This is a genomic window from Pseudomonas sp. BR20 (assembly GCF_050780135.1).
In the GTDB taxonomy this organism is placed as follows: Bacteria; Pseudomonadota; Gammaproteobacteria; order Pseudomonadales; family Pseudomonadaceae; genus Aquipseudomonas.
In genome coordinates this window covers 227085-281875 of sequence record NZ_CP172012.1, presented here as the reverse complement: position 1 = coordinate 281875, position 54791 = coordinate 227085, and the positions used below count along the sequence as shown (strand labels likewise).

Annotated in this window: 57 protein-coding genes (2 of these 57 cut by a window edge); 23 read left to right on the top strand and 34 right to left on the bottom strand. The window is 60.9% G+C overall.

Annotated features, from left to right (window positions below):
• Positions 1–2514, bottom strand: the 5' portion of a protein-coding gene (gene polA / locus ACHPFG_RS01285; RefSeq protein ID WP_431701390.1) for a DNA polymerase I. 270 nt of this gene lie to the left of the window's left edge; only the first 2514 of its 2784 coding nucleotides appear in the window; the start codon lies at positions 2512–2514; its stop codon lies off the left edge, out of view.
• 74 nt (positions 2515–2588) lie between these two features.
• Here polA and ACHPFG_RS01280 point away from each other — a divergent pair, with 74 nt between their 5' ends.
• Together ACHPFG_RS01280 and ACHPFG_RS01275 are read left to right on the top strand one after the other, a co-directional pair.
• Complete coding sequence (locus ACHPFG_RS01280; protein WP_131699575.1) at positions 2589–2879, top strand: DUF2782 domain-containing protein; 291 nt, start codon at positions 2589–2591, stop codon at positions 2877–2879.
• Positions 2880–2935: 56 nt separating this feature from the next.
• Positions 2936–3889 carry a homoserine kinase gene (locus ACHPFG_RS01275; protein WP_431701389.1) on the top strand — a complete coding sequence of 318 codons (954 nt, stop codon included), beginning with the start codon at positions 2936–2938 and terminating at the stop codon, positions 3887–3889.
• A gap of 125 nt (positions 3890–4014) precedes the next feature.
• Here the strand turns inward: ACHPFG_RS01275 and ACHPFG_RS01270 are convergent, their stop codons facing one another.
• The gene (locus ACHPFG_RS01270) at positions 4015–4944 is read right to left on the bottom strand and encodes a zinc ABC transporter substrate-binding protein (protein ID WP_431701388.1); all 930 of its coding nucleotides are present in this window, start codon (positions 4942–4944) and stop codon (positions 4015–4017) included.
• 58 nt (positions 4945–5002) lie between these two features.
• Between ACHPFG_RS01270 and zur the strand changes: the two genes are divergently transcribed.
• From zur to ACHPFG_RS01250, 4 genes are read left to right on the top strand one after another with little or no spacing between them, the layout of a single operon-like run.
• Complete coding sequence (zur, locus tag ACHPFG_RS01265; RefSeq protein WP_026136513.1) at positions 5003–5485, top strand: zinc uptake transcriptional repressor Zur; 483 nt, start codon at positions 5003–5005, stop codon at positions 5483–5485.
• Complete coding sequence (znuC, locus tag ACHPFG_RS01260) at positions 5485–6270, top strand: zinc ABC transporter ATP-binding protein ZnuC (RefSeq protein WP_065926855.1); 786 nt, start codon at positions 5485–5487, stop codon at positions 6268–6270. The genes zur and znuC overlap by 1 nt, the downstream gene beginning before the upstream one ends.
• Complete coding sequence (gene znuB / locus ACHPFG_RS01255; RefSeq protein WP_167656819.1) at positions 6263–7051, top strand: zinc ABC transporter permease subunit ZnuB; 789 nt, start codon at positions 6263–6265, stop codon at positions 7049–7051. Before znuC ends, znuB begins: the two co-directional genes overlap by 8 nt.
• Positions 7052–7088: 37 nt before the next feature.
• Entirely contained in the window at positions 7089–7808 is a 720-nt protein-coding gene (locus tag ACHPFG_RS01250; protein ID WP_131699579.1) for a PA5502 family lipoprotein, read from the top strand.
• A gap of 97 nt (positions 7809–7905) precedes the next feature.
• Here ACHPFG_RS01250 and katE read toward each other — a convergent pair whose 3' ends face one another.
• Positions 7906–10047: a catalase HPII gene (katE, locus tag ACHPFG_RS01245; protein ID WP_131699580.1), complete on the bottom strand. Its 2142-nt coding sequence runs from the start codon at positions 10045–10047 to the stop codon at positions 7906–7908.
• 265 nt (positions 10048–10312) lie between these two features.
• On the opposite strand from katE, the gene ACHPFG_RS01240 reads away from it, so the two are divergent.
• The 3 genes from ACHPFG_RS01240 to ACHPFG_RS01230 are packed head-to-tail and all read left to right on the top strand — an operon-like array spanning position 10313 to position 12819.
• Positions 10313–11320, top strand: a complete 1008-nt coding sequence (locus tag ACHPFG_RS01240) for a methionine ABC transporter ATP-binding protein (RefSeq protein WP_184745300.1) — start codon at positions 10313–10315, stop codon at positions 11318–11320.
• On the top strand, positions 11320–11994 hold the full coding sequence (locus ACHPFG_RS01235; RefSeq protein ID WP_090401268.1) for a methionine ABC transporter permease: 675 nt from the start codon (positions 11320–11322) through the stop codon (positions 11992–11994). The genes ACHPFG_RS01240 and ACHPFG_RS01235 overlap by 1 nt, the downstream gene beginning before the upstream one ends.
• A 51-nt stretch (positions 11995–12045) precedes the next feature.
• Positions 12046–12819: a MetQ/NlpA family ABC transporter substrate-binding protein gene (locus ACHPFG_RS01230; RefSeq protein ID WP_431701387.1), complete on the top strand. Its 774-nt coding sequence runs from the start codon at positions 12046–12048 to the stop codon at positions 12817–12819.
• 144 nt (positions 12820–12963) lie between these two features.
• Here ACHPFG_RS01230 and ACHPFG_RS01225 read toward each other — a convergent pair whose 3' ends face one another.
• From ACHPFG_RS01225 to ACHPFG_RS01205, 5 genes are read right to left on the bottom strand one after another with little or no spacing between them, the layout of a single operon-like run.
• Positions 12964–13599, bottom strand: coding sequence for an SCO family protein (locus ACHPFG_RS01225; RefSeq protein WP_259244300.1), 636 nt, complete (start codon positions 13597–13599; stop codon positions 12964–12966).
• Positions 13596–14495 carry a heme o synthase gene (gene cyoE, locus ACHPFG_RS01220; protein WP_431701386.1) on the bottom strand — a complete coding sequence of 300 codons (900 nt, stop codon included), beginning with the start codon at positions 14493–14495 and terminating at the stop codon, positions 13596–13598. Before cyoE ends, ACHPFG_RS01225 begins: the two co-directional genes overlap by 4 nt.
• The gene (locus tag ACHPFG_RS01215; RefSeq protein WP_431701385.1) at positions 14483–15562 is read right to left on the bottom strand and encodes a COX15/CtaA family protein; all 1080 of its coding nucleotides are present in this window, start codon (positions 15560–15562) and stop codon (positions 14483–14485) included. The genes cyoE and ACHPFG_RS01215 overlap by 13 nt, the downstream gene beginning before the upstream one ends.
• A 10-nt stretch (positions 15563–15572) precedes the next feature.
• Positions 15573–16157, bottom strand: a complete 585-nt coding sequence (locus ACHPFG_RS01210) for a hypothetical protein (RefSeq protein WP_431701384.1) — start codon at positions 16155–16157, stop codon at positions 15573–15575.
• The gene (locus ACHPFG_RS01205; RefSeq protein WP_431701383.1) at positions 16123–16887 is read right to left on the bottom strand and encodes an SURF1 family protein; all 765 of its coding nucleotides are present in this window, start codon (positions 16885–16887) and stop codon (positions 16123–16125) included. Before ACHPFG_RS01205 ends, ACHPFG_RS01210 begins: the two co-directional genes overlap by 35 nt.
• A 45-nt stretch (positions 16888–16932) precedes the next feature.
• Between ACHPFG_RS01205 and ACHPFG_RS01200 the strand changes: the two genes are divergently transcribed.
• Entirely contained in the window at positions 16933–17136 is a 204-nt protein-coding gene (locus ACHPFG_RS01200) for a twin transmembrane helix small protein (protein ID WP_016978774.1), read from the top strand.
• Positions 17137–17142: 6 nt separating this feature from the next.
• On the opposite strand, the gene ACHPFG_RS01195 is transcribed toward ACHPFG_RS01200, so the two are convergent.
• From ACHPFG_RS01195 to coxB, 4 genes are read right to left on the bottom strand one after another with little or no spacing between them, the layout of a single operon-like run.
• The gene (locus tag ACHPFG_RS01195; RefSeq protein ID WP_431701382.1) at positions 17143–18030 is read right to left on the bottom strand and encodes a cytochrome c oxidase subunit 3; all 888 of its coding nucleotides are present in this window, start codon (positions 18028–18030) and stop codon (positions 17143–17145) included.
• A 35-nt stretch (positions 18031–18065) separates the two neighbouring features.
• On the bottom strand, positions 18066–18617 hold the full coding sequence (locus ACHPFG_RS01190; protein ID WP_339452617.1) for a cytochrome c oxidase assembly protein: 552 nt from the start codon (positions 18615–18617) through the stop codon (positions 18066–18068).
• 21 nt (positions 18618–18638) lie between these two features.
• Positions 18639–20228, bottom strand: a complete 1590-nt coding sequence (gene ctaD / locus ACHPFG_RS01185; protein WP_431701381.1) for a cytochrome c oxidase subunit I — start codon at positions 20226–20228, stop codon at positions 18639–18641.
• Between the two features lie 58 nt (positions 20229–20286).
• Positions 20287–21414, bottom strand: a complete 1128-nt coding sequence (coxB, locus tag ACHPFG_RS01180) for a cytochrome c oxidase subunit II (protein ID WP_339542100.1) — start codon at positions 21412–21414, stop codon at positions 20287–20289.
• Between the two features lie 367 nt (positions 21415–21781).
• On the opposite strand from coxB, the gene ACHPFG_RS01175 reads away from it, so the two are divergent.
• The gene (locus ACHPFG_RS01175) at positions 21782–22429 is read left to right on the top strand and encodes a hypothetical protein (RefSeq protein ID WP_431701380.1); all 648 of its coding nucleotides are present in this window, start codon (positions 21782–21784) and stop codon (positions 22427–22429) included.
• 67 nt (positions 22430–22496) lie between these two features.
• Here ACHPFG_RS01175 and ACHPFG_RS01170 read toward each other — a convergent pair whose 3' ends face one another.
• The 6 genes from ACHPFG_RS01170 to ACHPFG_RS01145 all read right to left on the bottom strand — a co-directional run bounded on the left by ACHPFG_RS01170 (position 22497) and on the right by ACHPFG_RS01145 (position 30067).
• On the bottom strand, positions 22497–24044 hold the full coding sequence (locus ACHPFG_RS01170; RefSeq protein ID WP_431701379.1) for a SulP family inorganic anion transporter: 1548 nt from the start codon (positions 24042–24044) through the stop codon (positions 22497–22499).
• A gap of 85 nt (positions 24045–24129) precedes the next feature.
• Positions 24130–24861: a carbonic anhydrase gene (locus ACHPFG_RS01165; protein ID WP_027608119.1), complete on the bottom strand. Its 732-nt coding sequence runs from the start codon at positions 24859–24861 to the stop codon at positions 24130–24132.
• Positions 24862–25087: 226 nt separating this feature from the next.
• Positions 25088–26146, bottom strand: a complete 1059-nt coding sequence (locus tag ACHPFG_RS01160; protein ID WP_431701378.1) for a PA0069 family radical SAM protein — start codon at positions 26144–26146, stop codon at positions 25088–25090.
• 70 nt (positions 26147–26216) lie between these two features.
• The gene (locus ACHPFG_RS01155; RefSeq protein ID WP_431701377.1) at positions 26217–27515 is read right to left on the bottom strand and encodes a c-type cytochrome; all 1299 of its coding nucleotides are present in this window, start codon (positions 27513–27515) and stop codon (positions 26217–26219) included.
• Positions 27516–27527: 12 nt separating this feature from the next.
• Positions 27528–29312: a GMC family oxidoreductase gene (locus tag ACHPFG_RS01150; RefSeq protein ID WP_431701376.1), complete on the bottom strand. Its 1785-nt coding sequence runs from the start codon at positions 29310–29312 to the stop codon at positions 27528–27530.
• A gap of 2 nt (positions 29313–29314) precedes the next feature.
• Entirely contained in the window at positions 29315–30067 is a 753-nt protein-coding gene (locus ACHPFG_RS01145) for a gluconate 2-dehydrogenase subunit 3 family protein (protein ID WP_431701375.1), read from the bottom strand.
• 274 nt (positions 30068–30341) lie between these two features.
• On the opposite strand from ACHPFG_RS01145, the gene ACHPFG_RS01140 reads away from it, so the two are divergent.
• Positions 30342–31025, top strand: coding sequence for a tyrosine-protein phosphatase (locus tag ACHPFG_RS01140; protein WP_431701374.1), 684 nt, complete (start codon positions 30342–30344; stop codon positions 31023–31025).
• Between the two features lie 25 nt (positions 31026–31050).
• Here the strand turns inward: ACHPFG_RS01140 and ACHPFG_RS01135 are convergent, their stop codons facing one another.
• Entirely contained in the window at positions 31051–31323 is a 273-nt protein-coding gene (locus ACHPFG_RS01135) for a YheV family putative zinc ribbon protein (protein ID WP_027608125.1), read from the bottom strand.
• Positions 31320–33419, bottom strand: a complete 2100-nt coding sequence (gene prlC, locus ACHPFG_RS01130) for an oligopeptidase A (protein WP_174556988.1) — start codon at positions 33417–33419, stop codon at positions 31320–31322. The genes ACHPFG_RS01135 and prlC overlap by 4 nt, the downstream gene beginning before the upstream one ends.
• A gap of 54 nt (positions 33420–33473) precedes the next feature.
• Between prlC and ACHPFG_RS01125 the strand changes: the two genes are divergently transcribed.
• Both ACHPFG_RS01125 and ACHPFG_RS01120 read left to right on the top strand, forming a co-directional pair.
• Positions 33474–34016, top strand: coding sequence for a gamma carbonic anhydrase family protein (locus ACHPFG_RS01125; protein WP_027608127.1), 543 nt, complete (start codon positions 33474–33476; stop codon positions 34014–34016).
• On the top strand, positions 34013–34672 hold the full coding sequence (locus ACHPFG_RS01120; RefSeq protein WP_431701373.1) for an HAD family hydrolase: 660 nt from the start codon (positions 34013–34015) through the stop codon (positions 34670–34672). Before ACHPFG_RS01125 ends, ACHPFG_RS01120 begins: the two co-directional genes overlap by 4 nt.
• A 33-nt stretch (positions 34673–34705) precedes the next feature.
• Here ACHPFG_RS01120 and ACHPFG_RS01115 read toward each other — a convergent pair whose 3' ends face one another.
• A complete protein-coding gene (locus ACHPFG_RS01115; RefSeq protein ID WP_431701372.1) occupies positions 34706–35749 on the bottom strand; it encodes an aminopeptidase in 1044 nt (347 codons plus the stop codon).
• A gap of 110 nt (positions 35750–35859) precedes the next feature.
• On the opposite strand from ACHPFG_RS01115, the gene ACHPFG_RS01110 reads away from it, so the two are divergent.
• Positions 35860–36282: a hypothetical protein gene (locus tag ACHPFG_RS01110; RefSeq protein ID WP_145338361.1), complete on the top strand. Its 423-nt coding sequence runs from the start codon at positions 35860–35862 to the stop codon at positions 36280–36282.
• On the opposite strand, the gene ACHPFG_RS01105 is transcribed toward ACHPFG_RS01110, so the two are convergent.
• Positions 36283–36522, bottom strand: a complete 240-nt coding sequence (locus ACHPFG_RS01105) for a DUF1161 domain-containing protein (RefSeq protein ID WP_017734725.1) — start codon at positions 36520–36522, stop codon at positions 36283–36285. It abuts the gene before it with no gap.
• A gap of 207 nt (positions 36523–36729) precedes the next feature.
• Positions 36730–37161 (bottom strand): OsmC family protein, encoded by a 432-nt coding sequence (locus tag ACHPFG_RS01100; protein WP_141156381.1) that lies wholly within the window; start codon positions 37159–37161, stop codon positions 36730–36732.
• Positions 37162–37376: 215 nt separating this feature from the next.
• Between ACHPFG_RS01100 and ACHPFG_RS01095 the strand changes: the two genes are divergently transcribed.
• A complete protein-coding gene (locus tag ACHPFG_RS01095) occupies positions 37377–38378 on the top strand; it encodes an LLM class flavin-dependent oxidoreductase (protein ID WP_145338362.1) in 1002 nt (333 codons plus the stop codon).
• Between the two features lie 59 nt (positions 38379–38437).
• On the opposite strand, the gene ACHPFG_RS01090 is transcribed toward ACHPFG_RS01095, so the two are convergent.
• Positions 38438–38662: a DUF1161 domain-containing protein gene (locus tag ACHPFG_RS01090; RefSeq protein ID WP_131699601.1), complete on the bottom strand. Its 225-nt coding sequence runs from the start codon at positions 38660–38662 to the stop codon at positions 38438–38440.
• Between the two features lie 115 nt (positions 38663–38777).
• Positions 38778–38993 carry a dodecin gene (locus tag ACHPFG_RS01085; protein ID WP_027608132.1) on the bottom strand — a complete coding sequence of 72 codons (216 nt, stop codon included), beginning with the start codon at positions 38991–38993 and terminating at the stop codon, positions 38778–38780.
• A 156-nt stretch (positions 38994–39149) separates the two neighbouring features.
• Between ACHPFG_RS01085 and ACHPFG_RS01080 the strand changes: the two genes are divergently transcribed.
• A complete protein-coding gene (locus ACHPFG_RS01080; protein ID WP_003170746.1) occupies positions 39150–39476 on the top strand; it encodes a DUF883 family protein in 327 nt (108 codons plus the stop codon).
• Positions 39477–39484: 8 nt separating this feature from the next.
• Here ACHPFG_RS01080 and ACHPFG_RS01075 read toward each other — a convergent pair whose 3' ends face one another.
• Positions 39485–40381: a LysR family transcriptional regulator gene (locus ACHPFG_RS01075; protein WP_431701371.1), complete on the bottom strand. Its 897-nt coding sequence runs from the start codon at positions 40379–40381 to the stop codon at positions 39485–39487.
• 110 nt (positions 40382–40491) lie between these two features.
• On the opposite strand from ACHPFG_RS01075, the gene trpB reads away from it, so the two are divergent.
• The 3 genes from trpB to ACHPFG_RS01060 all read left to right on the top strand — a co-directional run bounded on the left by trpB (position 40492) and on the right by ACHPFG_RS01060 (position 43104).
• Positions 40492–41718: a tryptophan synthase subunit beta gene (gene trpB, locus ACHPFG_RS01070; protein ID WP_431701370.1), complete on the top strand. Its 1227-nt coding sequence runs from the start codon at positions 40492–40494 to the stop codon at positions 41716–41718.
• Complete coding sequence (gene trpA / locus ACHPFG_RS01065) at positions 41719–42528, top strand: tryptophan synthase subunit alpha (RefSeq protein ID WP_431701369.1); 810 nt, start codon at positions 41719–41721, stop codon at positions 42526–42528. It begins immediately after the preceding gene.
• Positions 42529–42663: 135 nt separating this feature from the next.
• Positions 42664–43104 carry an anti-virulence regulator CigR family protein gene (locus ACHPFG_RS01060; protein WP_131699605.1) on the top strand — a complete coding sequence of 147 codons (441 nt, stop codon included), beginning with the start codon at positions 42664–42666 and terminating at the stop codon, positions 43102–43104.
• A gap of 225 nt (positions 43105–43329) precedes the next feature.
• Here ACHPFG_RS01060 and ACHPFG_RS01055 read toward each other — a convergent pair whose 3' ends face one another.
• The 6 genes from ACHPFG_RS01055 to ACHPFG_RS01030 all read right to left on the bottom strand — a co-directional run bounded on the left by ACHPFG_RS01055 (position 43330) and on the right by ACHPFG_RS01030 (position 49027).
• Positions 43330–44640 (bottom strand): MFS transporter, encoded by a 1311-nt coding sequence (locus ACHPFG_RS01055; protein WP_431701368.1) that lies wholly within the window; start codon positions 44638–44640, stop codon positions 43330–43332.
• Between the two features lie 115 nt (positions 44641–44755).
• Complete coding sequence (gene dgoD / locus ACHPFG_RS01050; RefSeq protein WP_003170741.1) at positions 44756–45904, bottom strand: galactonate dehydratase; 1149 nt, start codon at positions 45902–45904, stop codon at positions 44756–44758.
• 48 nt (positions 45905–45952) lie between these two features.
• Positions 45953–46573: a 2-dehydro-3-deoxy-6-phosphogalactonate aldolase gene (locus tag ACHPFG_RS01045; RefSeq protein WP_131699607.1), complete on the bottom strand. Its 621-nt coding sequence runs from the start codon at positions 46571–46573 to the stop codon at positions 45953–45955.
• 1 nt (position 46574) lies between these two features.
• Entirely contained in the window at positions 46575–47540 is a 966-nt protein-coding gene (locus tag ACHPFG_RS01040; protein ID WP_431701367.1) for a 2-dehydro-3-deoxygalactonokinase, read from the bottom strand.
• Positions 47541–47718: 178 nt separating this feature from the next.
• Positions 47719–48045, bottom strand: a complete 327-nt coding sequence (locus ACHPFG_RS01035; protein WP_131699609.1) for a DOPA 4,5-dioxygenase family protein — start codon at positions 48043–48045, stop codon at positions 47719–47721.
• Between the two features lie 31 nt (positions 48046–48076).
• Positions 48077–49027, bottom strand: a complete 951-nt coding sequence (locus tag ACHPFG_RS01030) for a choline sulfate utilization transcriptional regulator (RefSeq protein ID WP_431701366.1) — start codon at positions 49025–49027, stop codon at positions 48077–48079.
• A gap of 103 nt (positions 49028–49130) precedes the next feature.
• Here ACHPFG_RS01030 and betC point away from each other — a divergent pair, with 103 nt between their 5' ends.
• From betC to ACHPFG_RS01015, 3 genes are all read left to right on the top strand, one after another.
• Positions 49131–50645, top strand: a complete 1515-nt coding sequence (betC, locus tag ACHPFG_RS01025) for a choline-sulfatase (protein ID WP_431701365.1) — start codon at positions 49131–49133, stop codon at positions 50643–50645.
• 15 nt (positions 50646–50660) lie between these two features.
• Positions 50661–51575 (top strand): choline ABC transporter substrate-binding protein, encoded by a 915-nt coding sequence (gene choX / locus ACHPFG_RS01020; RefSeq protein WP_431701364.1) that lies wholly within the window; start codon positions 50661–50663, stop codon positions 51573–51575.
• Between the two features lie 159 nt (positions 51576–51734).
• Complete coding sequence (locus ACHPFG_RS01015) at positions 51735–53300, top strand: SulP family inorganic anion transporter (RefSeq protein WP_431701363.1); 1566 nt, start codon at positions 51735–51737, stop codon at positions 53298–53300.
• Positions 53301–53329: 29 nt separating this feature from the next.
• Here the strand turns inward: ACHPFG_RS01015 and aroE are convergent, their stop codons facing one another.
• Positions 53330–54148, bottom strand: a complete 819-nt coding sequence (gene aroE / locus ACHPFG_RS01010; protein ID WP_431701362.1) for a shikimate dehydrogenase — start codon at positions 54146–54148, stop codon at positions 53330–53332.
• On the bottom strand, positions 54148–54791 hold the 3' portion of the coding sequence (gene hemF, locus ACHPFG_RS01005; protein WP_431701361.1) for an oxygen-dependent coproporphyrinogen oxidase. Its footprint extends 289 nt past the window's final position; 644 of the gene's 933 nt are visible here — the last part of the coding sequence; its start codon lies off the right edge, out of view; the stop codon is at positions 54148–54150. The genes aroE and hemF overlap by 1 nt, the downstream gene beginning before the upstream one ends.

The window sequence follows — 54791 nt, the reverse complement described above, 5'->3', positions numbered from 1 at the left end:
TGCGGCCGCGCGCTCCTGAGGTTTGTTGGAGTTGATGTCCGGCAAATACAGCCGACGCCCGAAGAACGTTTCCACGTAGCCTTGATCGGCAGCCTGGGCACGGGTGCGCTCCATGTACTCGCGAACCCCTGGGTAGCGGGCGAAGTACACATCGATGTAAGCCTTTGCGGTCTTGGTATCGACACCGATGTCCTTGCCGAGCTTCTGTGCCCCCATGCCATAGATCAGGCCAAAGTTGATCGCCTTGGCACTGCGACGCTGATTGGACGTGACCTCAGCCAATTCAACCTTGAACACCTCGGCCGCCGTGGCGGTGTGCACGTCCAGGTCGTTGCGGAACGCATTCATCAGCCCCTCGTCCTTGGACAGGTGCGCCATTATCCGCAGTTCGATCTGCGAATAGTCCGCCGCCAGCAGTTTGTAGCCCTTCGGCGCCACGAATGCCTGGCGGATGCGCCGCCCTTCGGCGGTGCGCACCGGGATGTTCTGCAGGTTCGGGTCGCTGGAAGACAGTCGCCCGGTCGCCGCCACCGCCTGATGGTAAGAGGTGTGAACACGCCCGGTACGCGGGTTGATCTGCTCCGGCAAGCGGTCGGTGTAAGTGCTTTTCAGCTTGCTCATGCTGCGGTACTGCATCAATACCTTAGGCAGCGGGTAGTCATCTTCGGCCAGCTTGGCCAGCACTTCCTCTGCCGTGGACGCCTGTCCCTTGCCCGTCTTTTTCAGCACCGGCAGGCCGAGTTTCTCGTAGAGAATCGCCCCGAGCTGCTTGGGCGAACCCAGGTTGAATGCTTCGCCGGCGATCTCGAACGCCTGGCGCTCCAGCTCAACCATCTTGTTACCCAGCTCAATGCTCTGGACACCGAGCAGCTGCGCATCCACCAAGGCGCCCTGGCGTTCGATACGTGCCAGCACCGGTACCAAGGGAATTTCGATGTCCGTCAGCACACTCGCCAGGCTTGGTATGGCCGTGAGCTGTGCGTGCAATGCCTGATGCAGGCGCAGCGTCACGTCGGCATCCTCGGCGGCATAAGGGCCAGCCTGTTCGAGCGGGATCTGGTCGAACGTCAGCTGCTTGGCGCCTTTGCCGGCGATGTCCTGGAAACTGACGGTGTCGTAGTCCAGGTACTTCTTGGCCAGGCTGTCCATGTCATGGCGGGTCGCAGTGGAATTCAACACATAGGATTCAAGCATGGTGTCGAAAGCGATGCCGCGCACGCTGATGCCATTCGCCGGGTCGCCGCCGATGGCACAGTTGGCCAGGATATTCATGTCGAACTTGGCGTGCTGGCCGACCTTGAGCTTGCTCGGGTCTTCCAGCAATGGCTTCAAGGCCAGCAACACGGTGTCGCGATCCAGCTGCTGCGGCGCACCGATGTAGGAATGGGTCAGCGGGATGTAGGCAGCTTCATGGGGCTGCACAGCAAAGGACACCCCGACCAACTGCGCCTGCTGGGCGTCGATCCCGGTGGTTTCGGTGTCGAAAGCGAACAACGTCGCGTCGTTGAGCTTCTTCATCCAGACATCGAATGTGCCTTGGTCGAGAATGGTGGTGTACATCGTCTCTGCGGGTGCTGCAGGGGCAACCTCAACAATGTCCTCGGCAACAGGCGCGGCCTTGAGCTCCACGCGCTTGGCATCACGCTGAATCTCATCAAACCAGCTCTTGAACTCCAGCAGGGTATACAGCTCCAGGAGTTTCTCGCGGTCCGGTTCGATCAAGTGCAAGTCATCCAGGCCCACATCCAGCGGCACATCGATCTTGATCGTCGCCAACTGATAGGAGAGGAACGCCATCTCCCGGTGATCTTCGAGCTTGGCGGGTAACGTTTTGGCACCCCGGATCGGCAAGGTCGGCACGATATCCAACTGCTCATAAAGCTCTTTCAGACCGCCATTCACACCTACCAGCAAGCCGGAAGCCGTCTTAGGACCAATGCCCGGGACGCCAGGGATGTTGTCGGACGAATCCCCCATCAACGCCAGATAGTCGATGATCTGCTCCGGAGCGACACCAAATTTCTCCTTTACGCCCTCAATGTCCATTGAGCTACCGGTCATGGTGTTGACCAAGGTAATGTGCCCATCGACCAACTGCGCCATGTCCTTGTCGCCAGTGGAGATCACCACCGGGCGGTCAGCCGCCGCACTGCTGCGGGCCAGGGTGCCGATCACGTCATCGGCCTCGACGCCTTCGACGCACAGCAACGGGAACCCGAGGGCGATCACGCTCTGGTGCAGTGGCTCGATCTGCAGACGCATGTCATCGGGCATGCTCGGGCGATTGGCCTTGTATTCGGCGTACATGTCATCGCGAAAGGTTCCACCCTTTGCGTCGAACACGACTGCGAACGGGCTGTCCGGATACTGTTTGCGCAAGCTTTTGAGCATGTTCAACACGCCCTTGACCGCACCGGTCGGCAGGCCTTTGGAGGTGGTCAGCGGTGGCAGCGCGTGGAAGGCGCGGTACAGATATGAAGAACCGTCCACCAGGACGAGGGGTGCTTGGCTCATGAGCAGGATCAACCTTTTCGGCGGGTCAGGCGCTAGAATAGCCGGACCAATGAAAACAAAGGGACAAGGTTATCATGCGTACATTCAATCGCCTGCTGTTGACCGGCCTGATTGCACTCGCTCCGATGGTTGCCATCGCAGCAGACAGTGCCCCTTCGGGTGATCCGGAAGTTACCATTCGCACGGAGGGCGACAGAACCATTCAGGAGTACCGCCAAAACGGTTTCCTGTACGCAATCAAGATAACGAAGAAAGGCTTTCCGCCGTATTTCCTCGTGCGCGCGGACGGAACCGACGCGAACTTCATCCGCTCTGACCAGCCGGATATGCTGATTCCGTCATGGAAGATCTTCGAATGGAAATGATTTCTTAACTTCAATTGGCGCCGCGCACCGCGGCGCCCGTACTGGCAGTTTTAACCATGTCTGTGTTCACCCCCCTGGCTCGGCCCGAGCTGGAAACCTTTCTTGCCCCCTACGGGCTCGGCCGCCTGCTTGACTTCCAGGGGATTGCCGCTGGTAGCGAAAACACTAATTTCTTTATCAGCCTGGAACAGGGCGAATTCGTCCTGACCCTGGTTGAGCGCGGCCCCGTCGCGGAAATGCCGTTCTTCATCGAACTGCTCGACGTGCTCCACGACGCCGACCTGCCGGTGCCCTATGCCCTGCGCACCACCGATGGCGTGGCATTGCGCGAACTCAAAGGCAAACCGGCCCTGCTGCAACCGCGCCTGGCCGGCAAACACATCAAGGACGCCAACGCACAGCATTGCGCCCAGGTAGGCGACCTTCTCGGTCATCTGCACCTGGCGACGCAAGGCGAGAAAGTGCTGGAGCGCAAGACCGATCGCGGCCTGGACTGGATGCTCAACGAGGGTGCGCAGCTGATTTCGCACTTGAACGATGCACAGCAAAGCCTGCTGCACGCTGCATTGACCGAGATCGAGGCCCACAAGGCCGACATCCTCGCCCTGCCACGCGCGAACGTTCACGCCGACCTGTTCCGCGACAACGCGATGTTCGAGGGCACGCACCTGACGGGCCTGATCGACTTCTACAACGCCTGCTCGGGCCCGATGCTCTACGACGTGGCAATCGCCCTGAATGACTGGTGTTCGGACGCCGATGGCGTCATCGATGGCCCGCGCGCCCGTGCGCTGCTGGGTGCCTACGCCGGGCTGCGTCCGTTCACCGCCAAGGAGGCCGAGTTGTGGCCGACCATGTTGCGGGTGGCGTGCGTGCGGTTCTGGTTGTCGCGCCTGATCGCTGCAGAGTCGTTTGCCGGGCAGGATGTGCTGATTCACGATCCCGCCGAGTTCGAGCTTCGGCTGACGCAGCGTCAGCAGGTCACCGTCCACCTGCCATTCGCGCTCTAAGGACCAACCCGGTCAAAATGTGGGAGGGGGCTTGCTCCCGATGGCGGTGGACCAGTCAACTTATCATCGATTGAAACGCCGTCATCGGAAGCGAGCCCCCTCCTACATTTGATCTGCGCTGCGGCTTATAACGACTCCAGGCACCCTGCCAAGTCGTTCCCCAATTTCTCCAGCACCTGTTCGTAACCCTGGGCTGTGGCCGGGGTGTAGCCGCCCAGCGCATCCAATTCCGCCAACTTCACCGGAAGGCCAGCCACCAGGGTTTCAGCCAGGCGCGGACGCAAAGGCGGCTCGCTGAACACGCAGGTCTTGCCCACTTCCTGCAAACGCGTACGCATCGCCGCCACATGCTGGGCGCCAGGCTGCACTTCGGCAGCAACACTGAATACACCGGTGTGCTTGAGCCCGTAAGCGTCTTCGAAGTAATCAAAGGCTTCGTGGAACACGAAGTAAGGTTTGTCACCGATGCTCGCCATGCGCTTTTTAAGGCGCGCATCAAGGGCATCCAGGCGCTCGTCGAATGCCTTCACGTTGCTCTGGTAACGCGCGGCATTGCCCGGGTCGGCAGCGCTGAGGTCAGACGCCATGCGCGCGGCGATCACACGAGCATTGACCGTCGACAACCATAAGTGCGCATCCACGCTGCCTGGGCGATGATCATGGTCATGTTCATCGGCATCGTCGGCGTGGGAATGGCTATCTTCGGCGAAGCGGCGGAGCTTCATGCCTGGCAGGTCTTGGACAGCAACGGTCGCGGCTGTACGACCTTTGAGCACGCGAGGAAGGAAGCTCTCCATATCCGGCCCGATCCAATACAGCAGATCGACAGACTGCACGCGCCGTACGTCGGATGGGCGCAACGCATAGTTATGCGGCGACGCACCCGGCGGCAACAACACCTCCGGAACGGCCACACCGTCCTGCACAGCAGCGGCAATCAACTGCAACGGCTTGATGCTGGTCAGCACCTTGACCTCAGCCTGAGCGGCGCCAGTCATGAACAAACTGGTGACAAATACGACAAAAACGGGAAAAAGTCGGGACACGATGACCACTCAATGGCGTAGGAACGGGTAACATAATAACGTCTCTATCAAATATCTGTCGCCGCTCATGCCTAAAACACCGCTTGCCAGCCGTCCCCACGACCACTCTCACTGCGTGCATACCGCGCTGTCGGAGGCCGACACCCTCTGCGCACAGAAGGGCTTGCGCCTGACTGCTCTGCGCCGCCGGGTGCTGGAACTGGTCTGGCAGAGCCACAAGCCCCTGGGCGCCTACGACATCCTGGGTGTGCTCAGCGAGCAGGACGGCCGCCGCGCCGCGCCGCCTACGGTGTATCGCGCGCTGGATTTCCTGCTGGAAAACGGCCTGGTGCACCGCATTGCCTCGCTCAACGCCTTTGTCGGCTGCAACCACCCGGAACACGCGCATCAGGGCCAGTTCCTGATCTGTCGCGAGTGCCACGCCGCCATCGAACTTGAACAAAAAAGCATCAGCGACGCCATCATCAAGAGCTCCGCCGACGTGGGCTTCCGGGTCGAAGGGCAAACGGTCGAAGTGGTCGGCCTGTGCTCGGGCTGCCAGGGGGCTTGATGAGCAACGCGTTAATCCGCCTGGAGCAGGTCGGCGTCACGTTCGCCGGGCAAAACGTGCTGGATAACATCGCATTGAGCGTCGAGCCGGGGCAGATCGTCACCCTGATCGGCCCCAATGGCGCCGGCAAGACCACCCTGGTGCGCGCCGTACTCGGCCTGCTCAAACCCGACACCGGCAGCGTGTGGCGCAAGCCCAGGCTGCGCGTGGGCTATATGCCGCAAAAGCTGCACGTTGATCCGACTCTGCCCTTGTCCGTACTGCGTTTTTTGCGCCTGGTGCCCGGTGTGGACCGCGCCCGCGCGCAGGCCGCCCTCAAGGAAGTCGGGGCCGAACAGGTCATCGACAGCCCGGTGCAAAGCATCTCCGGCGGCGAAATGCAGCGCGTGCTGCTGGCCCGCGCCCTGTTGCGCGAGCCCGAGTTGCTGGTGCTGGATGAGCCCGTGCAGGGCGTCGACGTCGCCGGCCAGGCCGAGCTGTACAGCCTGATCACCCGCCTGCGCGACCGCCATGGCTGCGGCGTGCTGATGGTCTCCCATGATTTGCACTTGGTGATGAGCACCACAGACCAGGTGGTATGCCTCAATCGCCACGTGTGCTGCTCCGGCCACCCGGAACAAGTCAGCAGCGACCCGGCGTTCGTCGAGCTGTTCGGCAAGAACGCCCAGAGCCTGGCGATCTATCACCACCATCACGACCATGCCCATGACCTGCATGGCGCTGTCGTTGACGATCCCGCGACGCCCCACACCCACGTTCATGGAGATAGCTGCAAGCATGGCTGATTTTCTGCTTTACGCTCTGCTGGCAGGCTTGGCTCTGGCGTTGGTGGCTGGCCCACTGGGCTCGTTCGTGGTCTGGCGACGCATGGCGTACTTTGGCGACACGTTGTCCCACGCCGCGCTGCTAGGGGTGGCCCTGGGCTTCCTGCTGGATGTCAGCCCGACCATCGCCGTGACCGTGGGCTGCCTGCTCCTGGCGGTATTGCTGGTGACCCTGCAGCAGCGCCAACCGCTGGCCTCCGACACCCTGCTCGGCATCCTGGCGCCGAGCACGCTGTCCCTGGGCCTGGTGGTGCTGAGCTTTATGCATGAAGTGCGCATCGACTTGATGGCCTACCTGTTTGGCGACCTGTTGGCGATCAGCCCCACCGACCTCGCATGGATCCTCGGCGGCAGCGCTGCCGTACTGGCGCTGCTGGTGACCCTGTGGCGCCCATTGCTGGCAATCACCGTGCACGAAGAACTTGCAACCGTAGAAGGCTTGCCGGTGCCCGCCCTGCGCATGGCGCTAATGTTGTTGATCGCGGTGGTGATTGCTGTCGCGATGAAGATTGTCGGCGTATTGTTGATCACGTCGCTGTTGATCATCCCCGCCGCCGCCGCCCAGCGCCATGCCCGCTCACCGGAGCAGATGGCGATCGGTGCCAGCCTGTTGGGCATGCTGGCAGTGTGCGGGGGCCTGGCGTTGTCGTGGTTCAAGGACACACCGGCAGGGCCGTCCATTGTGGTGACGGCCGCCGCCCTGTTTCTGCTGAGTTTTGTCCTGCCCCGTCGAGGGGTGTAGACTTGCTCGCTTTTTGCGCAAATAGAGAGTCGCAGGAATGAAGCTGTTCACCTCCCGTTATCTGCTCCTTGCCGCGTTTTCCCTGCTGCTGGGCGCCTGTCAAAGCACACCGCCCGCCGCCCCAGAGGCTACGGATCCCCGTGCTGCGGCCATCGCGCAGCTGGAGCAAAACCTGGCCAGCAGTGAGCTGGCCACCGCCGAAGACCAACTGGCCGCGCTGCAGGCCCAGTCGCCCAATGACCCGACGCTGGAACCCTACCAACGTCAATTGGCCGAGGCTTACCTGCAGCGCAGCCAGATCGTGCTGCAAAAAGGCGACGTAAACGCCGCCGCCACCGCCCTGAGCCGTGCCCGCGCGCTGATGCCCAAGGCGCCGGCGCTGACCGGCGGCGTAAACAGCGCCATCACCCACGCCCGCAAGGCCGAGTTGGATAAGGCCGAAGAGGCCCTCAAGGCCGCCGAAGCCAAGCCTGCAGCCAAGGTCATCGACCCGGCGGCGCCAAGCACCACCGTGGCGCTGAACCTCACTGACATCGAAGAGCTGCGCCATCAACTGGATGCAATCGCCACCGATGTGGTGAATTACCAGTGTGATGTGACGATCCAGGCGCCGCGCACCCAGGATTACCCATGGCTGGCCACGTTGCTGACCAAACGGGTGAAGCGTATTGATTCGGGGTATGAGCTGAAGATTCACCGGCAGATTTTGAAACATATTCCGGCGCAGGTGGTTTTGATTCCGCGCAAGGCGGAATAACGCATCGGGGGCAAGCCCCTCCCACAATTGAATGTATTCACAATTCAAATGTGCGAGGGGCTTGCCCCCGATAGCGGTCTAACAAGCAACCAATAACTTAAGCTGGAATCGCCTTAGCCTTCGGCTCACGATCCCAAACCCGATGCTGTGCAATCGCGGCAAAAAACGCCTTGAACGCTTTCGCATCCGCGCCAACGATCAGCCCCGCATCCGCCTCTAGCTTCAGCAGATCCAGCAGTGGCTTCACGTCACTGGCAACTGCAATCGCCTTCAGGTGTTTGTAGGCTTCCAGAACGTAATGCAGCGCCACACCATCGCCGCTCAGTGCTTTCACCGACTCTTTTCCGCCCGGGATAAACACGGCATCAAACGCAATGGACGGCATGCCTTCCATCGACGCATCTACCGGCAGGCTCTTGCCATCGGCCGTCTTCACCGGCGCCGAGGTCGGCCCAAGCAACTTCGCATGGGCACCTTCTGCCTCCAGTGCTTTTTTCAGCGCATCAATCGCCGCGCCATCCACACCGTCAGCCGCAAGAATCGCGACTTTGCGCGTCTTGATATCACCCGACAGCAAGTTCACCTGGCTCAACGCCGGCGACTCTTTCAGCGAAGTCTCACGCGGCGCAACCGTGCCTTTGGTCGGTGCGGGCAAACCGAGGTTCTGCGCAACGCGCTTGGCCAGTTCCAGATCGATATTGGCCAGAATCTCGTTGACCTGACGTGCGCGAATGAACTCACGCTCCACCTTGCCCAACTCGAAGCTGTAGGCCGCGATGATGTGCTCTTTCTCGTGATGGCTCATGCTGTGGAAAAACAGCGCGGCTTGCGAGAAGTGATCGCCAAACGACTCACTGCGCTCACGCACCTTATTGGCGTCGACGCGCTCGTAATAGGTCTCGAAACCGCCATCCTGGGCAGCCGGTGGCGTTTCCTTCGGCCAACCACCATCAATAGAATTCGGCTCGTACGCCGCACGGCCCTTGTCGATCACGGTGCGATGCTGGGCGTCGCGCTGACCGTTGTGGAAAGGCACCACAGGTCGGTTGATCGGCAGCTCATGGAAGTTCGGCCCACCGAGACGGCTGATCTGCGTATCCGTGTAGGAAAACAGACGGCCTTGCAGCAAAGGGTCGTTGGTGAAGTCGATGCCCGGCACGATATGACCCGGGCAAAACGCGACCTGCTCGACTTCGGCAAAGAAGTTATCCGGGTTGCGGTTAAGCACCATCTTGCCCAGCGGCGTGATCGGCACCAGTTCCTCGGGGATGATCTTGGTCGGGTCGAGCAGGTCGAAGTCAAACTTATGCTCGTCTTCTTCCGCAACGATCTGCACACCCAGCTCCCACTCAGGGTAGTCGCCGCTTTCAATCGCTTCCCACAGGTCACGACGGTGGTAATCGGTATCTTTACCGGCAAGCTTTTGCGCTTCGTCCCACACCAGGGAGCAGGTGCCGACCTTCGGGTGCCAATGAAACTTCACAAAGCTCGACTTACCTTCGGTATTGATGAAGCGGAAGGTGTGAATGCCAAAACCCTGCATGGCACGCAGGCTTTTTGGAATGGCACGGTCGGACATCGCCCAAATCACCATGTGCGCCGATTCCGGCTGCAACGAAACAAAATCCCAGAACGTATCGTGGGCCGAGCCGCCTGTAGGAATTTCGTTGTGCGGCTCAGGTTTTACCGCGTGCACGAAGTCGGGAAACTTGATCGCATCCTGAATGAAAAACACCGGCATGTTGTTGCCGACCAAGTCGAAGTTGCCTTCATCGGTGAAGAACTTCACCGCGAAACCGCGCACGTCACGCACCGTATCGCCGGAACCACGCGGGCCCTGCACCGTGGAGAAACGCACGAACACCGGGGTTTTATGGCCGGGATCGCGCAGGAAACCCGCCTTGCTCAGCGCAGAATGGTTTTCATAGGTCTGGAAATAGCCATGGGCACCGGTGCCCCGGGCATGCACGATGCGCTCGGGGATGCGCTCATGGTCAAAGTGCGTGATTTTTTCACGCATGATGAAGTCTTCCAGTAGCGAAGGGCCGCGGGCACCGACTTTCAAGGTGTTCTGGTTGTCGGAAATCTTCACGCCTTGGTTGGTACGCAGGGCCTGGCCGGTCGCATCGGAACGGAATTCCTCCAGGGCCTGCAGCTTGGCGTTGGTGTTGCCACGGTCCAGGGTATCGGTGCCCGCGAGCTCACTCTTCGACGGGGTGGCTGGCTTCTTGGTACTCATCAGTCAAAACTCCTTATTCAAAGTGGCCAGAGCGGTCCCCGGCTCGTTTGAGCAAAACCCCAGGCACGGCACCTGGGAAATCGAGTTGCTTAAGTAGTGACTGACACGGTTTTGCACCGTTCCTTTTTTGTGACCTTTGATCGCGTTATTGCCAATTCACTGGTTGAATGCGAAATAAATGCTAAGAAACGCTATACGGACAGGCTAAAATGCGCGCCCGGCTAACCGCTGATCCCTTTTCAATGCGCCCCACAAGGTTCGCTACGTGATCGAGTTTCAAAACGTCCATAAAACCTACCGCGTCGCCGGTAAGGATATTCCCGCGCTGCACCCCACCAGCCTGCGCGTCGAGAACGGCCAGGTGTTTGGCTTGATCGGCCACTCGGGTGCAGGTAAAAGCACACTGCTGCGCCTGATCAACCGCCTGGAAGAGCCCAGCGGCGGCCAGATCACGGTGGACGGCGAAGAAGTCACCGCCCTGGATGCCAACGGCCTGCGCCGTTTCCGTCAGCAGGTCGGGATGATCTTCCAGCACTTCAACCTCCTGGCGTCGAAGACCGTTGCCGACAATGTGGCGCTGCCACTGACCCTGGCCGGCGAATTGTCGCGCAAGGAGATCGACCAACGTGTCGCCGAGCTACTCGCCCGCGTCGGCCTGTCGGACCACGCCAAGAAGTACCCGGCGCAGCTGTCTGGCGGCCAGAAGCAACGCGTCGGCATCGCCCGCGCCCTGGCGACCAAGCCGAAAATCCTGCTGTGCGACGAAGCCACCAGCGCCCTCGACCCGCAAACCACCGCCTCGGTCCTGCAACTGCTGGCCGAGATCAATCGCGAGTTGAAACTGACCATCGTGCTGATCACTCATGAAATGGATGTGATCCGCCGCGTGTGTGACCAGGTAGCCGTGATGGATGCCGGCGTGATCGTCGAGCAAGGCTCGGTGGCCGACGTATTCCTGCACCCCAAGCACCCGACCACCAAACGTTTTGTGCAGGAAGCCGAGCAGGTCGATGAAGGCGAGCTGCGTGATGACTTCGCCCATGTACCGGGTCGCATCGTACGGCTGACGTTCCAGGGTGAAGCGACCTACGCACCATTACTGGGTACCGTCGCCCGCGAAACGGGGGTGGACTACAGCATCCTCGCCGGCCGCATCGACCGCATCAAAGACATCCCCTACGGGCAACTGACCCTGGCGGTCACCGGTGGTGACATGGAAGCGGCCTTTGCCCGCTTTACCGCCGCAGACGTCCACATGGAGGTGCTGCGCTAATGGAAGTGTTCCTGAGTTTCTTCGCCAATATCGACTGGTCCGAAATCTGGCTCGCCACCGGCGACACCATGATCATGCTGTTCGGTTCGCTGTTCTTCACCGTCGTACTTGGCCTGCCCTTGGGCGTGCTGCTGTTCCTGACCAGCCCACGCCAGCTGTTCGAGCAAAAAGGCCTGTACGCGCTGCTGTCGCTGGTCGTGAACATCCTGCGCTCGCTGCCGTTCATCATCCTGTTGATCGTGATGATCCCGTTCACCGTACTGATCACCGGCACCTCCCTGGGCGTTGCGGGCGCGATCCCGCCGCTGGTGGTGGGTGCCACGCCATTCTTCGCGCGCCTGGTGGAAACCGCCTTGCGTGAAGTGGACCGCGGCATCATCGAGGCCACCCAGTCCATGGGCGCCAGCACCCGCCAGATCATCATCAACGCGCTGCTGCCCGAGGCACGCCCCGGCATCTTCGCAGCGATAACGGTGACGGCGATTACACTGGTGTCCTACACGGCCATGGCCGGCGTGGTCGGTGCCGGCGGCCTGGGTGACCTGGCGATCCGTTTCGGTTACCAGCGTTTCCAGACCGATGTGATGGTGGTCACCGTGGTGATGCTGTTGATCCTGGTGCAAATTCTGCAAACCGTCGGCGACAAGCTGGTGGTGCATTTTTCTCGAAAATAACGGCCATTGCCGGTCACAAGCCGGCACATGCCCGAACAAGGAGCTTGTTGGATGAAAAAACTACTGGTTGCTTTCGCCGCCGTTGCCGCGTTTTCCGCCCACGCCGCCGAGACCCTGAAAGTCGCAGCCTCGCCGGTGCCCCACGCGGAAATCCTGGAATTCGTGAAGCCTGCCCTCGCCAAAGAAGGCGTGGACCTGCAAGTCAAAGTGTTCACTGACTACGTACAGCCCAACGTCCAAGTCGCGGAAAAGCGCCTGGACGCGAACTTCTTCCAGCACCAGCCATACCTGGATGAATTCAACAAAGCCAAAGGCACTCAGCTGGTAAGCGTCGGCGCTGTGCACCTGGAGCCCCTGGGCGCTTACTCCAGTAAGTACAAAAAACTGGAAGACCTGCCTGACGGCGCCAACGTGGTGATCCCGAACGACGCCACCAACGGCGGCCGTGCGCTGTTACTGCTGGCCAAGCACAACCTGATCACCCTGAAGGACCCGACCAACATCCTGTCGACCATCAAGGACATCACCGAAAACCCGAAAAACCTGAAGTTCCGCGAACTCGAAGCCGCCACCCTGCCGCGCGTGCTGACCCAGGTCGACCTGGCGCTGATCAACACCAACTATGCGCTGGAAGCCAAGCTGGACCCGTCCAAGGACGCCCTGGTAATCGAAGGCAATGACTCGCCTTACGTGAACATCCTGGTGAGCCGCGAAGACAACAAGGATTCGGACGCGATGAAGAAGCTGATTGCAGCCCTGCACACCCCTGAGGTGAAGCAATTCATCCAAGAGAAGTACAAAGGCGCGATCCTGCCGGCGTTCTGATCCGACTCGGTCTCCAACACGCTGGATATCAAAAAATGTGGGAGGGGGCTTGCCCCCGATGGCGGAGTATCAGTCGACATAGATGTTGACTGAACGACTGCCATCGGGGGCAAGCCCCCTCCCACATGTGTTTTGCGTTGCCTGTTACTTGCGCTGCAACAGCCCTGGCAGTTGCGCCACCAGCTTCTGATTGTTCAACGGCGCACGGATAAACCCGCGCTGGGTACCATCCGGGCCGATCAGCGCGAGGTTGCCGCTGTGGTCGACGGTGTAGTTGGGCTTGCTGGTGTCTGCCGGTATGAACGGGATGCTCACGGCATTCGAGACCTTCTGCACATCCTCCACGTTCGCGCCGGTGACGCCTTGGAATTGCGGGTCGAAGTAGCCCAGGTACTGCTTGAGCTGGGTCGGGGTGTCGCGGTTCGGGTCGACGCTGACCAGGATCACCTGCAACTTATCCACAGCCTCTTTAGGCAACTCGCTCTTGATCTGGCGCAGTTGGGCGAGGGTGGTCGGGCAGATGTCGGGGCAGAAGGTGTAGCCGAAGAACAGCAGGCTCCACTTGCCTTTCAACTCGTTGACCAGCACCGGCTGGCCGTCCTGGTTGGTCATGGTCACTGGCGGCAGCTGACGGCTTTGCGGCAGCAGGATGATGCCGGCGTCGATCAACGCGGTAGGGTCGCCCTGGCCCTTGCCCGACAGCACTTTGTTAACGGTCAGGCCCATGATCAACGCGACGATGGCCACCAGGATAAAGACGGTTTTTTGAGTTCGAGTCATAGGTTCAACAGTAAGTAGTGGTCTACGAGCAGGGCGATAAACAGCAGGAACAGGTACCAGATAGAGTACTTGAAGGTGTTGATCGCCGCGTGCGGCTGAGCGCCACGGTACAGCACCCAGGCCCATTGCAGAAAGCGTCCGCCCAACAACAGTGCGCATGCCAGGTACAGCGGGCCGCTCATGTGGATCACGTAGGGCATCAGGCTCACCGCCAGCAGCGCAAAGGTATAGAGCAGGATATGCACCTTGGTGTAATGCTCGCCATGGGTGACCGGCAGCATCGGGATATCGGCCTTGGCGTATTCCTCCTTGCGGTGAATGGCCAGGGCCCAGAAGTGCGGCGGGGTCCAGGCGAAGATGATCAGCACCAGCAACAAGGGCTCGGCGCTGACGTGGCCGGTGACGGCGACCCAGCCCAACAGCGGTGGCGCGGCACCGGCCAGGCCTCCGATGACAATATTTTGTGGCGTCGCACGCTTGAGAAAACCGGTGTAGACCACCGCGTAACCGAGCAGCGAAGCCAGCGTCAGCCATGCCGCCAGGGGGTTGGTGAACGCCAGCAACAAGGCCAATCCTGCAACGGCTAGAAACAAAGCAAAGGTCAGCGCCGCCACCGGCGACACACGCCCCTCCGCCAACGGCCGCTTATGAGTGCGAGCCATCACCGCGTCAATCCGCCGATCCACCACATGGTTGACCACCGCCGCGCCGCCCGCACACAGGGCAATGCCCAGATTGCCGAACACCAGCACCGTCCACGGCACGCCTGCGCGTGTGGCGAGGAACATACCCACCAGAGAAGTGATGAGCATCAGCACCACCACTTTCGGCTTGGTCAGCTCGAGGTAATCGCGCCAGACCGCCTGGCCTTGACGCGCGCCGATCAAGGTCGCCATGGCATCTCTCCTTTAAGGGTGATGAGGCCCGATACGTGTTTGCGCGGGCTGAACCGCCAGCCGAAGAGCAACTGATCACGCACCCGGACCAGGCTGGTGCGGGCGTGGTAATTGACCAGCACCAACGTCAGCAGCAGCGCAGCACCGCCGGCGTTATGAGCGACCGCCACCGGCAGCGGCAAGCCGAAATACACATTGCTCAGGCCCAGGCTGATTTGCCCGAACAGGGCGATCCACAGCAGGCCTGCAAGCCGCGTCATGCCTACGGCGCGCAACTGCCAGGCCAGGCCGAGCAGCACCAGGGTGACCAGCACCGCGCCCATGCGGTGAGTCAGGTGAATGGCGGTACGCGCTTCGCTGTCGAGTTGGCCGCCAAGGTAATTGGGCCCGATGTGCTGGGTCAGGTGAAAGCCGTTGGCGAAGTCAGCCGCCGGCCACCACGCGCCATGGCAGGTGGGCAAGTCGACGCAGGCCACGGCGGCGTAGTTGGAACTCACCCAACCGCCCAACGCGATTTGCCCGATCACCAGCACCAGTCCCGCCGTCGCCCAATATTGCAGGCGCTTGGGCACAATCAACGCGGGCAACACGCCGGACAAGCGCAAGGTCAGCAAAAACAGCAGGCTCAAGGTCGCAAAGCCGCCCAGCAGGTGGCCCGTCACAACCTGCGGCCAGAGCTTCAACGTCACTGTCCACATGCCAAATGCCGCCTGGGCGAACACCACCGCCAGCAGAAACAATGGCAACTTCACCGGCTGGCCCGGATCACGCCGATGGCTCCACGAACGCGCCGCCAACAGCACAATCAACAGGCCCAGGGTGCCGGCGAAATAGCGATGAGTCATCTCGGCCCAGCCCTTGTCAGCCTCCACCGGCGTATCGGGAAAATGCAATTGGGCATGGGCCAGCTGGGCCTCGCTTTGCGGCACGCTGATAAAGCCGTAGCAGCCCGGCCAGTCCGGGCAACCGAGGCCGGCGTGGGTCAGGCGGGTGTAGGCGCCAAGCAGCACGACGATCAGCGCCAGCAAGGTGGCAAACAACGCGAGGCGAAATCCAGGTTTGGCCATGACGATGCCCTTATCCGATGTTCGACAGTTTCAGCAGGTGACGCAGGTCGTTGAGCAAGTCCTTGCCCTTGACCTTGGCGTCGTAGCGCAGCACCAGGTTGCCGTGGGGGTCGACGATCCACAGTTGCGCATCGCCCGGAGCCGCGGCGTTTTTGGTGAAGGTCGACAAGTCCAGCGAGTAGCGTTGCAGTTGCGGGTATTCGGCCTTGAGCTTGGCCTCGTAGTCCGCTGCAACCGGCTGCGCACTGGCCAGGGCATGGCTGGCGCGCGAGGCGTCGCGCCCCAGGCCGATCTGCAACTGGCGCGCGAGGTACACCAGTTGCTGGCAATCGGCGGCGCAGGCGGCAGGCGCGGTGACCAGCAACTGCCAGCGCTGTTCATCGGCCTGCACGCCGATATCGGCGCGGGTCTGGCCGTTGCCGATCATTTCTCCGTGGTAGCTGCGACTGTCGGGCACCCAGAACTGCAGTTTGTACATGAAGGTGGCCAGCGCCATCGGGCCGACCACCATCAGCAGGATCAGCATCAGCTGCCAGCGGCCTTTGCGCCGATCAGCTACCTCAGACATGTTGAGTGGATTCGTGGCCGTTCCCATGGGGCTTCTCCTTTGTGGTGTGCCATCCGAGGTAGAGGTAAAGAGCCAGTAGCGCCAGGGACATGGCGAACCACTGCACCGCGTAGGCCAGGTGTTTTTCCGGGCCCATCGCAACGATGGGCCAGGTGGTTTCGTACGTACCGGGGCCGGCTTCGGTACGCAGTTCGTAGGCAAAACCGTTGCGGCCCAGCTCAGCCCACAGCGCGGCGGGGTGCAGCGCGGTCAACAGGCGCGGCCATTGCGCGGTCGTGGGGTCCGCATGCAGCTGGAAGGTTTCGCCGGGCGCGACATACACCCAGGCGTCAAGATTCAAAGGCTGGTCCGGAGTGGTGAGGACGGGCGGGGTGCGCCGATCCGGCCACGGCAACCAGCCCCGATTGAGCAATAGCCACAGGCCGCTGGCCTGGTCATGAAAGGGTTGCAGTAACTCGACGCCCGCCTTGCCGTCACGCATGCGGTTATCCAGCAATACGCTGTGCTCGGCATCGAATTGCCCGCGCAGATGCACGCGGCGGAAGGCCGGGTCCGCCATGTCGCTGAGCTGCACACTACTGATCGGCTCAGCGGCGCGGCGTTCGGCATAGCTGTCCACCAGCAGCTGCTTCTCATGGCCGCGCGACAGTTGCCAGACGCCCAAGCCCACCATCAAAGGCAGCAGAATCATCACCACCAACGTCGGTGCGATACCTGGACGAAAGCGTTTCATGGCGCTGGCTATACTTGTTTTCATTGCCCGCCCATCCCCTCAATGCCCACCAAAGCCAGGAACCAGACCATGCTCAAAGCAGCCATTGCCCTGATGCTGATCGCGACCGTCGTGAGCCTGTTCAGTGGCTTGTTCTTTCTGGTCAAGGACGAGGGCAACTCCAACCGCCTCGTCACGGCCTTGACCGTGCGTGTCGTACTGGCCGTGATCACCGTGGCCTTGATTGCCTGGGGCTTTTTCAGCGGCCAGCTGGTATCTCATGCGCCCTGGTAAGTCGCCTCACAGCACGTATACGAAGAAAAACAGCCCGATCCACACCACATCCACGAAGTGCCAATACCAACTGGCCGCTTCGAAGCCGAACTGGTGCTCGGCGTTGAAATGCCCGCGCAGGATGCGCATCAGCATCACAAACAAAATGATGGTGCCGATGGTCACGTGGGCGCCGTGAAAGCCCGTAAGCATGAAGAAGGTTGCGCCATACACACCTGAGCCAAGGGTCAGGCCCAGCTCTTTGTAGGCGTGGATGTATTCCTCGGCCTGGAACCCGAGGAATGCAAGGGCCAGCAAGACGGTGATCGCCAGCCAGATCTTCAGCGCGCCGCGATGCCCCTTGCGTAAGGCGTGGTGGGCAATGGTGATGGTCACGCTGGAACTCACCAGCAGAATGGTGTTGACCAACGGCAAGCCCCACGGGCTGATGGTGCCCTCCGGCGCGGGATAAAGTTTCGGGTCCGGGTTGTTGAGCAACGGCCAGGCAAACTCGAAGTTCGGCCACAGCATGTGCGCAATGCCTTTGGGGCCTTCGCCGCCCAACGCGGGACCGGACAGGTGGCGCACGTAGAACAGCGCACCGAAGAACGCGATAAAGAACATCACCTCGGAAAAAATGAACCAGGTCATGCCCCAGCGAAACGAGCGGTCCATCTGCGCGCTGTATAAACCGGCACGGCTTTCCTTGATCACCGCGCCGAACCAGCCAAACAGCATGTAGGCCAGCAACAGCCCACCGACGAAAAAGATCCACGGCCCGTGGGATTCCGGGCGTGCCGCCTTCAGGTCGTTGAACCACACGGCCAGGCCATACACGGTGACCAGCATGCCAATCGTGGCAATTATCGGCCATTTGCTTTGCGCTGGTACGTAGTACGTATCATGAGTCGACATGTATTCGCTCTCCTGATTGAGCGGGCAAACAGTAGCTAGCCGCCGGTACGGACAGCCACCGGCGGTTGGCGCGCAGTGATATCAAACAGCGTGTACGCCAGGGTCAAATGCTTCACATCCTTGGGCATGTCGCGGTCGACAATAAAACGCACCGGCATCTCAATGCGCTGGCCTGGCTGCAGCACTTGCTGGGTGAAGCAAAAGCATTCGGTCTTGTGGAAATACATCGCCGCCTCTGCGGGGGAAATGCTCGGCACCGCTTGGGCGGTCATCGGTTTGTCGGTGGGGTTGTGGGCCACGAACAGCATCTCGGTGACTGCGCCGGGGTTGACCACCACCTCATCAGCCTTGGAGTGAAACTCCCAGACCATGTCGATGGCATTGGTGGACAGGAACTGCACCCGTACCTGGCGCGTGAGGTCGACGACCTGCTCGCCCTCGTACTGCCCGGCCGTCTTGCCGTTGATGCCGAATGCCTTGCACATCACGTCGTAGATCGGCACCAGGGCAAAGCCGAAGGCGAACATCGCCACCACCAGGATCAGCAGGCGAGTAACCAGGCGCTTGAGGGGCACGGAGTCAGCCATGATGGCCTCCGCTCACTCTGTTCATTTGACCTCCGGTGGCGTGGTGAAGGTGTGGTACGGCGCGGGCGAAGGCACGCTCCACTCCAGCCCCTCGGCGCCGTCCCACGGCTTGGCCGGCGCCGGCGGGCCGCCACGGATGCACTTGATCACGATAAACAGGAAGAAGATCTGCGTGGCGCCAAACATGAAGGCCCCAATGGACGAGACCATGTTGAAGTCGGCGAACTGCAGGTTGTAGTCCGGCACCCGGCGCGGCATGCCGGCCAGCCCCACGAAGTGCATCGGGAAGAACGCCATGTTCATGCCCACGAAAGACAGCCAGAAATGCAGCTTGCCCAGGGTTTCGTCGTACATGTGGCCGGTCCATTTCGGCAGCCAGTAGTAGGCCGAGGCGAAGATGCCGAAGATCGCACCAGGCACCAGTACGTAATGGAAGTGCGCCACCACAAAGTAGGTGTCGTGGTACTGGAAGTCCGCAGGGGCAATCGCCAGCATCAATCCGGAGAAACCGCCGATGGTGAACAGGATCACGAAGGCCACGGCAAACAGCATCGGCGTCTCGAAGGTCAGCGAGCCTTGCCACATGGTGCTGACCCAGTTGAACACCTTGACCCCCGTGGGCACCGCGATCAGCAGCGTGGCGTACATGAAAAACAGCTCGCCCACCAACGGAATACCCACCACGAACATATGGTGCGCCCACACGATAAACGACAGGAACGCGATGCTCGCCGTGGCGTACACCATCGACGTATAGCCGAACAACGGCTTGCGCGAGAAGGTCGGGATAATCGAACTGACGGCGCCAAACGCCGGCAGGATCATGATGTACACCTCGGGGTGGCCGAAGAACCAGAACACATGCTGGAACAGCACCGGATCACCGCCACCGGCCGCACTGAAGAAACTGGTGCCGAAGTGGATGTCCATCAGCATCATGGTCACGCAGCCGGCCAGCACCGGCATCACCGCGATCAGCAGGAAGGCGGTAATCAGCCAGGTCCAGACGAACAGCGGCATTTTCATCAAGGTCATGCCGGGCGCACGCAGGTTGAGGATGGTGGCGACCACGTTGATCGCGCCCATGATCGAGCTGATGCCCATCAAGTGGATGGCGAAGATGAAGAACGTCACGCTTTCCGGCGCGTAGGTGGTGGAGAGCGGGGCGTAGAACGTCCAGCCGAAATTCGGACCGCCACCGGGCGAGAACAGGGTCGAGACCAGCAGCAGGAACGCCGCCGGCAACAGCCAGAAGCTGAAGTTATTCATGCGCGGCAAGGCCATGTCCGGTGCGCCGATCATCAACGGGATCATCCAGTTGGCCAGGCCGACAAACGCCGGCATCACCGCACCGAACACCATGATCAGGCCATGCATGGTGGTCATTTGGTTGAAAAACGCCGGCTCGACGATCTGCAGGCCAGGCTGGAACAGTTCGGCACGGATCACCATGGCGAACGAGCCGCCGAGCAGGAACATGGTGAACGCGAACCACAGGTACATCGTGCCGATGTCTTTATGGTTGGTGGTCAGCACCCAGCGCATCAAACCCTTGGCGGGGCCGTGGGCATGGTCACCGGCGTGGCCATGGTCATCGATCACAGCGCTCATGGCCGTTCTCCTGCAAGCGAGTGGGCGGGGCGGGTCGAGGTAGAAGCGATGAAGTCGGTCATTTGCTTTCCGCCTGCTTGATGGCCAGCACGTCTTTAGGCGTGACCATGTCGCCTTTGTTGTTGCCCCACGCGTTGCGCTCGTAGGTCACCACTGCGGCGATATCGACTTCCGAGAGCTGTTTGCCGAAGGCCGCCATCGCGGTACCGGGCTTGCCGTGATAGACGATGCTCAAGTGGTCTGCAGCGGGCCCGGTGGCGATCTTCGAGCCCTTGAGCGCCGGGAACATCGGTGGCAGGCCCTGGCCTTCGGCCTGGTGACAGGCGACGCAGGTGGTGTGGTAGACCTTGTCGCCGCGCGCAACCAGCTCTTGCAGCGTCCACTCCTTGGAGGTCAACTCCTTGAGCTTGGCGGCCTCTGCCTTGCGTTCGCCGAGCCAGGTGTCGTAGTCGGCCTTGGACTTGACCTCGACCACGATGGGCATGAAACCGTGGTCCTTGCCGCACAGTTCGGCGCACTGGCCACGGTAGATGCCGGGCTTCTCGACGCGGGTCCAGGCCTCGTTGACGAACCCCGGGATGGCGTCGCGCTTGACCGCAAAAGCCGGCACCCACCAGGAGTGGATCACGTCGGCGGCGGTCACCAGGAAGCGCACCTTGGCGCCCACCGGCAGCACCAGCGGCTGGTCGACTTCCAGCAGGTAATGTTCGCCCTTGGTGGCCTGGTTGTGGATCTGCTCGGCGGGCGTGGCCAGGTTGCTGAAGAACTCCACATCCTGGCCCAGGTATTTGTAATGCCACTTCCACTGATAGCCGGTGACCTGGATATCGATATCCGACTCGGTGCTGTCGTAGATATTGATCAAGGTCCTGGTTGCCGGAATGGCCATCGCGACCAGAATCAGCAAGGGCACCACGGTCCAGAGGATTTCCACGGTGGTGCTTTCGTGGAATTTGGCCGCGACCTGGCCCGTAGAGCGGCGATGAAGGATCATCGACCAGAACATCGCGCCAAACACGACAATGCCGATCACTACACAGATCCAGAAAATGGTCATGTGCAGGTCGAACACAGCGTGACTGACTTCAGTTGCCCCTGGCGCCATATTCGTTGTCCAGGCGGCGTGCGCCTGGCCGAATACTGACCACAACAGGAGGCCCATCCAAACATGTGGATGTCGCGTCATTGCGGGTTCCCCTTATCGTTCTTGTTATCCCGCCGGTTTGCACCTGCGTCGAAGGGAGCGGCTTCCATACTGCTTACAACCGCTTAGCCTTACCTGCTTATGCAGTCTGGCGTCATCAGCTAATCGCGTACAAACCCGAGTATAGACACGCACTGCAACCCCGCAATGTGTAGGGGCAAATGAGCAAAAATGAGTGGCCAGGCCCAATAAAACCGGGTGCGGAATCGTTTATCCGACGAACGATGGCAATTCGATATAACGCCTGTGCATAACCATGAAATAATTATGACAAATGCGTCTTAGGCGCTCGTATAAACGAGCTACCTTATGCTGTCCCTATTCCTACGCCTGCTTCACTGGAGCCTTCATGAACACCGCCGCATTGCGCGAGCAGATTTCCCGTGCCTATCAACACGAAGCCATCACTGGCCAGCTAGCCAAGCAGCTGGAAGAGCAATTGCCGCACCTGCATTCGGCCATTTCTTTGGCTGATGGTGATAGCACCCAAGTCATGACCCGCTTTGTGACCGCCTACATCGAACTCGTCCCGGACTTGTTGGAGGCCGCCAATGACGTGGCCCGCGAAGCGGGGATCGAAAGCCAGATAAAGCCCGTGCTGAAAATCGCCGAGCATTTCTTCCTGCAACCGCCCGCGATCCTGGCTGGCCACGAAGGGCTCGACGGCCTGCTGGACGAGGCTTACCTGGCCCATCGCCTGGTGGAAGAGGTCAACGATTTGTATATCAAACACTTTGGCCAGCCGTTGATTCCGGCAGATACCACCGTGGCCAACGTGATTGCCCATCAGTTGATCGGCGAAGCATTCGCCAACCAGCTGGATGAAGCCGTACACCACGCGGTGGACGAGATGCTCAACGAAGACAGCTTTGCGCTGGAGTCGGTCGAGGCGTATCGCGAACAGCTGAAAAGCCCGCACACGGAAGCCGCGTGGAAGCGCTGGCCGTGCCTTTCCCGCAAGCTGGGGGTGGAGTTGGCGCTGGATCAGCCGGCTTAAATCTTAAATTAGACACAGAACAAATGTGGGAGGGAGCAAGCCCCTCCCACATTTTGATCCGGTTCTGTCAGCCGATTGAGGGCGCCGAGCCGATCCCTGTCGTCATCCTGACCCGGCCTTCGAGCCTGCGCTTCAACCCACGCGCCTCGATCACCAGCTTCGAGCCCTTGGCCGCATTCGCCCGGCCCCATTCCTCCAGCAACTCCAGGCAGGAATGGTCGATATAACTCAGGTTACTCAGCGGTACGTGCACAGTCGTGCCCGGAGGCACCGTCGCCAGCACCTGGGTCAACGCCGGCACTTTCAGGAAGGTCGCCGCACCGGTCAAACGCAGCTCCATTTCCCCCTCTGGGGGCAGGTCGATCAGACTGACTTTCAGGCGCGAGGCCTTGAGCGCCAACTTGACCAATGTGAGCCCGAAGCCCACCAGCACGCCGGTCAGCAGGTCGGTGAAAATGATCGCCAACGCCGTGGCCGCGTAGGTAAACATCGGCATACGCCCATAACGACCTAGGGCCTTGAAGGCCTTGATATCCACCAGCTTGATCCCGGTGTACACCAACACACCCGCCAGGCTCGCCACGGGAATGCTTTGCAGCACGCTCGACAACAACAGTACGAACCCCAACAGCCATACGCCATGAAACATCGCTGACAACCGCGTGGTGGCACCGGCCTGCACGTTGGCCGAGCTGCGCACGATCACACCGGTCATCGGCAGGGCACCCACCAGGCCGCACAGCATGTTGCCCACACCTTGGGCGGACAATTCCTTATCGAAATCAGAACGCTGACCACTGTGCATGCGGTCTACCGCTGCAGCAGAGAGCAGGGTTTCGGCACTGGCGATAAACGCCACCGCAAACGCGGCGATCAGCAACTGCGGGTCGGCCAGGTTCAGCAGGTCGCTTGGACGCAGCCAATCGATGGCGTCGGCGAGGTTCTCCGGCACTTCCACACGTTTGACCTGCAACGCCAGCACCAGGCTGGTCAACGTTGCCAGGCCCACGCCCAACAGGGCTCCGGGCACGAAACGCAGGGTTTGCGGACGGAATTTATCCCACAGGTACATGACCAGCATCGTCGACAAACCGAGCAATCCGGCCTGCCAACCCAGGCCGCCGCCCAAGGCTGGAATCGCCTCCACCAGCGCGGCGGGGAAGCCCGCCAGGTTATCCAGCCCTGAGGGCTTGGGCGCAGCGTCCAGCATCACATGGATCTGCGATAGCACAATCAATACGCCGATCCCCGCCAGCATCCCGTACACCACTGCTGGCGCCGTGACGCGGAACCAGCAGCCCAGGCGCAGACGCCCGGCCACCAGCTGCAGGAAACCGGCCAGCAGCAGGATCGGCCCGAGCATCATCATCCCATGCTGGCGCACCAGCTCGAACACCAATACCGCCAGACCCGCTGCCGGGCCGCTGACCTGCAGCGGCGAACCCGCCAACCAGCCCACTACCAGGCCACCGATAATCCCGGTGATCAGGCCCTTGGCCGGCGGCATGCCGGACGCGATGGCGATCCCCATGCACAGGGGCAGGGCGACCAGAAACACAACCACGGAGGCGAGCAGCTCCCGTGGCAATACAGCTTTTAATTGAGCAGCACGCATGATGGCTCTCCCGAGGCATTCGCCGGGCGCGGAAAAGCCTGGCTGCATCCATGGCAGCCACCGCTTTACCCGGCAGGGAAGTGTTTTAGAAGCGCGCTTTAGGCGTCGCGGAAGGAATCGGCCCTTCGCCGCTCAACGGTCGGAATGCCGACTGATCAGCATCGTAGGCTCGAATTTCACTGGTCTCGATGTTGTAGATCCAGCCGTGGATAAACAGCTGACCATTGGCCATGCGCGACGCCACCGAGGGATGGGTACGCAAATGCTGCAGTTGGGCGATGACGTTTTCTTCGGTGAGCACTTTCATGCTCTCGCCTTCGTTGGCACAGTCGCAGTTGTCCTCGACCATGGACTTGGCGACTTCGGCGTGTCGCAGCCAGGCCCTTACCGTCGGCATCTTCTCCAGGCTGGCGGGGTTGAGGACCGCACGCATGGCGCCACAATCGGAGTGCCCGCACACGATGATGTGCTGCACGCCCAAGGCCAGTACGGCGTACTCGATGGCAGTGGAAACGCCGCCGTTCATCTGCCCATAAGGCGGCACGACGTTACCGACGTTGCGGGTCACGAACAGATCGCCGGGAGAGCTTTGGGTAATCAGCTCAGGCACGATGCGCGAGTCAGCGCAGGTAATAAACATCGCCCGTGGGCTCTGGGCCGTGGCGAGTTTCTTGAAGAGTTCTTCCTGCTGGGGGAAGACGTCGTGATGGAAATGCAAAAAGCCGTCAACGATATGTTTTAGCGCTGCATCAGCAGACTCTGCCACCTGAGGGGCTGAAGCCGACGCAGCCAACGGCTGTTTATCCTTGTCACTCATGATTCATCCTCTTGATTAATGCAGGGGAGTTTTCAGGTCAGTTCGACGCCAGGCCAGTGAAATAGTTGTAAAAGCCAAAAACCAGGCTGCCGACTCATCAGTCACTCGCTGAACAAGGTAACCACCGAAACTTAACTCAAACTGAATGAACCGCTCTAGATCGCGGGTTTCAGTGATATCAAAACGCGACTATTCCTACAGGCATGGTGCATTCTTCCTTTTCAGTCTACAACAATGCCATCTGTCTGCCCGGTGGACAGAACGCTGTGCAATCCAGATTGAAGCCTTCTCGCCGATTCAGTCCCAGGCGTTTGATCGCCTTGTTGAAGCGCTGGGCCAGCAGGTCGGCAAACGGCCCCTCGCCCCGCATGCGTACGCCGAACCGACTGTCGTACACCTCACCACCGCGCACCTGGCGCACCAGGCTCATCACATGGGCCGCACGCTGCGGATAATGCGCTGCCAGCCACTCCTCAAACAGCGGCGCCACCTCCAGCGGCAGTCGCAACATCATGTACGCCGCACTCTGCGCACCGGCGGCATGGGCTTCGGTGAGCAGGCTTTCCAGCTCGCTGTCGTTGATCATCGGGATCATCGGTGAGCACAACACACCCACCGGGATGCCCGCCTCGCGCATCGCCCGGATGGCCCGCAACCGTGCCTTGGGCGCCGCTGTGCGCGGTTCCAGGATGCGTTTGAGTTCATCATCCAGGCTGGTAAGGCTGATCATCACCGCCACAAGGCGTTGCCTGGCCAGCTCCGCCAGCAGGTCCAGGTCGCGCAGGATCAGAGAGCCCTTGGTAATGATGGTCACCGGATGCCGATAGCGCAGCAGCACTTCGAGGGTTTGCCGGGTGATCTTGTACTCACGCTCGATAGGCTGGTACGGGTCGGTGTTGGAGCCCAGATTGATCGGCGCACACACATAGCCCGGCTTCGACAGTTGCTGCTCCAGCACGTCGGCCGCGTTGCTCTTGGCGATCAGCCTGGTTTCGAAATCCAGCCCCGGCGACATATCCCAATAGGCGTGGCTGGGCCGTGCATAGCAGTAGATACAGCCATGCTCGCAGCCACGGTAGGGGTTGATGGAGCGGTCGAACGGCAGGTCCGGAGAGTTGTTGCGGGTGATGATGGTCTTGGCCGTCTCGATGCGTACTTCGGTGCCCTGGGTCGGCGGCACTTCCTGGTACCAGCCGTCGTCCTCGGCCACGCTGATGGTGGGCGCAAAGCGGTTATGCAGGTTGGTGGCCGTGCCCCGACCACGGGGCGGCAGCGGAGTAGACATGAAGGCGCCTCGATACTGTTTTTATATACAGTATCGAGGCGCGAGGTTCCTGACCAGTGCCGTTGGGCGGTCAGTGCTTTTGTGTGACCTGCCCCAGGTCATCGCCCGAGGTGGTGCGCAAGTCGTTCTTGCGCAGGTCGGCCACGTCACTGGCTTTCACCGGGGCGCCCTGGTTACCCCAACTGCCACGGATGAAACTGACCACATCCGCCACTTCCTGGTCCGACAGGCGCCAGGCGAACGCCGGCATGGTAAAGGTCGACGGCGCCGTGTGAGTGGCCGGCAACGTGCCGCCGTTCAACACGATGTTGATCAACGACGTGGCATCCGCCGTCTGCAACACCGGGTTGCCCGCCAACGCCGGGAATACCCGCGTATAGCCATGGCCATCGGTACGGTGGCAGGCCGCGCAGTTGTCGATATACACCGACGCGCCGGGCTTGCTGTCATCGCCTTTCCACAGCGCCTCGGCCACCTGCTTGTCATACTGGTGCGGCTGGTCTTTTGGGTCCACCGCCGGCAGGCTCTTGAGGTAACGGGCTATAGCGGTCAGGTCGTCTTGCGACATGTACTGCATGCTATGCACGACCACATCGCTCATACCGCCAAATACCGCGCTGCGGTCACTGCGACCGGTCTTGAGGAATTGCACCAGTTGCTCCTCGCTCCAACTGCCGAGACCGTCCTTGTGGTCGCCGCGCAGGCTCTTGGCGATCCAGCCTTCCAGTGGCGCACTGCCGGACAGGAAGGCCTTGCCGTCAGTCGCGCTCAGGGCTTTTTCCTGCATGGTCAGAGCGCGTGGTGTATGGCACGCGCCGCAGTGGCCAAGGCCTTCCACCAGGTAAGCGCCGCGGCTGATCACTGGGTCCGCGCTCGCCACGGCCGGTTTATCCGCCACCTCAGGGGCAAACATCCAGCGCCACGCCGCCAACGGCCAACGCATGCTCAGCGGCCACGGAATGTCGCTGGCCTTGTTCTCCTGGGCGACCGGTTCCACGCCCTGCATGAAGTACGCATACAACGCCTGCATGTCGCTTTCGCTGACGCGCGCATAAGACGGGTAGGGCATCGCCGGGTAAAGCGTACTACCACTCTTGGCGACGCCGTGACGCACGGCCTTGTCGAAGTCCTCGAAACTGTAGTCGCCCAGACCGGTCTTGTCCGGGGTTATGTTGGTGGAATAGATCACACCGATGGGGGTTTCCATCGGTAGGCCACCGGCGAACGGTTTGCCGCCCTTGGCGGTGTGGCAGGCCACGCAGTCGCCGGCGCGCGCCAGGTATTCGCCCTGCTTGATCAGGTCGGTTTCGGCGGCACTGATGGAGCAGCTGCTGAGCAGGGCAAACGTCGCGATAACAAATGCTTTCATGGTCATCGCTCCTTATGCCTGAACCAGTGGGCCGGGGTTTTTCAGGTACTGCTCGCGGATCGCGCGAGCCGACCAGTAGGTCAATGCCGCCACCAGGCCGGTAGGGTTGTAGCCCAAGCCCTGTGGGAAAGCAGATGCACCCGGAACAAACACGTTGTGTACATCCCAGCATTGCAGATAGCGGTTCAACGCACTGGTCTTCGGGTCGGTGCCCATGATCGCGCCACCGTTGAGGTGGGTGGTCTGGTAGGACGCGGTGTTGAAGTGCTCACCGACTTTTTTGCCGAGCACGGCAATCGCCTTGGGGTTCATCGCTTCGGCGACCTTGCCCATTTTCTCGACCATGAAGCGGTTCATCTTGATGTCGTTTTCCTGCCAGTCGAACGTCATGCGCAGCAACGGCAGGCCGTAGGCATCGCGGTAGACCGGGTCCAGATCGAGGTAGTTACCCCGGTAGGATTGATGGGCACCATGAGCGTCCATCGACACCTGGTGGGTGTAGTAATCGGCGGTGGCGCGCTTCCACGCGCTGCCCCAGGCCGGGGTGCCGGGCGGGTTGGACGTACCGGCAATCGGGCGGCTGCCCGCCTGGTTGACCCACATCGGCGAGCCCCCGACAAAGCCGTGAGGGCCGTGGTCGAAGTTGTCGGCGTTGAAGTCATCGATGGCCACGCCATTGCCGCCAGCACCGATAAAGTTGTTGGTGTGGGTGTCCTTGTCGAAGAACGCCTTGATGGTGGCCATGTTCTGATAGGCAAAGTTCTTGCCCACCACACCCTCATTGGTAATCGGGTCGTAAGGTTTGCCGATGCCCGACAGCAGCATCAGCCGCACGTTGTGGAACTGGAACGCGCCGAGGATCACCAGGTCTGCCGGTTGTTCGCACTCTCGGCCTTGGGCGTCGATGTAGGTCACGCCGGTAGCCTTGCTCTTGGTGCTGTCCAGATTGACCTTGAGCACGTGGGAGTTAGGCCGCAGCTCGAAATTCGGCACCTGGCGCAGCGCCGGCAGGATGTTCACGTTCGGCGAGGCCTTGGAGTACATGTAGCACACGTAACCGCTGCAAAAACCGCAGAAGTTGCATGGGCCCATCTGCGCGCCATAGGGGTTGGTGTAAGGCCCCGAGGTATTGGCTGACGGCAGGTTGTAGGGCTTATACCCGACGCTGGCGGCCGCTTTCTGAAACAGCTGTGCAGAGACTGTGTTCTTTTGCGCCTCCAGCGGAAACGGGTTGGAACGATCCGGCGCATAAGGGTTGCCGCCACGGCCTTCGCCCACCAACTGACCTTTCACGGTCCAGGCCTGGCCTGAGGTGCCGAAGACTTTTTCTGCATAGTCGAAAAACGGCTCCAGTTCTTCGTAGCTCACACCGAAGTCCTGGATGGTCATGTCCTTGGGAATAAAGTGCTTGCCGTAACGTTCTTCGTAATGGCTGCGCATGCGCAGTTCAATCGGATCGACACGGAAATGCACACCCGACCAGTGCAGGCCCGCACCGCCCACGCCGTTACCCGGCAAAAACGCGCCGAGCTGACGGTTAGGCAAGGCAACGTCATTCACACTATGGCGAATCGTCACCGTCTCCTTGGAGATGTCCTGGAAGAGTTTTTTACGCACGCTGTAGGTCAGTTCGTCGATGACCTGGGGATAGTTGCCGTCCGGGTAAGTGTCCTGCATCGGCCCGCGCTCCAGCGCCAGCACGTTGAGGCCTGCTTCCGTCAGCTCCTTGGCCATGATCGCGCCGGTCCAGCCGAAGCCGACAATCACCGCATCCACTTTCTTCATGATGGTCGCCACGTTTATGCCCTCTCGCCGCGGATGGAAACTGCCGGGAAGGGGTACTGCTCGTTGCGTTCCACCCAATCCATGAAGTCGGCGCGGGCGCCGGGGAAGCCGATCATGGTCCAGCCGACCATGCCTTTGTTGCCACCATGAATCGGGTCGCAGAAGAACCCCTCCTTGGTGTTTTGCAGCAGCAAATTGAAGAACATCTTCGGCGGCACCGCGTCGAAATGTGCCGTGACTTCACTGCCGCCCGCCTCCAGGCGCCGCAACATATCGTCTCGGGTAGCGCTGTCTTGCGCAGCAAAAGCTTTGCCGTTGAACGCCTTCGACCAAGCATCCGTCGCGGCGATACCCAGGCGATATATCTCCTTGGGCACCAACTTGCTCTGCCAGCCCATCTCTGGAGCGGCGTCGGCGTTGAATGGGCCTTGCATGAACCACAGCGCGCCACTGGCATACGGTGTGTTCATCTGACGGTCGATGTACTCCGGCACGCCGGCTTCCAGGGCACCGGGGCCTTGGGCATCGGCCGGGATCAAACGCTCGACGGCAGCATTGATAAACGCCCATTCCTCGGCAGTGAAATAGCTTGGCTCGTAGGCTTTCTCGCTGGCTACAGGCTTAGCCGGCGCGGCCTCGACGGGCGCAGGCGTCGCCATCAGCATCGAACCGCCAAGGCCGGTGCTGGCAACCGTGACCACCGGGATCAAGGTCAAGGATTTGCGTAGAAAGTCACGCCGGGGGTTGTCTTGATCTTGATCAGACATGGTGGCACCTCATCATGTGGTCACGGGGTTGTCAGCCGCTTCTAGGGAGTGGCTTGGCGTTGTCCGGCGGCAAATTGGATCCAGGCGATCCAAGGAGATAGAGCGCAGCCGCAAACAATAGTTACAAATGATAGCAGCCTAAGCATCGAGAGAATCGCTTCAACGACTAAAGATTAAGGATTCACGATTCTTTGACGGACACCTCACACCTCCTTGACCCGCTGTGACTGACTCTGGGCGCTATCAGCCCATTCCCTATACGGTTACGTCGCCCATGCACAAGCATCATTGGTTGCCGGCCTTTGGACTGGCGTTTATCGCACTGTTCACCACTTTTGCGCATGCCGATGACGCTACGTCCCTTCGTTCTCCCGAATGGGCCCAGCCAGTGGGCGACCGCTACAACCTGCATCAAATGACGCCCACGCTCTATCGCAGCGCACTGCCGGATAGCAATGCAGCGCCGTTGCTGGAACAGCTCAAGATCGGCACCGTGATCAACTTCCTGCCCGAGCCCGATAGCAACTGGCTGAAAGCTCCGGGCATTCGTCAGGTTCAGTTGAGTTATCGCACGAACCATGTGGATGACTCTGACGTGCTGGCGGCACTGAGGGCGATCAAGGAAGCGGAAGCTGACGGCCCGGTGCTGATGCACTGCAAGCACGGCTCTGATCGCACCGGCCTGATGGCGGCGATGTATCGCGTGGTGATCCAGGGATGGAGCAAGGAGGATGCGTTGAACGAGATGACCTTGGGCGGTTTCGGCACCAGTAACGGCTTCAAGGACGGCGTTCGCTACATGATGAGGGCCGATATCGACAAGTTGCGCACAGCCTTGGCGAATGGCGATTGCAGCACCAGCGCCTTTGCCCTGTGCTCAATGAACAGCTGGCTGAACCCGGCGAGCGAGGATCACGAGCCCGCCGAGGAAAAAACCGCACTGCTGGTTACCCCCTGAGACGCACTCCCAGGGGGTAGACGAGTCAGTCTTTCTTCAGCTTCGGGTTAGGGAAAAACTGCACCGCCTGCACCTTCGGATCCGGCGCTTTCAAGGCCGATGTATTGACCCGCGTGCCCAATTCCTTGGGTACCGACAGACCTTGATCATTCAGGGTATCGGTATACCCGCAGGCCACGCATTCGCGATGCGGCACGCTGTCCTCGGTCCACATCTTCAACTTGTCCGGCTCGCTGCACGCCGGGCACACCGCCCCGGCGATAAATTGCTTTTTGGTAATCACAGGCCCTTCACTCATGCTGCTGCGTCCTCACTCAGGCCGCTGTGGCGCAAGAGTGCGTCAATCGACGGGGCGCGTCCGCGGAAGTCGACGAACAGCACCATCGGCGCCTGGGAACCGCCACGCGCCAGGATCGCCTCACGGAAGGCACGACCGGTCTCGGCGTTGAGCACGCCATCTTCTTCGAATTTGGAGAAGGCATCCGCCGACAGCACTTCGGCCCATTTGTAGCTGTAGTAACCCGCGGCATAACCGCCGGCAAAGATGTGCGCAAAGCTGTTGGGGAAACGGTTGTAGGCCGGAGGACGCATCACCGACACCTCATCGCGCACGCCTTCGAGCACCTGGGCCACGCTGCGGCCATCGCCATGGGTGGCATGCAACTCGAAGTCGAACAGCGAGAACTCCAACTGGCGCACCATCATCAGGCCGGATTGGAAATTCTTCGCCGCGAGCATTTTTTCCAGCAGGTCCTGGGGCAGTGGCTCGCCGCTTTCATAGTGGCCGGAGATCAGCGCCAGGCCTTCCGGCTCCCAGCACCAGTTCTCCATGAACTGGCTCGGCAATTCCACCGCATCCCACGCCACGCCATTGATACCGGACACACCGGCATGCTCGACGCGGGTCAGCAGGTGATGCAGGCCATGGCCGAATTCGTGGAACAGGGTGGTCACTTCATCGTGGGTCAGCAGGGCAGGCTTGCCGCTGTCGGCCGGGGTGAAGTTGCACACCAGGTTCGCCACCGGGCTTTGCAGCACGCCGTCGATGGTGCGGCGGCGGTCGCGTGCGCCGTCCATCCAGGCACCGCCACGCTTATTGGCGCGGGCGTACAGGTCGAAGAAGAAGCGACCGACGTGCTGGCCGTTTTCCTTGATTTCAAACAGGCGAACATCCGGGTGCCAGGTGTCGAAGCCTTTTTGCTCGGCAATCTCGATGCCGTACAAACGCTGCACAATGGCGAACAGGCCGCCCAGCACCTTGTCGATCGGGAAGTAGGCGCGCAGGGCTTCCTGGGACACGCTGTAGCGCTGCTCACGCAGCTTTTCGCCGTAGAAACCGCTGTCCCAGCTTTGCAGGTCGGCGCAGCCTTGTTCGGCGGCGTAGGCCTTGAGCTGTTGCAGGTCCTGGGCAGCGAACGGCTTGCTGCGCTTGGCCAGGTCCCGCAGGAAGCTCAGCACCTGATCGCTGGACTCGGCCATCTTGGTGGCCAGGCTCAGCTCGGAGAATGAGGCGTAACCCAAAAGCTTGGCCAGTTCCTGACGCAGGTCGAGGATCTGTTCCATCACCGGGCCGTTATCGTTCTGGCCAGCATTCGGGCCTTGGTCTGACGCACGGGTGCAGTAGGCCGCGTAGATTTCTTCACGCAGGGCGCGGTCCTGGGCGTAGGTCATGACCGCGTAGTAGCTTGGAAACTCCAGGGTGATCAGCCAGCCGTCGAGGCCTTTGGCCTGCGCGGCAGCGGCCATCTGCGCCTTGGCCGAATCGGTCAGGCCGGCGAGGGTGGCTTCCTCGGTGACGTGCTTGGTCCACGCCTGGGTGGCGTCCAGCAGTTGGTTGGAGAATTTGCTGCCCAGCTCGGAAAGCTTGCTCTGCACTTCGGCGTAACGTTTTTGCTGCTCAGGCGGCAAGTCGATACCCGAGAGGCGGAAGTCGCGCAGGGAGTGTTCAAGGATGGTTTTTTGCGCCACGTCGAAACCGGCGGCTTCCGGGCTGTTGGCCAGGGCTTCGAAGGCTTGGAACAGCGCGCGGTTCTGGCCCATCTCGGTGGAATAGGCGCTCAATGCCGGCAGGCACGCCTCGTAGGCTTCGCGCAGCTCGGCGCTGTTGCATACGGCATTGAGATGGCTGACCGGGCTCCAGGCGGCGCCCAGGCGATCATTCAGTTCGTCCATGGCCAGCACCAGGCCGGCCCATGTCGGATTTTTACCCTGGCTTTGCAGGATGCCTTCGATGGCAACACGGTTGTCGGCGAGGATCTGTTCGATGGCCGGCTGCACGTGCTCGGCACGGATCGCCGAGAACGGCGGCAGGTCGTAGGACTGCAGAAGAGGGTTGTTCGCGCTCACGGTTGGCACCTTGGCTGAAGAAACATGTAAGAACAAAGATGGGGCCATCTTAATTACAATCAACGTCCACCGCAGCTATCAGCACATAAGAGAGAGGCTATCGTGACCCTTCGCACCTATCAGAACCACACGCCAACCCTGGGCGCCGGGGCTTTTGTCGATATTTCGGCGGTGGTGATCGGCGATGTCGAAATCGGCACCGACAGCTCGGTCTGGCCGCTGACCGTGATTCGCGGCGACATGCACCGCATCCGTATCGGCGCGCGCACCAGCGTGCAGGACGGCTGCGTGCTGCACATCACCCACGCAGGCCCTTTCAATCCGGACGGTTTTCCCTTGCTGATCGGCGATGACGTGACCATCGCACACAAAGTCATGCTGCACGGCTGCACGGTGGGCAACCGGATTTTGATCGGCATGGGCAGCATCGTGATGGACGGCGCCGTGGTGGAGGACGACGTCATCATCGGCGCCGGCAGCCTGGTGCCTCCGGGCAAGAAGCTCGACAGCGGTTTTTTGTATGTCGGCAGCCCGGTTAAACAAATCCGCCCGCTGACTGACAAGGAACGCGCCTTTTTCACCTACAGCGCCGCGAACTACGTGAAGCTCAAAGACCTGCACCTGGCTGAAGGATTCGACCAATGACCCTCCATTACCAAACCGTGCTGTTCGACCTGGATGGCACCCTCACCGACCCGCGCGAGGGCATCACCCGCTCGATCCAGTACGCCCTTGGCAAATTGGGCATCGACGAACCCGACCTGACCCGACTCGAACACTTCATCGGCCCGCCATTGCTGCAAGCCTTCATGCAGTTCTACGACTTCGATGAGGCCAAGGCCTGGGAGGCGGTGAATTTCTACCGCGAGCGCTTCAAAGTCACCGGACTGTATGAAAACCGCGTATTCGACGGCGTGATGCCGCTGCTTGAAGACCTGGGCAAACAGGGCCGCCAGTTGTACGTCGCCACATCCAAGCCCTGGGTGTTTGCCCGCGAGATCGCGCGGCATTTCGATTTTGCCAGGCACTTCAAAGTGATCTACGGCAGCGAACTGGACGGGACACGCACCAACAAGGTCGAGTTGATTGCGCATTTGATCGGCGAAGAAGGCCTGGACCCGGCCACCACCTTGATGATTGGTGATCGTAAGCACGACCTGATCGGGGCGCGTAGCAATGGGCTGGATTCGGCGGCCGTCGGTTATGGGTTTGGTAGTTTCGAAGAGTTGAATGCTGAGGCGCCGACCTGGCACTTTGAGACGCTGGCGCAGATGCATCAGGCGTTTTTGCAGCGGCCCTGAGACCGCCATCGGGGGCAAGCCCCCGATGAGGCCCTACGGATCAACCCCTTCCAACTGCCTCAACGCAGCCTTGCGCTGCACCACCGGCAACTCGCCCATCTTCTCCACCGCCGCGTAGAACTTCGGCCAATCCCCACCTTCCTGCCTGAATAACGCCGCAAACGCCGGCACCCACCGGTCATACAGCCCGAACGGCAACAACCGCGCATTGTTCATCGGCAGGTTCATCCAGGCGTCATAACGCTTGTCTCCACCCCATTGGCTATCGCGCATCTGCCGGTACGCACGACGCAAATCCTCGAATTCGGCCGCCTTGGCCTGGCGCATCGCCTCGGCAGCCAGCGGTTGCGCGTAGAGTTTTTCCAGGCGCTGACGTGTATCGAGGATCAGTTGGGTAAATTGGTCCCGCTGTTGCCGCGTCGAGTTGCCAAGCGGCGCCAGGCCCTGGGCCGCGCGCCACTGGCGGGTGCCTTCCTGCTCGACGAAGCTGGCAAACGACTCGTTGAATTCGGTGTCGTCCTTCACGTAGAACCGCTGGTGCGCCAGCTCATGGAAGATCAGCGTGGCCAGGCGTTCGTCACCCCAGTTCATCATCGAATTCATGATCGGGTCGTTGAACCAACCCAAGGTTGAATAGGCCTCCACGCCGCCAATCGACACGTCCATGCCTTGCTGGCGCAACAACGCCGCTTCACCGCGCGCCGCGCCCTGGCGGTAATAGCCGCGATAGGCCACGCAACCGGCAATGGGGAAGCAATGGGTTTGAGGCGCCAGGGAAAATTCCTGCGTAGCGAAGACATTCCAGACTACATAAGGTCGGCCAATATCGGCATACAGCCGGTAACTTTGGTTGTCAGGCAGATGCAGGTGTTCGCTGGCGAAGGTTCGAGCTTTTTGTGATTGAGCCAGATGATCACGCAGCAACTGCGGCCTTGATGGATCGGCGATGACCTCGGCAACCGGCTCCCGAGCCCGCAACAGCTGCCACTGGCCGTCCGCCAATTGGCTGTAGTAACTGACGCTGGAGCAACCACTGAGCAGCACAACCATCAACCCTGGAAGAAAACGCCTGACCATGCACCTACCGCTCCTGGGTGATTTGTTCGCCAGACTATCGCGCCTGAAGGGGATTTTTCCACGGCGTGGCGTGTTTATACTCAGAGCTCTCCTCGCGTTGAGTACCTGCCATGCGCCAGCTCCTGCTTCCCGTCGTCGCCCTGTTCCTCAGCGCCTGCGCTTCGACCCCCCTGCCGCCGGTCGACCCACATCAGGCCTGGGTCGATTTTGCTACGCCGACGCCGGGAGCCAAGCTGGTGATGGCGCAGCGCCTGGATGGTAAGAATCTGCCGGACGGACGCTACTTCCAGGTGCCACCGGGCAGTCACGAGCTGATGGTGCGCTTTGATTTCGAGGTGCCGACCGGCGGCAGCCTCAATGGCTTTGGGCAAACCGCCGACCGCACCTGTTTCATCACCCTGCAGTACGACCATTTCGAGGCTGGCCAACGCTATCGCCTGGAAGGGCGCTCATTGGCCTTCACGCCGAATATCCGGCTGTATAACGCCGCTCGCCAATTGCTGGCAGAAGAACGCAGCGTCAACTGTCTCTGATCAGTCGTTGTTCTTCTGATAGATGATGGCTTTGGTACCGTTCTCACAGCTGCCGACGACCATGGCGACGTCGTGCTTGTCAGCTTCTTCCTTACTCACAATTTCCAAGGTGTAGGACGGAACGGCGTTCGCCTGGATCTTGACCTCAATCTCTTTCCTGAGCTCTTCGCAGTCTTTTGGTGCGGCCACAGCCGATGTGGCCAACACACCGCAGATGATCGCCAAGGCAAAACGTTTCATGTGTGAAGCTCCCTGAATGCATGCGCACGGATGTGCGCCTAAGGCTGCATAAGCTATAGGACCACATTCGGGAAACACGAGTTCTGATTTAACGCAGAACAAAATGTGGGAGGGGGCTTGCTCCCGATAGCGGTGCATCAGTCAACATCTCGGTTACTGATAGACCGCTATCGGGAGCAAGCCCCCTCCCACAGTGGACCTGCAGTGTCAGCTGACCAGCGTGGCATCCAGGCTGATCTTGGCATTCAGCACCTTGGACACCGGGCACCCTTCCTTGGCCTTCTTGCTCAATTCATCGAACTGCGCCTGGCTGGCGCCTGGGATCTTGGCCTTTAGCACCAAGTGCACGGCGGTGATCGCGAAGCCACCCTCGACCTGGTCGAGGGTCACTTCGGCCTGGGTGTCGATGCTGTCAGCCTTGAGCCCGGCGTCGCCCAGAATCATGGAAAAGGCCATGGAGAAACAGCCGGCGTGGGCCGCGCCGATCAATTCTTCGGGGTTGGTGCCCTTGCCGCCTTCGAAACGGGCCTTGAAGCCGTAGGGTGCTTCGCGCAGCACGCCGGTTTCGGTGGAAATGGAGCCCAGGCCAGTCTTCAGATCACCTTCCCAATGCGCGGATGCCTTTTTAACGATACTCATAGCTTTCTCCTCGAACGGTGGTTTTGCGTCGGTAAGGTTCTGAGGATAGACGCCAAGGCAAAGTTCATTTGTAAGAGAAACCTAGCGATTAAGTAGGAAATTTCATTGCCGCTATTGAATCTCGGGTATATGCCCTCATTGCATAGAGCATGCACATGAAGCGGCAGGTTTTGGTTCGTCTAAAAAGCCTGCGCCCCCTTTGGAGAAGCAGGCTTATGAAATCGCTGTCCGACGTAAAGTTCTCGACCCTCGACCTCGTGCCGGTGCGCGCCAACGGCAGCCCGGCGCAGTCGCTGCGCAATTCCCTGGATTTGGCCCAACATGTGGAAAAGTTCGGCTACCACCGTTTCTGGGTGGCGGAACACCACAATATGGATGGCATCGCCAGCTCGGCCACCTCGGTATTGCTGGGTTACCTGGCCGGAGGTACCTCGACGATTCGCGTCGGCTCCGGCGGCGTGATGCTGCCCAACCATGCACCGCTGGTAATCGCCGAGCAGTTCGGCACCCTGGAAAGCCTCTACCCCGGGCGTATCGACCTGGGCCTGGGCCGCGCGCCCGGCTCCGACCAGATGACCGCTCGCGCTCTGCGCCGCGAGCGCTCCGGCAGCGCGGATGACTTCCCGGAAGACGTGGCCGAGCTGATGGCCTACCTCGGGCCACGCACACCGGACCAACGGGTGATTGCGGTGCCCGGCACCGGCACCAACGTACCGGTGTGGCTGCTGGGTTCCAGCCTGTTCAGCGCGCAGCTGGCGGGCGAACGCGGTTTGCCCTACGCCTTCGCCTCCCATTTCGCACCGCGTTTGATGCACGAGGCGATTCGCGTGTACCGCAATCACTTCAAGCCTTCGGCTGTGCTGGACAAGCCTTACGTGATGCTCGGCATTCCGCTGGTGGCGGCCGACACCGATGAGCACGCCGACTTCCTGGCCACCTCGGTGTACCAACGCATCCTCGCCTTGATGCGCGGGCAGAGCCTGGTGCAGCGCCCACCGGTGAAAACCATGGACGGCCTGTGGCTGCCCCATGAAAAAGACGCGGTCGGCAGCTTCCTTGGCCTGGCGATGGTGGGTAGCCCGGCGAAGATCCGCGCCAAGCTGGAAGTGTTGATCGAACAGACCGGCGCGGACGAATTGATCTTTACCTGCGACCTGTACGAGCACGCCGACCGGATTCATTCCTACGAGCTGCTGGCGCAGTTGATGAAGGGCTAAACCCGCGACGAAAAAAAACCGACGCACCCGCGTCGGTTTTTTATGTCTGCCACACGGAATTAACCGCGCTTGTAGACGATTTCCTTGGTACCACCTTCACAGGTACCGACCACTTTAGCGTCGGTCGAGGTGCCTTTATCCACGACTTCCAGCGAATAACCCGAAGCGCCCTTGGCGTCGATTTTCGCTGCAATTTCGCTTTTCAGCTCTTCACAAGGCTTGCCCGCCGCCAGGGCCGTGCCCGCAATGCTCAACAAACCTACCGCTAACAGGAGCTTCTTCATCCGTCACTTTCCTTGCGCTGATTGAAACGAGCGTGCCGACGCTGCTGGCATCGGCACCCATTGTTTGTAGCGCAAGTTATGGCAATCGGCCAGCCGGCAAGTTCAACCGACGCGATCAACTACTGGCAATTCGGAACCCCACCTTGAGCGTAACCTGATAGTGCGCGACCTTGCCGTCCTTGATATGACCACGGGTTTCCGTCACCTCAAACCATTCCAAGTGCTTGATGCTCTTGTTGGCTTCGGCCAGGGCATTGTTGATTGCGTCTTCGATGCTGGTGGTGGACGAACCTACCAATTCCACTTTCTTGTAGGTGTGATGATCAGACATGGTGTTTCTCCTGAGGGTCGTCAATAAAGCCTAGCAGTCATTGTTCATACTGCTTCTGGCGACCGTTCCTACCTGAAAGTTCAGATTTACTGCACTTTCTGAAACGGCCGCAGTCGGTATCTACACACGCCACTCAATCACTTCAGGAGATTCCAAATGGCCAACACTTCTTTACGCAAAGCGTCGCTGGAAAGCATGGAAGCCGAGATTTCGAGCCTGCTCAAGTCCCTTGAGAGCCTCAAGGACGATGCGTCCGATGAGTCGCGCAAAACGCTGAAGGCCCTGAAAAGCAATGCCGAGAATGCCCTCAAGCACTCTCGTCACCTGATCAGCGACGCCTACGAAGAAAGCAAAGTCAAAATCCGTGAAACCGGTGTTGCCACCCGGGACTACGCACAAGAGCACCCATGGACTACCGCCGGCGTCGCCGTTGGCGCGTTGGGCCTGCTGGCGGCTTACCTGTTGTGCAAACGCGGTGACTGATTGACCGGCTACACCGGCTGGCGCGCCAGCTCAGCCTTGAGCCAGTGCGCCAACTGACTCGCGCGCCCGTCTGCGGCGCGCTTGGGTAGCCACAACGCCAGGTGCGCCGGGGTTTCACTGAAACCCCACGGCGCCAGCAGGCGACCCGCGCGCAGGTCCTCTGCCACCAGCGGCTGCGGCGCAATCGCCACGCCCAACCCCGCCACCGCCGCCTCCAGCAAATAATACAAATGCTCAAAACCTTGGCCGTGTTTCAACGCGCCGGGCTTGATGCCGTGCTGTTGCGCCCAACTGGGCCAGGCTTGCGGGCGTGAAGTGGTGTGCAACAAGGCTTCCCCACACAAGGCGTGCGGCGGCGCCTGGCGCAGGCGTTCGTACCCGGCAAAACGCGGGCTCATCACCGGCCCGATACACTCGCTCGCCAGCTCATACACCTGCATATCCGCCGGCCACGGTGGTTCGGCGAAGACCAGCAGGGCATCGAGACCCGGGCGTCGGGGGTCGAGGTCGCCGTCACCCGCCGACAGGTGCAGGCGCAGGTCCGGCAGGTCGGCATTCAAGCGACCCAGGCGCGGGATCAACCAGCGCGCCAGCAGGCTGCCCGAACAACCGAGCACGAACGGCGCATCAGCGCTGGCCTGGGTGAGTTCGGCGCAGACGTCGCGCAAGCGCTCGAACGCCTCGGCGCTGGCATCTCGCAACCGCACACCTGCATCTGTGAGTTTAATGCCGCGTCCATCCTTGATGAACAAGCTGACACCCAAATGCTCTTCCAGCACCTTCAATTGGCGGCTGACCGCGCCGTGGGTCACGTGCAGTTGCTCGGCAGCCTGGCTGACGCTGTTCAGGCGTGCGGTGGCTTCAAAGGCGCGCAGGGCATTGAGGGGTGGGAGGTCTCGGCTCATCTGTGAGTTTTCCTGACAGGTTGCAGCGATCTTATCGGTTTTCAGCGCTGGATGTGAGGGGTAGAGTGGCCGTCATTGCTTCTCACACAAATTCCTACCTGGAGCGTCCCATGACTCAGTCCCAGACCGATCTGCGCAACGGCCCTGACGCCAACGGCCTGTTTGGCGCGTTCGGCGGCCGCTACGTCGCCGAAACCCTGATGCCGTTGATCCTCGAACTGGCCCGCGAATACGAAGCGGCCAAGATCGATCCGGCGTTCAACGAAGAATTGGCCTACTTCCAGCGTGACTACGTCGGCCGCCCAAGCCCGCTGTATTTCGCCGAGCGCCTGACCGAATTCTGCGGCGGTGCCAAGATCTACCTCAAGCGCGAAGAGCTGAACCACACCGGCGCGCACAAGATCAACAACTGCATCGGCCAGATCCTGCTGGCGCGGCGCATGGGCAAAAAACGCATCATCGCCGAGACCGGCGCCGGCATGCACGGTGTGGCGACCGCTACCGTGGCCGCGCGTTTCGGCCTGCAATGCGTGATCTACATGGGCACCACCGACATCGAGCGCCAACAGGCCAACGTGTTCCGCATGAAGCTGCTGGGCGCTGAAGTGATCCCGGTGATCGCCGGCACCGGCACCCTCAAGGACGCGATGAACGAAGCCCTGCGCGACTGGGTGACCAACGTCGACGACACCTTTTATCTGATCGGCACCGTGGCCGGCCCACACCCGTACCCAGCGATGGTGCGTGACTTCCAGGCCGTGATCGGCAAGGAAACCCGCACCCAGCTGCAAGCTCAGGAAGGCCGCCTGCCGGACAGCCTGGTGGCATGCATCGGCGGTGGTTCCAACGCCATGGGTCTGTTCCATCCGTTCCTGGACGACACCAGCGTCGAGATCATCGGCGTTGAAGCCGCCGGCCACGGCATCGAGACCGGCAAGCACGCCGCCAGCCTCAACGGCGGCGTACCGGGTGTGCTGCACGGCAACCGGACCTTCCTGCTGCAGGACGACGACGGCCAGATCATCGACGCTCACTCGATTTCCGCCGGCCTCGACTACCCAGGCATCGGCCCGGAACACGCCTGGTTGCACGATATCGGCCGCGTCCAGTACACCTCGGTGACTGACCACGAAGCCCTGGATGCCTTCCACAAGTGCTGCCGCCTGGAAGGGATCATTCCTGCCCTGGAAAGCGCCCACGCCCTGGCCGAGGTGTTCAAGCGCGCGCCGACCCTGCCGAAGGATCACCTGATGGTGGTCAACCTGTCCGGCCGTGGCGACAAAGACATGCAGACCGTGATGCACCACATGGAACAGTCTCAGCAGGAGAAACACTAAATGAGCCGCCTGCAAACCCGCTTTGCGCAACTCAAAGAACAGAACCGCGCCGCCCTGGTGACCTTCGTCACTGCCGGCGACCCGGGCTATGACACTTCGCTGGCGATCCTCAAGGGCTTGCCTGCTGCTGGCGCCGATGTGATCGAGTTGGGCATGCCCTTCACCGACCCAATGGCCGACGGCCCGGCCATTCAACTGGCCAATATCCGTGCGCTGGAAGCCAAGCAGAACCTGCTGAAAACCCTGCAGATGGTGCGTGAGTTCCGCAAGGACAACAACGATACCCCGCTGGTGTTGATGGGCTACTTCAACCCGATCCACAAATACGGTGTGCCTGAGTTCATCGCTGACGCCAAAGAGGCCGGCGTCGACGGCCTGATCGTGGTCGACATGCCGCCCGAGCATAACAGCGAGCTGTGCGACCCGGCCCAGGCCGCAGGTATCGACTTTATCCGCCTGACCACGCCGACCACCGATGACGTGCGCCTGCCGACCGTGCTCAACGGCAGTTCCGGGTTTGTGTACTACGTATCCGTGGCCGGTGTGACCGGTGCCGGCGCCGCTACCCTGGAACACGTCGAAGAAGCCGTGACCCGCCTGCGTCGGCATACCGACCTGCCGATCAGCATCGGTTTTGGTATCCGCACACCGGAACAAGCGGCGGCCATCGCGCGCCTGGCCGATGGCGTGGTGGTCGGTTCGGCCCTGATCGATCACATCGCCAATGCCAGTAACGATCAACAAGCGATCGATGGCGTATTGAGCCTGTGCGCGGCGCTGTCGGAAGGTGTGCGCAACGCCCGTAAGTAAGCGCCATGTAGCGAGAGGTAAAGTTCCTGATACAGAGGAATCAACGCGCGCAATCACGGCCTAAACAGCAAGACCAAGGGATTTCGAACCGCGTTCGAGATCCCTTTTTTGTATGTGTGCCCTGAGGAATACCCGATGAAAATGCCTAAATCCGTGATTGCAGGTCTTGGTGTGCTGGTACTTGGCGCCAGCGCCCTGGTGCAAGCCGCGCCGCCTGACCCGCGGGGTGACGATCGTGGCGGCCCGCAAGGCCAGCACGAGCAACGTGGCGACGACCATCGCGGCCCGCAGGACGACCGTCGCGGCGGCCCGCCCCAGGACTTCGGCCCGGTACGCCAGATCATTCGCGACAACCACGGCCAGTTCTCCCGTGGCGCACCGCCGCCGCCGAATGTGCGTCTGGTGCGCGGCCGCCCCCTGCCGCATGGCTACTACGGCGAGCGCTTGGACAACCGTGCCCTGGCGCGCCTGCCGGTCTATCCAGGTTATGAATGGCGCCGTTCGGGGCCGGACGTGGTACTGATCGCTGTAGGCACGGGCATCGTCTACGAAATCCTTGACGGCGTACTCAACTAAAACCACGCAATAACGTTGTAGCAACGTAGCTTCCTGTGGCAAGCGGGCTTGCCCCGCGTTGGGGTGCGAAGCGCCCCCAAAACCTGACACCGCTGTTTTCCTGAAAAAACGCAGTCGCTTTAATGGGTCTGCTCCGCAGCCCAACGCGGGGCAAGCCCGCTCGCCACGGGAAGTCTGCTCGCCATTAGAGGTCAGTCTCCAGAAAGCAATCTTCCCGCTACCGGCTTAAAGCTCGATGCGTTCAACTTTACCTACGAGCAATATGTAAGAAAGCGCCCCAAGCAATGCCAGTACCGCGATATAGGTAATCGCCGGCGCAAACGAATCGCCACTGGCCAGGAAACCGATAACGATTGGCGTGGTAATCGCCGCCAGGTTGCCGATGAAGTTGAACACTCCGCCGGTCAGTCCCAGCAGACGTGCAGGGGCAAGGGTCGAAACCAGCGACCACGTGATTGAGGCCAGGCCGTTGCCGAAGAACGCCAAGGCCAGGAAGGCGATGACCAACGGTGTCGATTCGACGAAGTTGGCGCCAATGATCGCCGTAGAGATCAGCAGGCCGCTGATGATCGGCAACTTGCGGGCGAACCCCACCGAGGCACCGCGACGGATCAGCCAGTCGGAAAACAACCCCGAGCACAACACGCCGACGAAGGCCGCGAGGAAGGGCAGTGATGCGAGCATGCCGGACTTGATGAAGTCCATTCCGCGGTATTTCACCAGGTAGGTCGGGAACCATGTCAGGAAGAACCACAACGTGGAGTTCAGGCAGAACTGCCCCAGGTAGATGCCCCACAATTTGCGCTTGCTCAGGACAATGCCCAGGTCGACCCAGCTGAATGGCGCCTTGGTCTTACCCGTTTGTGCACTGAGGTCCACCAGACCGCCACCTTCGCGGATCAACTCGATTTCGGCTGCGTTGACGCCTTTGAAGTCCCGGGGCTCGCGATACACGGCATACCAGATCGCCGCCCACAGAATGCCCACTCCGCCAGTGACGACAAACACCATGTGCCAGCCGTAATGATGCTGCAACCAGGCCAGGACCGGCGTCAGGAACGCCAAGCCGACAAACTGCCCGGAGGTGTAGAAGCCAATGGCCGTGGCGCGCTCACGCTCGGGAAACCAACTGGTGACCACGCGGCTGTTGATAGGGTAGGCCGGTGCTTCCAGGGCGCCTACCGCCATGCGCAGCACAAACAGCGCAATGAAGCTGGCGGCAAAACCGAGCATCACGGTGGCGATGGACCAGAGCAACAGGGCGGCAGTGTAGAGGATGCGCGGCGGCACCCGATCCACCAGCCAGCCGCCGGGAATCTGCATGGCGGCGTAAGTCCAGCCGAACGCCGAGAAAATCAGCCCGACATGTACCGGATCGATGCCCAACTCGCTGGTCAGCGCCGGGGCGGCAATCGACAGGTTGCTGCGGTCGAGGTAGTTGATCACGACGGTGATAAACAGCAACACCATGATGAAGTAGCGCTTTCGGGTAGGCGTGACTAAAGAAGCCTGCCCGCTCAAGGATTCAGGTTGCATGGTAGGTGCCTATTCTTATGCTTGTTGAGGATGGGACTTCTGCAGAAACCGGATCAACATGTGGGAGGGGGCAAGCCCCCTCCCACATGTTTGACCGTGTTCTTTCAGGCAGACATCACCACTCGGCGAAACTGCCGTCGGCGTGGCGCCAGATCGGGTTGCGCCAGCGGTGACCGATGGCTGCACGTTCGATCACGTATTCCTCGTTGATCTCGATCCCCAGGCCCGGCCCGTTGGGGATCTTCACAAAGCCCTGGTCATAGTCGAACACGCCCGGGTCGCGCACGTAGTCGAGCAGGTCGTTGCTCTCGTTGTAGTGAATGCCCAGGCTTTGCTCCTGGATAAACGCGTTGTAGCAAACCGCATCCAGTTGCAGGCACGCCGCCAACGCAATCGGGCCCAGCGGGCAGTGCAGGGCCAGGGCCACGTCGTAGGCTTCGGCCATGTTGGCGATCTTGCGGGTTTCGGTGATACCGCCTGCGTGGGAAGCGTCCGGCTGGATGATGTCGACGTAGCCTTCGCTGAGCACGCGCTTGAAGTCCCAGCGCGAGAACAGGCGCTCGCCCAGGGCAATCGGAGTGCTGGTCAGCGGCGCCAGTTCCTTGAGGGCTTCGTAGTTTTCGCTGAGCACCGGCTCTTCGATAAACATCAGCTTGTAGGGGTCCAGTTCTTTCATCAGCACCTTGGCCATGGGCTTGTGCACACGACCATGGAAGTCGACGCCGATGCCTACGTTGGGGCCGACCGCATCACGCACAGCCGCGACGTTGGCCAGGGCCAGGTCGACTTTTTCGAAGCTGTCGACGAACTGCAACTCTTCAGTGCCGTTCATTTTCACCGCAGTAAAACCACGGGCCACGGCCTCTTTGGCGGCGCGGGCGGTGTCGGCGGGGCGATCGCCGCCGATCCACGAGTACACGCGGATCTTGTCACGCACCTGGCCACCCAACAGGTCGCTGACGGAAACGCCGAGAGCCTTGCCCTTGATGTCCCACAGCGCCTGGTCGATGCCGGCGAGGGCACTCATGTGCACGGCGCCGCCTCGATAGAAGCCACCGCGGTAGAGCACGGTCCAGATGTCTTCGATATTGCGTGGGTCTTTGCCGATCAGGTAGTCGGACAGTTCCTCGACGGCAGCCGCCACGGTGTGAGCGCGGCCTTCGACCACGGGCTCACCCCAACCGGTTACGCCCTGGTCGGTTTCGACCTTGAGGAAGCACCAGCGCGGCGGGACGATAAAGGTCGTCAGTTTGGTGATTTTCATCTGTTATCTCTCTTATAGATGCAGCGCCTGTGGGCGCGGAACTTGATCTCAGTTCAGGGCTTTCCAGGCGGCGACATAAGCCTGGGCGCGGCTCGCTACCTGATCCACTGTCATACCCGGTTTGAACAACCCGGAACCCAGCCCGAACCCCTTGGCGCCGGCGTCGATAAACACCTGCATGTTGTCCGGGGTAATGCCGCCTACCGGCAGCAGCAACGTGCCTGCCGGCAATACCGCCAGCCAAGCCTTGATCACAGAAGGGCCCATTTGCTCGGCCGGGAACAGCTTCAACACGTCGGCACCTTCGTCCAACGCCGCGAACGCTTCGGTGGGCGTGGCCACACCCGGCGACAGGTACAGGCCGGCGGCTTTCGCGGCGCGCAAGACCTTGGCATCGCTATGGGGCATGACGATCACTTGGCCACCGGCGGCTTTCACTTGTTCGACCTGCCCAGGCGTCAATACCGTGCCGGCGCCGATCAGGCAATCGGCGGGCAGGCTGTCGCGCAGGGTGCGAATGCTGGTGTAAGGGTCCGGCGAATTGAGCGGGACTTCGATCACGCGAAACCCGGCGTCGTACAGCACTTGGCCGACCGCCTGGGCTTCGTCCGGGCGTATGCCGCGAAGAATGGCGATCAAACCGTTTTGTGCGAGTGCTTGCTTGAGCATGTCAGGCCTCCATTGCAGGTTGAGTGAGCCCGGCGGCCACTGCCAGTTGCCACAGCCCGCGCTCGGTCGCTTCCTGCGCCAGGCTGACGTGGGCGAAACCGCAGAGGGCGAGGGCGCGTTGGTAGCGCACGCAGAGCAGGCCGGCGCCCACCAGGATGATGGGAATGTGCCGTGCACTGGCTGGCAAGCCGGCCAGTTCATGGCCGATCAGCAGGCCGGACAGGTAGTCGGGCTGCTGCTCAGGGGTGAGTTCGCCGGTCAGTCCCAGAGTGCGCGCACTGAACAAGGTCGACAGCACGCCACGCTGGCCATCGTTCGACAGCGCCACTTGAACACCGCGGTCAAAGGCCTCGGCCTGGAACTGCTCGGATACCTTTTGCGTACGACCAAGCAGGCTGTGCTTGCTCAGCACCGCGAACAGTTCACCGGTCATGAAGGTGTCGAAATGAGTGATGCAGCCTTCCACCACCTCGACCCATTTGGAATGGCTGCCGGGCAGGCCGACCAGCATTTCACCGCTGGCCGACAGGCTTTGCAGCACGCCCAGCACCTGGGTTTCTTCACCGCGCATCACATTGGGCAAACCGACCTGCTCGATCACGCCGGGCACGATATGCACATCGACACCGCGCAGGCTGCGCACCTTGTGCAACGCCTGGCCCAGGCTGGCGACGTCGACCGGCGTACTGCGATACGCCGCCTCGCTCCAACCCTGGGCGCTGCCGACCATGCCGCAGGCGATCACCGCCAGGTTTGGCTCGGCGTCGAGCCAGTCGCCGCACGCTGCATCAAACGCCAACTCGAAGCCATCGCTGCAGCGAACGCCGCCGATGTCCCGGGGCTCGCTGGGCAAATGCATGATGCCCGACGCCAGCGAGCGCTGTTCCAGCACTACGCCCGCGGGACCGAGTTTGTAAGCACGAAGGGAGCTGGTCCCCCAATCGAGCGCGATCAATTGCGCCTGCATCGCTTCACCTGAAATGAGTGGGTGCTGAAAAAAGCAGATGGGCGAATATAAACCTACGGCTGGCAATATCTCAATATATAAATAACTGTCCCATATATTGAGATGAAACGAGATAAATCCTACAGCCTCCTAGCTTTTTACTGCGGGAGGAAACTGGTTCTATCTGATAAGGAGGGGTTTAAAAAGCCGACAAGTCCAGCTCGCGCATCGCACCCATCCAGATCGCGTAATCGGTGTGATCCTTCAGGTCATCGCCGGTTTCAGGGTGCAGGAACACCACCAGCCCATTGCGATGCAGCGCCAGCCACGGCAGCACCACCCCAATGTATTCGGGGTCGAACGCCAACTGGCAGCTCCAGTCCGGGTGCGGGCCTACGGGCCGCTCATGCACGCGGCCCATGCGCAGCGGGAACAGTTTCGCGCCGTCCTCGCACAAGGCACGCGCCTGATCGAGGGTGCTGGCATCGAAGTAGATATGGGCATGGTAGCCCTTGATACGTTGCATGACGGACTCCGGATCCAATGTGCGGCAAATCCTAGACCGCAATGGAAGGCAGTGCCAGCCCGGTCAGGAACTGTGCGCTGCTGGCCTGTTCCGCCACCAGCCAGTCGACGAAACGCTGGACCAACTGCCCCCGCCGTTTGCGCTGGGGCTGCACCACGTAATAGCCGAAGCGCGAAATTACCGTGTTGCTGATCGGCCGGCACAGCCAATTCTGCTCCAGCAGGTTATCCACCAGGTGGCGCCAGCCGATCGCCACACCTTGGCCGGCAATCGCCGCCTGGATCAACAGGGTGTAGTTGTCGAAGCGCAACTGACCGGGAGTGGGCGCGGCGGTGATGCCCAGTTCGCGGAATACGCCGCTCCAGTCGAACCACTGGTTGTTGTTTTCCTGGCGCAGGTGCAGCAAAGGAACGTCGTGCAAGTTCTGCAGGGTCAGCGGCGTGGCCTGGTCCTTGAGCCACTGCGGGCTGCACACCGGAAACACTTCCTCGTTGAACAGCCAAAGGCTGTCGCCCTGCTTGAAACGACCATCGCCAAACAGCACCGCCACATCGATATCGCTGCGCAAGGTGGCGTGGTTGCGCTCGCTGGTCACCAGGCTCACGTCCACCTGCGGGTTGGCAGCGTGGAAGCGATGCAGGCGCGGCATCAGCCAGTAGGCAGCGAACGCAAAGTCTGTGGCCACTTGCAGCACTTCGTGCTGGTCCTGCTGGGTAATCACACTGAGGCCCTGGTTGATGCTCTGCAAACCGCCTTGCACATGCTCGAACAGCAGGGCGCCGGCGTCGGTCAGTTCGATGCCCCGATAGATGCGGTCAAACAGGCGGATCGCCAGTTGTTCTTCCAGGCGCTTGATCTGCTGGCTGATGGCCGGCTGAGTGGTGCCCAGCTCCATCGCTGCTGCGGTAAAGCTGCGATGGCGCGCGGCCGCCTCGAACGCGCGTAGCAGGTCGAGGGACAGGTCTCCAAGGGCTTCATACATAAGCTGTGCTTATCCTAGACATTGCTCGTCATGGGCTTTACCCCATTTTTCATGGGCTGCATGCTCATTCGCATAAACACCGCCTATGGAATGCCGAAGACCTATGAAGCGCAAGAACATTCTTTTCATCATGGCCGATCAAATGGCCGCGCCGATGCTTCCGTTCTACGGACCTTCCCCTATCAAGCTGCCGAATTTGAGTCGCCTCGCCGAACAGGGCGTGGTGTTCGACGCGGCCTATTGCAACAGCCCGCTGTGTGCACCGTCACGCTTCACCCTGGTCAGCGGCCAATTGCCGAGCAAGATCGGCGCCTACGACAACGCGGCGGATTTCCCCGCCGATGTGCCGACCTATGCCCACTACCTGAGGCGCCTCGGTTATCGCACCGCGCTGTCGGGCAAGATGCACTTCTGCGGCCCCGACCAACTGCACGGCTATGAAGAACGCCTGACCAGCGACATCTATCCCGCCGACTATGGCTGGGCGGTGAACTGGGATGAGCCGGACGTACGCCCCACCTGGTACCACAACATGTCCTCGGTGCTGCAAGCCGGCCCGTGCGTGCGTACCAACCAGCTGGATTTCGACGAAGAGGTGGTGTTCAAGGCCCAGCAATACCTGTTCGACCACATCCGCGAAGACGGCGACCAGCCGTTCTGCCTGACCGTGTCGATGACCCATCCCCACGACCCGTACACCATTCCCAAGCCGTTCTGGGACCTGTACGACGATAACGACATCCCTTTGCCTGCAACGCCGAACCAGGAAGATCTCGACCCGCATTCCCAGCGTCTGCTCAAGGTCTATGACCTGTGGGACAAGCCGCTGCCTGTGGATAAAATCCGCGACGCCCGCCGCGCCTACTTCGGCGCGTGCAGCTACATCGACAGCAATGTCGGCAAGCTGCTGCAAACCCTGGAAGACACCGGCCTGGCCGACGACACCATCATCATCTTCTCCGGCGACCACGGCGACATGCTCGGCGAGCGCGGCCTCTGGTACAAAATGCACTGGTTTGAAATGGCCGCCCGCGTGCCGCTGCTGGTCAGTGCCCCGGGGCAATTTGCGCCGGGCCGGGTGACCAAGGCCGTGTCTACCGCCGACCTGCTGCCCACTCTGGTGGAACTTGCCGGCGGCGAGCTGGACCCGCGCCTGCCGCTGGACGGCCGCTCGCTGGTCCCGCACTTGCAGGGGCAGTGCGGGCACGACGAAGTCTTTGGCGAATACATGGCCGAAGGCACCATCAGCCCACTGATGATGATTCGCCGCGGCGCCTGCAAATTCATCTACAGCGAAGACGACCCTTGTCTACTGTTCGATGTGCACAACGACCCGCACGAGCGGGAAGACCTCAGCCAGTCACCGGAACACCGACCACTGTTCGAGGCGTTTTTGAATGAAGCGCGGGCCAAATGGGACATCCCGGCGATCCACCAGCAGGTGCTCGCCAGCCAACGCCGTCGTCGCCTGGTGTTCGAGGCGCTGACCGAAGGCAAGCTGAAGAGCTGGGATCACCAGCCACTGGTAGACGCCAGTCAGCAATACATGCGCAACCATATCGACCTCGACGACCTGGAGCGCAAGGCACGTTATCCACAACCCTGCCAAAACCAATAACACTGAGGGAAGGCCATGCAAAAGTTAACTGCGGTAGTGGGCATGTTAGTGCTCAGTAGCGCCAATGCGTATGCGGACACCAGCTGTGACACGGTAAAGATGGCCGACCCAGGCTGGAGCGATATCGCCGCCACCAATGCCATCACCGGGTTTCTGCTCAACGGCATGGGCTACAAGGCCAAGGTCGACACCCTCGCGGTGCCGATTACCTTTGGCGGGCTCAAGGACGGTCAGGTGGATGTATTCCTGGGTAACTGGATGCCGGCGCAGCAAGGTTTCTACGACAAGTTCGTGGCCAACGGCGATGTGGTGCAACTGGCGAAGAACCTCGACGGCACCGAGTTCACCCTCGCCGTGCCGGATTATGTCTGGGATGCCGGGGTGCATGACTTTGCCGACCTGAACAAATTTGCCGACAAGTTCGACAAGAAGATCTACGGCATCGGCTCGGGCGCGCCGGCGAATATCTCGCTGCAGGAGATCATCAAGAAGAATGACTTCGACCTCGGCCAGTGGAAGCTGATCGAATCCAGTGAACAGGCGATGCTGGCGGAAGTATCACGGGCGGTGAAGAAGCAGAAATTCGTCACCTTCCTCGGTTGGACACCGCACCCGATGAACGTGCAGTTGAAAATGCACTACCTCAAAGGCGGCGAGAAATACTTTGGTGACACCGGCAGCGTGTATACCTTGACCCGTAAAGGTTATGCACAGGCCTGCCCCAACGTAGGCAAGCTGCTGACCAACCTGAGTTTCACCCAGGAGATGGAGAACAGCATCATGGCTGAGGTGGTCAACAAAAAAGTCAGCAATGCCGAGGCGGCGAAGGCGTGGATCAAGGCGAACCCGGCGGTGCTGGATAAATGGCTGGATGGCGTGAAAACCGTGGATGGCCAGGATGCGTTGGCCGCAGTCAAAGCCAAACTCTAGGGCCTTGCGCTATTCCAATGTGGGAGGGGGCTTGCTCCCGATAGCGGAGTGCCAGTCAGAGAGATTTAGACGGGTCCACCTATATCGGGAGCAAGCCCCCTCCCACAAGGACCCGTGTGTACTGATACCCTGAGTCAAACCTTTTCAGCCGAGTTATAAATGCCCCGGCCCAACCGCCATACACTCTTCCCCTTCCTCAGTTGGCTTGCGCGCCAGACGCGCGCCAGCGTCGGACGGGACGCGCTGGTCGGCCTCAGCGGCGCTGTGCTCGCGCTGCCCCAATCGATTGCCTACGCGCTGATCGCCGGTCTCCCACCAGAGTACGGTCTGTACGCCGCGATCATCCCGGTGCTGATCGCGTGCCTGTGGGGTTCATCCTGGCACCTGATCTGTGGCCCCACGGCGGCGATTTCCATCGTGCTGTACGCCAGCGTCAGCCCATTGGCCGTGCCGGGGTCTCAGGACTACATCACCCTGATCCTGTTGCTGACATTCCTGGCCGGGGTGTTCCAGTGGCTGCTGGGCATGCTGCGCTTTGGTGCGCTGGTGAACTTCGTCTCGCATTCGGTGGTGCTGGGTTTCACCTTGGGCGCCGCCGTGGTGATTGCCCTGGGGCAGCTGCCTAATCTGCTGGGCCTGGATTTACCGAGCCAGGCCACGGCGATTAATAGCCTGCTGGCGCTGATCGACCACGCTGGCGAGTGGGACCACGCATCCCTTGCCCTTGGGCTCGGTACTTTGCTGGTGGGCGCACTGCTCAAATACCTTGTGCCTCGCTGGCCAACGCTGCTGATCGCCCTGGGCTTGGGCAGCCTGGCAGCCTGGCTGTGGCCGGGGGCGTTCGGGCATGTGGCGCTGGTCAGTTCGTTTATCGGCAAGCTGCCGCCGTTCAGCCCGTTGCCGCTGGATCTGGACATGATCCTGCGCCTGCTGCCCAGCGCCGTTGCGGTGGGCATGCTCGGGCTGGTGACCAGCCTGTCGATTGCGCGTTCGCTGTCGGCACGCTCGCAACAATTGCTTGATGCCAACCAGGAAGTTCGTGCGCAGGGTTTATCCAACATCGTTGGCGGATTTTTCTCCGGGTATCTGTCGGCAGGGTCCTTCACCCGCTCCGGCCTCAGCTATGAGGCAGGCGCCTGTTCGCCGCTGGCAGGGTTTTTTTCCGCATTGTGGGTGGCCTTGTTTGCGCTGTTTGGCGCCGCACTGATCGCGCATATTCCCATCCCGAGCATGGCCGCCAGCATCTTGCTGATTTCCTGGGGCCTGGTGGATCGGCGGGGTATCCGTGCGTTGTTCCGCGTGAGCCGTGCAGAATTCGTGGTGATGAGCCTGACCTGTGTCGCCACCTTGCTGCTGGAGTTGCAAACGGCGATTTATGCGGGGGTGTTGGCGTCGTTGTTTTTCTACCTCAAGCGCACCTCACAGCCACGGGTTCAACAATGGCGTGATGGAGAAGAGGATGTGTTGCGGGTGGGTGGGTCGATCTTCTTTGGCGCCAGCCATTACCTGCAAGTGCGCCTGCAAAGCTTGCAGGGTGAACGGGTGGTGATCGAGGCGCAGCAGATCAACTTTATCGACTATTCCGGGGTGGAGATGCTGCACCAGGAGGCGCGTCGCCTTAGGGGGCTGGGCCGTAGCCTGACATTGCGCCGCGCCAGGCCGCAAGTCGTCGAGGAGTTGAGAAAACTTGAGGGGGCGGACAACTGCCCCATTCATTTCGAATGACTGAATACCCTCCCACATTTTGTTTAGTGTCAGGCCAGCTGGCGGCGCAGTTCGGCCAACACCGGCGCCGAATCCGGGCGCACACCGCGCCACAGGAAGAACGCTTCAGCCGCTTGCTCCACCAGCATGCCCAGGCCATCCATCGCCACGGCTGCGCCTTGCTCACTGGCCCAACGGCAGAACGCAGTCGGTTCCTTGGCGTACATCATGTCGTAGCAAAACGTGTTGCCCGGTTCGATCAGGCTGCCGGCAATCGGCGGTATATCGCCTGACAGGCTGGCGGACGTGGCATTGATGATCACGTCCACCGGCTCACGCAGCCAGTCGAAACCACTGGCAGACACCGGGCCCAGGTCGTCGAACAGCTCGGCGAGCAATTCGGCTTTTTCCACGGTGCGGTTGGCGATGATCAACGAAGCAGGCCGTTCAGCCAGCAACGGCTCCAACGCGCCCCTTACCGCGCCACCCGCGCCCAGCAACAGGATGCGTTTGCCTTGCAGATTCAAGCCGGCGTTTACCGTCAGGTCACGTACCAGGCCGGCGCCGTCGGTGTTGTCGCCGAGCAACGTGCCGTCAGCCAGTTTGCTCAAGGTGTTCACCGCCCCGGCACGCTGGGCGCGTTCGGTGAGGCTGTTGGCCAGGCGGTAGGCGTCTTCCTTGAACGGCACGGTAACGTTGGCACCTCGGCCCTGTTGGAAAAACTCACGGGCACAGCCGGTGAAATCCTCCAGGGGCGCGAGCAAGGTGCTGTAGTCCAGTTGCTCGCCGGTCTGCTCAGCGAACATACGGTGAATCAGCGGCGACTTGCTGTGGCCGATGGGGTTGCCGAACACCACATAATGATCCATCAGACAGCCGCCTTGGGCGCGGCGGCGCCCAGCCAGTCGCGGTCTTGCAGGAAGTAGTCGGTGAGGCGCGCTTCTTCGCTGCCGGCCTCGGCTTTCCAGTCGTAGCTCCAGCGCACTTGGGGCGGCAGCGACATCAGGATCGACTCGGTACGGCCGCCCGATTGCAGGCCGAACAAAGTGCCACGGTCATAGACCAGGTTGAATTCCACGTAACGGCCGCGACGGAATTCCTGGAACTGGCGTTGCTGTTCGGTATAAGCGCTGGCTTTGCGGCGCTGCACAATCGGCAGGTAGGCGTCGATGTAGGCATCGCCGATGGCGCGGATAAACGCGAAGCAGGTGTCGAAGTCCCACTCGTTCAAGTCATCGAAGAACAGGCCGCCGATGCCACGGGGCTCGTTGCGGTGCTTGATGTGGAAGTAGGTATCGCACCAGGCCTTGTAGCGCGAGTAAACGTCCGGGCCAAAGGGCGCGCAGGCCTGCTCGGCCACGCGGTGCCAGTGAATGCAGTCTTCTTCGTTGCCGTAGTAGGGCGTGAGGTCGAAGCCACCACCGAACCACCACACCGGCTCTTCGCCTTCTTTTTCGGCGATGAAAAAACGCACGTTGGCGTGGGACGTCGGCACGTGCGGGTTGTGCGGAT

What these genes read in the sequence shown, in the direction of transcription:
- ACHPFG_RS01280 (WP_131699575.1), top strand. Translation starts at nt 2,589, where the DNA reads ATGCGTACATTCAATCGCCTGCTGTTGACCGGCCTGATTGCACTCGCT.
- ACHPFG_RS01275 (WP_431701389.1), top strand. Translation starts at nt 2,936, where the DNA reads ATGTCTGTGTTCACCCCCCTGGCTCGGCCCGAGCTGGAAACCTTTCTT.
- zur (WP_026136513.1), top strand. Translation starts at nt 5,003, where the DNA reads ATGCCTAAAACACCGCTTGCCAGCCGTCCCCACGACCACTCTCACTGC.
- znuC (WP_065926855.1), top strand. Translation starts at nt 5,485, where the DNA reads ATGAGCAACGCGTTAATCCGCCTGGAGCAGGTCGGCGTCACGTTCGCC.
- znuB (WP_167656819.1), top strand. Translation starts at nt 6,263, where the DNA reads ATGGCTGATTTTCTGCTTTACGCTCTGCTGGCAGGCTTGGCTCTGGCG.
- ACHPFG_RS01250 (WP_131699579.1), top strand. Translation starts at nt 7,089, where the DNA reads ATGAAGCTGTTCACCTCCCGTTATCTGCTCCTTGCCGCGTTTTCCCTG.
- katE (WP_131699580.1), bottom strand. Translation starts at nt 10,047, where the DNA reads ATGAGTACCAAGAAGCCAGCCACCCCGTCGAAGAGTGAGCTCGCGGGC.
- ACHPFG_RS01235 (WP_090401268.1), top strand. Translation starts at nt 11,320, where the DNA reads ATGGAAGTGTTCCTGAGTTTCTTCGCCAATATCGACTGGTCCGAAATC.
- ACHPFG_RS01230 (WP_431701387.1), top strand. Translation starts at nt 12,046, where the DNA reads ATGAAAAAACTACTGGTTGCTTTCGCCGCCGTTGCCGCGTTTTCCGCC.
- ACHPFG_RS01225 (WP_259244300.1), bottom strand. Translation starts at nt 13,599, where the DNA reads ATGACTCGAACTCAAAAAACCGTCTTTATCCTGGTGGCCATCGTCGCG.
- cyoE (WP_431701386.1), bottom strand. Translation starts at nt 14,495, where the DNA reads ATGGCGACCTTGATCGGCGCGCGTCAAGGCCAGGCGGTCTGGCGCGAT.
- ACHPFG_RS01215 (WP_431701385.1), bottom strand. Translation starts at nt 15,562, where the DNA reads ATGGCCAAACCTGGATTTCGCCTCGCGTTGTTTGCCACCTTGCTGGCG.
- ACHPFG_RS01210 (WP_431701384.1), bottom strand. Translation starts at nt 16,157, where the DNA reads ATGGGAACGGCCACGAATCCACTCAACATGTCTGAGGTAGCTGATCGG.
- ACHPFG_RS01205 (WP_431701383.1), bottom strand. Translation starts at nt 16,887, where the DNA reads ATGAAAACAAGTATAGCCAGCGCCATGAAACGCTTTCGTCCAGGTATC.
- ACHPFG_RS01200 (WP_016978774.1), top strand. Translation starts at nt 16,933, where the DNA reads ATGCTCAAAGCAGCCATTGCCCTGATGCTGATCGCGACCGTCGTGAGC.
- ACHPFG_RS01195 (WP_431701382.1), bottom strand. Translation starts at nt 18,030, where the DNA reads ATGTCGACTCATGATACGTACTACGTACCAGCGCAAAGCAAATGGCCG.
- ACHPFG_RS01190 (WP_339452617.1), bottom strand. Translation starts at nt 18,617, where the DNA reads ATGGCTGACTCCGTGCCCCTCAAGCGCCTGGTTACTCGCCTGCTGATC.
- ctaD (WP_431701381.1), bottom strand. Translation starts at nt 20,228, where the DNA reads ATGAGCGCTGTGATCGATGACCATGGCCACGCCGGTGACCATGCCCAC.
- coxB (WP_339542100.1), bottom strand. Translation starts at nt 21,414, where the DNA reads ATGACGCGACATCCACATGTTTGGATGGGCCTCCTGTTGTGGTCAGTA.
- ACHPFG_RS01175 (WP_431701380.1), top strand. Translation starts at nt 21,782, where the DNA reads ATGAACACCGCCGCATTGCGCGAGCAGATTTCCCGTGCCTATCAACAC.
- ACHPFG_RS01170 (WP_431701379.1), bottom strand. Translation starts at nt 24,044, where the DNA reads ATGCGTGCTGCTCAATTAAAAGCTGTATTGCCACGGGAGCTGCTCGCC.
- ACHPFG_RS01165 (WP_027608119.1), bottom strand. Translation starts at nt 24,861, where the DNA reads ATGAGTGACAAGGATAAACAGCCGTTGGCTGCGTCGGCTTCAGCCCCT.
- ACHPFG_RS01160 (WP_431701378.1), bottom strand. Translation starts at nt 26,146, where the DNA reads ATGTCTACTCCGCTGCCGCCCCGTGGTCGGGGCACGGCCACCAACCTG.
- ACHPFG_RS01155 (WP_431701377.1), bottom strand. Translation starts at nt 27,515, where the DNA reads ATGAAAGCATTTGTTATCGCGACGTTTGCCCTGCTCAGCAGCTGCTCC.
- ACHPFG_RS01145 (WP_431701375.1), bottom strand. Translation starts at nt 30,067, where the DNA reads ATGTCTGATCAAGATCAAGACAACCCCCGGCGTGACTTTCTACGCAAA.
- ACHPFG_RS01140 (WP_431701374.1), top strand. Translation starts at nt 30,342, where the DNA reads ATGCACAAGCATCATTGGTTGCCGGCCTTTGGACTGGCGTTTATCGCA.
- ACHPFG_RS01135 (WP_027608125.1), bottom strand. Translation starts at nt 31,323, where the DNA reads ATGAGTGAAGGGCCTGTGATTACCAAAAAGCAATTTATCGCCGGGGCG.
- prlC (WP_174556988.1), bottom strand. Translation starts at nt 33,419, where the DNA reads ATGGCCCCATCTTTGTTCTTACATGTTTCTTCAGCCAAGGTGCCAACC.
- ACHPFG_RS01120 (WP_431701373.1), top strand. Translation starts at nt 34,013, where the DNA reads ATGACCCTCCATTACCAAACCGTGCTGTTCGACCTGGATGGCACCCTC.
- ACHPFG_RS01115 (WP_431701372.1), bottom strand. Translation starts at nt 35,749, where the DNA reads ATGGTCAGGCGTTTTCTTCCAGGGTTGATGGTTGTGCTGCTCAGTGGT.
- ACHPFG_RS01110 (WP_145338361.1), top strand. Translation starts at nt 35,860, where the DNA reads ATGCGCCAGCTCCTGCTTCCCGTCGTCGCCCTGTTCCTCAGCGCCTGC.
- ACHPFG_RS01105 (WP_017734725.1), bottom strand. Translation starts at nt 36,522, where the DNA reads ATGAAACGTTTTGCCTTGGCGATCATCTGCGGTGTGTTGGCCACATCG.
- ACHPFG_RS01100 (WP_141156381.1), bottom strand. Translation starts at nt 37,161, where the DNA reads ATGAGTATCGTTAAAAAGGCATCCGCGCATTGGGAAGGTGATCTGAAG.
- ACHPFG_RS01095 (WP_145338362.1), top strand. Translation starts at nt 37,377, where the DNA reads ATGAAATCGCTGTCCGACGTAAAGTTCTCGACCCTCGACCTCGTGCCG.
- ACHPFG_RS01090 (WP_131699601.1), bottom strand. Translation starts at nt 38,662, where the DNA reads ATGAAGAAGCTCCTGTTAGCGGTAGGTTTGTTGAGCATTGCGGGCACG.
- ACHPFG_RS01085 (WP_027608132.1), bottom strand. Translation starts at nt 38,993, where the DNA reads ATGTCTGATCATCACACCTACAAGAAAGTGGAATTGGTAGGTTCGTCC.
- ACHPFG_RS01080 (WP_003170746.1), top strand. Translation starts at nt 39,150, where the DNA reads ATGGCCAACACTTCTTTACGCAAAGCGTCGCTGGAAAGCATGGAAGCC.
- ACHPFG_RS01075 (WP_431701371.1), bottom strand. Translation starts at nt 40,381, where the DNA reads ATGAGCCGAGACCTCCCACCCCTCAATGCCCTGCGCGCCTTTGAAGCC.
- trpB (WP_431701370.1), top strand. Translation starts at nt 40,492, where the DNA reads ATGACTCAGTCCCAGACCGATCTGCGCAACGGCCCTGACGCCAACGGC.
- trpA (WP_431701369.1), top strand. Translation starts at nt 41,719, where the DNA reads ATGAGCCGCCTGCAAACCCGCTTTGCGCAACTCAAAGAACAGAACCGC.
- ACHPFG_RS01060 (WP_131699605.1), top strand. Translation starts at nt 42,664, where the DNA reads ATGAAAATGCCTAAATCCGTGATTGCAGGTCTTGGTGTGCTGGTACTT.
- ACHPFG_RS01055 (WP_431701368.1), bottom strand. Translation starts at nt 44,640, where the DNA reads ATGCAACCTGAATCCTTGAGCGGGCAGGCTTCTTTAGTCACGCCTACC.
- dgoD (WP_003170741.1), bottom strand. Translation starts at nt 45,904, where the DNA reads ATGAAAATCACCAAACTGACGACCTTTATCGTCCCGCCGCGCTGGTGC.
- ACHPFG_RS01045 (WP_131699607.1), bottom strand. Translation starts at nt 46,573, where the DNA reads ATGCTCAAGCAAGCACTCGCACAAAACGGTTTGATCGCCATTCTTCGC.
- ACHPFG_RS01040 (WP_431701367.1), bottom strand. Translation starts at nt 47,540, where the DNA reads ATGCAGGCGCAATTGATCGCGCTCGATTGGGGGACCAGCTCCCTTCGT.
- ACHPFG_RS01035 (WP_131699609.1), bottom strand. Translation starts at nt 48,045, where the DNA reads ATGCAACGTATCAAGGGCTACCATGCCCATATCTACTTCGATGCCAGC.
- ACHPFG_RS01030 (WP_431701366.1), bottom strand. Translation starts at nt 49,027, where the DNA reads ATGTATGAAGCCCTTGGAGACCTGTCCCTCGACCTGCTACGCGCGTTC.
- betC (WP_431701365.1), top strand. Translation starts at nt 49,131, where the DNA reads ATGAAGCGCAAGAACATTCTTTTCATCATGGCCGATCAAATGGCCGCG.
- choX (WP_431701364.1), top strand. Translation starts at nt 50,661, where the DNA reads ATGCAAAAGTTAACTGCGGTAGTGGGCATGTTAGTGCTCAGTAGCGCC.
- ACHPFG_RS01015 (WP_431701363.1), top strand. Translation starts at nt 51,735, where the DNA reads ATGCCCCGGCCCAACCGCCATACACTCTTCCCCTTCCTCAGTTGGCTT.
- aroE (WP_431701362.1), bottom strand. Translation starts at nt 54,148, where the DNA reads ATGGATCATTATGTGGTGTTCGGCAACCCCATCGGCCACAGCAAGTCG.